The organism is Methylorubrum sp. B1-46 (assembly GCF_021117295.1).
Lineage (GTDB): Bacteria > Pseudomonadota > Alphaproteobacteria > Rhizobiales > Beijerinckiaceae > Methylobacterium.
This window is the reverse complement of record NZ_CP088247.1, coordinates 847,651-900,960: the sequence shown is the minus strand read 5'-3', so window position 1 is coordinate 900,960 and position 53,310 is coordinate 847,651. Positions and strand designations below refer to the sequence as shown.

General features: G+C 70.7%; 59 protein-coding genes and 1 riboswitch (2 of these 60 cut by a window edge). Of the genes, 25 read left to right on the top strand and 34 right to left on the bottom strand.

Annotated features, from left to right (window positions below; all coding sequences use genetic code 11):
* The 8 genes from LPC10_RS04410 to LPC10_RS04380 form a co-directional block, all read right to left on the bottom strand.
* On the bottom strand, positions 1–152 hold the start of the coding sequence (locus LPC10_RS04410; protein WP_231345629.1) for a DUF3775 domain-containing protein. 250 nt of this gene lie to the left of the window's left edge; the window shows 152 of its 402 coding nt (coding positions 1–152); it begins with the start codon at positions 150–152; its stop codon lies beyond the left edge, outside the window.
* A gap of 220 nt (positions 153–372) precedes the next feature.
* Complete coding sequence (locus LPC10_RS25535) at positions 373–507, bottom strand: hypothetical protein (RefSeq protein ID WP_255700734.1); 135 nt, start codon at positions 505–507, stop codon at positions 373–375.
* A gap of 98 nt (positions 508–605) precedes the next feature.
* Complete coding sequence (locus LPC10_RS04405) at positions 606–1,172, bottom strand: NUDIX hydrolase (protein WP_231345628.1); 567 nt, start codon at positions 1,170–1,172, stop codon at positions 606–608.
* Between the two features lie 44 nt (positions 1,173–1,216).
* Positions 1,217–1,483 (bottom strand): sulfurtransferase TusA family protein, encoded by a 267-nt coding sequence (locus tag LPC10_RS04400; protein ID WP_231345627.1) that lies wholly within the window; start codon positions 1,481–1,483, stop codon positions 1,217–1,219.
* An 81-nt stretch (positions 1,484–1,564) separates the two neighbouring features.
* A complete protein-coding gene (locus LPC10_RS04395; protein WP_231345626.1) occupies positions 1,565–1,984 on the bottom strand; it encodes a hypothetical protein in 420 nt (139 codons plus the stop codon).
* A 219-nt stretch (positions 1,985–2,203) separates the two neighbouring features.
* The gene (locus tag LPC10_RS04390; protein WP_231345625.1) at positions 2,204–3,574 is read right to left on the bottom strand and encodes a glutamate--cysteine ligase; all 1,371 of its coding nucleotides are present in this window, start codon (positions 3,572–3,574) and stop codon (positions 2,204–2,206) included.
* A gap of 155 nt (positions 3,575–3,729) precedes the next feature.
* The gene (locus tag LPC10_RS04385) at positions 3,730–4,746 is read right to left on the bottom strand and encodes an asparaginase (protein ID WP_231345624.1); all 1,017 of its coding nucleotides are present in this window, start codon (positions 4,744–4,746) and stop codon (positions 3,730–3,732) included.
* 29 nt (positions 4,747–4,775) lie between these two features.
* A complete protein-coding gene (locus LPC10_RS04380; RefSeq protein WP_231345623.1) occupies positions 4,776–5,528 on the bottom strand; it encodes a 16S rRNA (uracil(1498)-N(3))-methyltransferase in 753 nt (250 codons plus the stop codon).
* Between the two features lie 314 nt (positions 5,529–5,842).
* Between LPC10_RS04380 and LPC10_RS04375 the strand changes: the two genes are divergently transcribed.
* Genes LPC10_RS04375 through LPC10_RS04365 form a run of 3 tightly spaced genes read left to right on the top strand, consistent with a single transcriptional unit; the run spans position 5,843 to position 7,672 of the window.
* A complete protein-coding gene (locus LPC10_RS04375) occupies positions 5,843–6,454 on the top strand; it encodes a hypothetical protein (protein WP_370644652.1) in 612 nt (203 codons plus the stop codon).
* A 35-nt stretch (positions 6,455–6,489) separates the two neighbouring features.
* Positions 6,490–7,440, top strand: a complete 951-nt coding sequence (gene ubiA / locus LPC10_RS04370) for a 4-hydroxybenzoate octaprenyltransferase (protein WP_231345622.1) — start codon at positions 6,490–6,492, stop codon at positions 7,438–7,440.
* A gap of 43 nt (positions 7,441–7,483) precedes the next feature.
* Complete coding sequence (locus tag LPC10_RS04365) at positions 7,484–7,672, top strand: Rmf/CrpP family protein (protein ID WP_231345621.1); 189 nt, start codon at positions 7,484–7,486, stop codon at positions 7,670–7,672.
* Positions 7,673–7,711: 39 nt separating this feature from the next.
* On the opposite strand, the gene LPC10_RS04360 is transcribed toward LPC10_RS04365, so the two are convergent.
* Positions 7,712–8,212 (bottom strand): DUF6101 family protein, encoded by a 501-nt coding sequence (locus LPC10_RS04360; RefSeq protein ID WP_231345620.1) that lies wholly within the window; start codon positions 8,210–8,212, stop codon positions 7,712–7,714.
* 364 nt (positions 8,213–8,576) lie between these two features.
* On the opposite strand from LPC10_RS04360, the gene LPC10_RS04355 reads away from it, so the two are divergent.
* Entirely contained in the window at positions 8,577–9,395 is an 819-nt protein-coding gene (locus LPC10_RS04355) for an inositol monophosphatase (RefSeq protein WP_231345619.1), read from the top strand.
* Positions 9,396–9,605: 210 nt separating this feature from the next.
* On the opposite strand, the gene LPC10_RS04350 is transcribed toward LPC10_RS04355, so the two are convergent.
* The 5 genes from LPC10_RS04350 to LPC10_RS04330 form a co-directional block, all read right to left on the bottom strand.
* Positions 9,606–10,214 carry an ABC-type transport auxiliary lipoprotein family protein gene (locus LPC10_RS04350; RefSeq protein WP_231345618.1) on the bottom strand — a complete coding sequence of 203 codons (609 nt, stop codon included), beginning with the start codon at positions 10,212–10,214 and terminating at the stop codon, positions 9,606–9,608.
* Between the two features lie 120 nt (positions 10,215–10,334).
* Complete coding sequence (locus tag LPC10_RS04345) at positions 10,335–11,417, bottom strand: MlaD family protein (protein ID WP_231345617.1); 1,083 nt, start codon at positions 11,415–11,417, stop codon at positions 10,335–10,337.
* A 71-nt stretch (positions 11,418–11,488) separates the two neighbouring features.
* Positions 11,489–12,325, bottom strand: a complete 837-nt coding sequence (locus LPC10_RS04340) for an ABC transporter ATP-binding protein (protein WP_370644651.1) — start codon at positions 12,323–12,325, stop codon at positions 11,489–11,491.
* A gap of 34 nt (positions 12,326–12,359) precedes the next feature.
* A complete protein-coding gene (locus LPC10_RS04335; RefSeq protein WP_231345616.1) occupies positions 12,360–13,508 on the bottom strand; it encodes an MlaE family lipid ABC transporter permease subunit in 1,149 nt (382 codons plus the stop codon).
* Between the two features lie 165 nt (positions 13,509–13,673).
* The gene (locus LPC10_RS04330; RefSeq protein WP_231345615.1) at positions 13,674–14,879 is read right to left on the bottom strand and encodes an MFS transporter; all 1,206 of its coding nucleotides are present in this window, start codon (positions 14,877–14,879) and stop codon (positions 13,674–13,676) included.
* 166 nt (positions 14,880–15,045) lie between these two features.
* On the opposite strand from LPC10_RS04330, the gene LPC10_RS04325 reads away from it, so the two are divergent.
* A complete protein-coding gene (locus LPC10_RS04325; protein WP_231345614.1) occupies positions 15,046–16,317 on the top strand; it encodes a hypothetical protein in 1,272 nt (423 codons plus the stop codon).
* A gap of 60 nt (positions 16,318–16,377) precedes the next feature.
* On the top strand, positions 16,378–16,818 hold the full coding sequence (locus LPC10_RS04320; RefSeq protein ID WP_231345613.1) for a DUF1489 family protein: 441 nt from the start codon (positions 16,378–16,380) through the stop codon (positions 16,816–16,818).
* Positions 16,819–16,894: 76 nt separating this feature from the next.
* On the opposite strand, the gene LPC10_RS04315 is transcribed toward LPC10_RS04320, so the two are convergent.
* Entirely contained in the window at positions 16,895–17,122 is a 228-nt protein-coding gene (locus LPC10_RS04315) for an AsnC family transcriptional regulator (protein WP_108938853.1), read from the bottom strand.
* A 212-nt stretch (positions 17,123–17,334) separates the two neighbouring features.
* Entirely contained in the window at positions 17,335–17,544 is a 210-nt protein-coding gene (locus LPC10_RS04310; protein ID WP_009866236.1) for a cold-shock protein, read from the bottom strand.
* A gap of 334 nt (positions 17,545–17,878) precedes the next feature.
* Between LPC10_RS04310 and LPC10_RS04305 the strand changes: the two genes are divergently transcribed.
* Entirely contained in the window at positions 17,879–18,268 is a 390-nt protein-coding gene (locus tag LPC10_RS04305; RefSeq protein WP_003598900.1) for a hypothetical protein, read from the top strand.
* 37 nt (positions 18,269–18,305) lie between these two features.
* On the opposite strand, the gene LPC10_RS04300 is transcribed toward LPC10_RS04305, so the two are convergent.
* Both LPC10_RS04300 and LPC10_RS04295 read right to left on the bottom strand, forming a co-directional pair.
* The gene (locus LPC10_RS04300; RefSeq protein WP_231345612.1) at positions 18,306–18,740 is read right to left on the bottom strand and encodes a translation initiation factor 2; all 435 of its coding nucleotides are present in this window, start codon (positions 18,738–18,740) and stop codon (positions 18,306–18,308) included.
* 191 nt (positions 18,741–18,931) lie between these two features.
* A complete protein-coding gene (locus tag LPC10_RS04295) occupies positions 18,932–19,153 on the bottom strand; it encodes a hypothetical protein (RefSeq protein WP_231345611.1) in 222 nt (73 codons plus the stop codon).
* A gap of 176 nt (positions 19,154–19,329) precedes the next feature.
* Here LPC10_RS04295 and LPC10_RS04290 point away from each other — a divergent pair, with 176 nt between their 5' ends.
* The gene (locus LPC10_RS04290; RefSeq protein WP_231345610.1) at positions 19,330–19,908 is read left to right on the top strand and encodes a type 1 glutamine amidotransferase domain-containing protein; all 579 of its coding nucleotides are present in this window, start codon (positions 19,330–19,332) and stop codon (positions 19,906–19,908) included.
* Positions 19,909–20,002: 94 nt separating this feature from the next.
* Here the strand turns inward: LPC10_RS04290 and LPC10_RS04285 are convergent, their stop codons facing one another.
* Together LPC10_RS04285 and LPC10_RS04280 are read right to left on the bottom strand one after the other, a co-directional pair.
* Entirely contained in the window at positions 20,003–20,305 is a 303-nt protein-coding gene (locus LPC10_RS04285; protein ID WP_231345609.1) for a hypothetical protein, read from the bottom strand.
* Positions 20,306–20,446: 141 nt separating this feature from the next.
* On the bottom strand, positions 20,447–21,472 hold the full coding sequence (locus tag LPC10_RS04280; RefSeq protein ID WP_231345608.1) for a TerC family protein: 1,026 nt from the start codon (positions 21,470–21,472) through the stop codon (positions 20,447–20,449).
* Between the two features lie 314 nt (positions 21,473–21,786).
* Here LPC10_RS04280 and LPC10_RS04275 point away from each other — a divergent pair, with 314 nt between their 5' ends.
* Positions 21,787–23,010: a TIGR03862 family flavoprotein gene (locus LPC10_RS04275; protein ID WP_231345607.1), complete on the top strand. Its 1,224-nt coding sequence runs from the start codon at positions 21,787–21,789 to the stop codon at positions 23,008–23,010.
* A gap of 7 nt (positions 23,011–23,017) precedes the next feature.
* Here LPC10_RS04275 and LPC10_RS04270 read toward each other — a convergent pair whose 3' ends face one another.
* Positions 23,018–23,926: a collagen-like protein gene (locus tag LPC10_RS04270; RefSeq protein ID WP_370644650.1), complete on the bottom strand. Its 909-nt coding sequence runs from the start codon at positions 23,924–23,926 to the stop codon at positions 23,018–23,020.
* A 343-nt stretch (positions 23,927–24,269) separates the two neighbouring features.
* Here LPC10_RS04270 and LPC10_RS04265 point away from each other — a divergent pair, with 343 nt between their 5' ends.
* From LPC10_RS04265 to LPC10_RS04235, 7 genes are all read left to right on the top strand, one after another.
* Positions 24,270–24,722, top strand: coding sequence for a hypothetical protein (locus LPC10_RS04265; protein WP_231345605.1), 453 nt, complete (start codon positions 24,270–24,272; stop codon positions 24,720–24,722).
* Between the two features lie 166 nt (positions 24,723–24,888).
* The gene (locus tag LPC10_RS04260) at positions 24,889–26,421 is read left to right on the top strand and encodes a malonyl-CoA synthase (RefSeq protein WP_231345604.1); all 1,533 of its coding nucleotides are present in this window, start codon (positions 24,889–24,891) and stop codon (positions 26,419–26,421) included.
* A 253-nt stretch (positions 26,422–26,674) separates the two neighbouring features.
* Positions 26,675–28,141, top strand: coding sequence for an HWE histidine kinase domain-containing protein (locus LPC10_RS04255; RefSeq protein WP_231345603.1), 1,467 nt, complete (start codon positions 26,675–26,677; stop codon positions 28,139–28,141).
* A 159-nt stretch (positions 28,142–28,300) separates the two neighbouring features.
* On the top strand, positions 28,301–29,455 hold the full coding sequence (locus tag LPC10_RS04250) for a YihY/virulence factor BrkB family protein (protein WP_231345602.1): 1,155 nt from the start codon (positions 28,301–28,303) through the stop codon (positions 29,453–29,455).
* 116 nt (positions 29,456–29,571) lie between these two features.
* The gene (msrB, locus tag LPC10_RS04245; RefSeq protein ID WP_231345601.1) at positions 29,572–29,988 is read left to right on the top strand and encodes a peptide-methionine (R)-S-oxide reductase MsrB; all 417 of its coding nucleotides are present in this window, start codon (positions 29,572–29,574) and stop codon (positions 29,986–29,988) included.
* 254 nt (positions 29,989–30,242) lie between these two features.
* Positions 30,243–31,340 (top strand): hypothetical protein, encoded by a 1,098-nt coding sequence (locus LPC10_RS04240; protein WP_231345600.1) that lies wholly within the window; start codon positions 30,243–30,245, stop codon positions 31,338–31,340.
* Between the two features lie 351 nt (positions 31,341–31,691).
* A complete protein-coding gene (locus tag LPC10_RS04235; protein ID WP_108938840.1) occupies positions 31,692–31,991 on the top strand; it encodes a hypothetical protein in 300 nt (99 codons plus the stop codon).
* Here the strand turns inward: LPC10_RS04235 and LPC10_RS04230 are convergent.
* The 8 genes from LPC10_RS04230 to LPC10_RS04195 all read right to left on the bottom strand — a co-directional run bounded on the left by LPC10_RS04230 (position 31,982) and on the right by LPC10_RS04195 (position 39,930).
* Positions 31,982–32,944 carry a DMT family transporter gene (locus tag LPC10_RS04230; RefSeq protein ID WP_231345599.1) on the bottom strand — a complete coding sequence of 321 codons (963 nt, stop codon included), beginning with the start codon at positions 32,942–32,944 and terminating at the stop codon, positions 31,982–31,984. The two genes, LPC10_RS04235 and LPC10_RS04230, sit on opposite strands and share 10 nt — an antisense overlap.
* A 238-nt stretch (positions 32,945–33,182) precedes the next feature.
* Positions 33,183–34,445, bottom strand: coding sequence for a hypothetical protein (locus LPC10_RS04225; RefSeq protein ID WP_231345598.1), 1,263 nt, complete (start codon positions 34,443–34,445; stop codon positions 33,183–33,185).
* Positions 34,446–34,609: 164 nt separating this feature from the next.
* Positions 34,610–35,548 carry a tetratricopeptide repeat protein gene (locus LPC10_RS04220; RefSeq protein ID WP_231345597.1) on the bottom strand — a complete coding sequence of 313 codons (939 nt, stop codon included), beginning with the start codon at positions 35,546–35,548 and terminating at the stop codon, positions 34,610–34,612.
* On the bottom strand, positions 35,548–36,471 hold the full coding sequence (locus LPC10_RS04215; protein ID WP_231345596.1) for a VWA domain-containing protein: 924 nt from the start codon (positions 36,469–36,471) through the stop codon (positions 35,548–35,550). Before LPC10_RS04215 ends, LPC10_RS04220 begins: the two co-directional genes overlap by 1 nt.
* A gap of 11 nt (positions 36,472–36,482) precedes the next feature.
* Positions 36,483–37,502 (bottom strand): VWA domain-containing protein, encoded by a 1,020-nt coding sequence (locus LPC10_RS04210; protein ID WP_231345595.1) that lies wholly within the window; start codon positions 37,500–37,502, stop codon positions 36,483–36,485.
* A gap of 5 nt (positions 37,503–37,507) precedes the next feature.
* The gene (locus LPC10_RS04205) at positions 37,508–37,966 is read right to left on the bottom strand and encodes a DUF4381 domain-containing protein (protein WP_231345594.1); all 459 of its coding nucleotides are present in this window, start codon (positions 37,964–37,966) and stop codon (positions 37,508–37,510) included.
* A gap of 33 nt (positions 37,967–37,999) precedes the next feature.
* Positions 38,000–38,929 carry a DUF58 domain-containing protein gene (locus tag LPC10_RS04200; protein WP_231345593.1) on the bottom strand — a complete coding sequence of 310 codons (930 nt, stop codon included), beginning with the start codon at positions 38,927–38,929 and terminating at the stop codon, positions 38,000–38,002.
* Between the two features lie 5 nt (positions 38,930–38,934).
* Entirely contained in the window at positions 38,935–39,930 is a 996-nt protein-coding gene (locus LPC10_RS04195; protein ID WP_231345592.1) for a MoxR family ATPase, read from the bottom strand.
* A gap of 293 nt (positions 39,931–40,223) precedes the next feature.
* Between LPC10_RS04195 and LPC10_RS04190 the strand changes: the two genes are divergently transcribed.
* Positions 40,224–40,940, top strand: coding sequence for an MgtC/SapB family protein (locus tag LPC10_RS04190; protein WP_231345591.1), 717 nt, complete (start codon positions 40,224–40,226; stop codon positions 40,938–40,940).
* 65 nt (positions 40,941–41,005) lie between these two features.
* Positions 41,006–41,692 (top strand): SDR family oxidoreductase, encoded by a 687-nt coding sequence (locus LPC10_RS04185; protein WP_231345590.1) that lies wholly within the window; start codon positions 41,006–41,008, stop codon positions 41,690–41,692.
* 4 nt (positions 41,693–41,696) lie between these two features.
* Here LPC10_RS04185 and LPC10_RS04180 read toward each other — a convergent pair whose 3' ends face one another.
* Positions 41,697–42,068, bottom strand: coding sequence for a hypothetical protein (locus tag LPC10_RS04180; RefSeq protein ID WP_108938830.1), 372 nt, complete (start codon positions 42,066–42,068; stop codon positions 41,697–41,699).
* A 311-nt stretch (positions 42,069–42,379) separates the two neighbouring features.
* On the opposite strand from LPC10_RS04180, the gene LPC10_RS04175 reads away from it, so the two are divergent.
* The gene (locus tag LPC10_RS04175) at positions 42,380–43,240 is read left to right on the top strand and encodes a C40 family peptidase (protein ID WP_231345589.1); all 861 of its coding nucleotides are present in this window, start codon (positions 42,380–42,382) and stop codon (positions 43,238–43,240) included.
* Positions 43,241–43,248: 8 nt separating this feature from the next.
* Here the strand turns inward: LPC10_RS04175 and LPC10_RS04170 are convergent, their stop codons facing one another.
* Complete coding sequence (locus LPC10_RS04170; RefSeq protein ID WP_231345588.1) at positions 43,249–44,412, bottom strand: aminotransferase class I/II-fold pyridoxal phosphate-dependent enzyme; 1,164 nt, start codon at positions 44,410–44,412, stop codon at positions 43,249–43,251.
* Positions 44,413–44,513: 101 nt separating this feature from the next.
* On the opposite strand from LPC10_RS04170, the gene LPC10_RS04165 reads away from it, so the two are divergent.
* The 6 genes from LPC10_RS04165 to LPC10_RS04140 all read left to right on the top strand — a co-directional run bounded on the left by LPC10_RS04165 (position 44,514) and on the right by LPC10_RS04140 (position 51,699).
* Positions 44,514–44,735, top strand: coding sequence for a hypothetical protein (locus LPC10_RS04165; RefSeq protein WP_231345587.1), 222 nt, complete (start codon positions 44,514–44,516; stop codon positions 44,733–44,735).
* A gap of 58 nt (positions 44,736–44,793) precedes the next feature.
* A riboswitch (glycine riboswitch) is annotated at positions 44,794–44,896 on the top strand.
* Between the two features lie 144 nt (positions 44,897–45,040).
* Positions 45,041–46,219, top strand: a complete 1,179-nt coding sequence (gene gcvT / locus LPC10_RS04160) for a glycine cleavage system aminomethyltransferase GcvT (protein WP_231345586.1) — start codon at positions 45,041–45,043, stop codon at positions 46,217–46,219.
* Between the two features lie 26 nt (positions 46,220–46,245).
* Complete coding sequence (gene gcvH, locus LPC10_RS04155) at positions 46,246–46,608, top strand: glycine cleavage system protein GcvH (RefSeq protein ID WP_133089880.1); 363 nt, start codon at positions 46,246–46,248, stop codon at positions 46,606–46,608.
* A gap of 174 nt (positions 46,609–46,782) precedes the next feature.
* On the top strand, positions 46,783–49,629 hold the full coding sequence (gene gcvP, locus LPC10_RS04150) for an aminomethyl-transferring glycine dehydrogenase (RefSeq protein WP_231345585.1): 2,847 nt from the start codon (positions 46,783–46,785) through the stop codon (positions 49,627–49,629).
* A gap of 189 nt (positions 49,630–49,818) precedes the next feature.
* Positions 49,819–51,069, top strand: a complete 1,251-nt coding sequence (locus LPC10_RS04145; protein ID WP_231345584.1) for an adenosylmethionine--8-amino-7-oxononanoate transaminase — start codon at positions 49,819–49,821, stop codon at positions 51,067–51,069.
* A gap of 231 nt (positions 51,070–51,300) precedes the next feature.
* Positions 51,301–51,699, top strand: coding sequence for a response regulator (locus tag LPC10_RS04140; protein ID WP_231345583.1), 399 nt, complete (start codon positions 51,301–51,303; stop codon positions 51,697–51,699).
* Here LPC10_RS04140 and LPC10_RS04135 read toward each other — a convergent pair.
* The 3 genes in view from LPC10_RS04135 to LPC10_RS04125 are tightly spaced (at most 6 nt apart) and all read right to left on the bottom strand, a layout consistent with a single transcriptional unit that may run on beyond the window.
* Positions 51,674–52,666, bottom strand: a complete 993-nt coding sequence (locus tag LPC10_RS04135; RefSeq protein WP_231345582.1) for an NAD(P)-dependent oxidoreductase — start codon at positions 52,664–52,666, stop codon at positions 51,674–51,676. The two genes, LPC10_RS04140 and LPC10_RS04135, sit on opposite strands and share 26 nt — an antisense overlap.
* Positions 52,663–53,196 (bottom strand): dTDP-4-dehydrorhamnose 3,5-epimerase family protein, encoded by a 534-nt coding sequence (locus LPC10_RS04130; protein WP_231345581.1) that lies wholly within the window; start codon positions 53,194–53,196, stop codon positions 52,663–52,665. Before LPC10_RS04130 ends, LPC10_RS04135 begins: the two co-directional genes overlap by 4 nt.
* Before the next feature lie 6 nt (positions 53,197–53,202).
* A protein-coding gene (locus tag LPC10_RS04125; RefSeq protein ID WP_231345580.1) for a class I SAM-dependent methyltransferase crosses the window boundary here: on the bottom strand, positions 53,203–53,310 show its 3' end. It continues 1,122 nt past the right edge of the window; 108 of the gene's 1,230 nt are visible here — the last part of the coding sequence; its start codon lies off the right edge, out of view — the gene reads right to left on this strand; it ends in the stop codon at positions 53,203–53,205.

Sequence of the window (53,310 nt, the reverse complement as noted above, 5' to 3'; positions counted from 1 at the left end):
TCGGTGGCGTCGTCGGTGCCGCTGGTCAGGATGTCGATCGAGCCGTCATCGGTCGGGTTGGAGCCCGAGTCCGGATCGGTCACGCCTTCCTTCACCTCGACCGCCCGCAGCCGGAGGATGATCTCGGTGACCTTGTCGAGGGCGATGTCCATACGTCACTCCAGCTTCGACGGCCCCCGCAGAGAGCGGCGCGTCGGGTTCGAACGGAATGCGCGGGATCCGTCGCAGTCGTCCGGACCAGCCGGTGACCTCGGGCCGCGACGGGGCGCAGAGCCTCGACAACCCGCGGCGTGGCCGTTGGTTCGGCGCGGCCGAAGCGCCATGCCGGAGAGGGCTGGCCTTGAACCGACGGACGAGGCCGCCCACGAAGCCTCAGGCGCGGGGCGGATACCCGCCTGCCTCGGCGGGCACGGTCCGCGCCGGACGCTCCTCTTCCCGCCGGTGCCACATCAGGAGGAGGGCGGAAACCACGAGCCAGGGGCCGGCGATCCCGATGAAGAACGACATGGGCGCATCTCCCGCGCGGTGGCCTCCGTGGGTGCGAGAGAACCCGTTCCGCGCGAGAAGGATGATAGGCGCTGCCGGCCGGTCCGCAAGCCGGCGTGTCAGGCGAAGAGTTCGGGGCGGCGCAGGCGCAAGGCGAGCAGGAGCACCAGCGTCTTCATATCGGTAATCTCGCCGGCCTCGCTCATGGCCGCGAGGGTTGGGAGCGGCATCTCGACGATAGTGATCGCCTCGTGCTCCTCGGCCAGGCCGCCGCCCGGCCCCTCACGGTCGCTCTCCGCGTAGGGGGCGAGGAACAGGTGCATTCGCTCGGTGGAGATCCCCGGCAGGCTCCACACCGTGGAGACCGGTTCCAGATGCGACAGTCGCAGTCCCGTCTCCTCGAAGGCCTCTCGGCGCACACCCTCCGCCGGATCCGCCTCGTCGAGGAGGCCCGCGGGCACTTCGAGCAGATCGGTCACGCCCGCGGTGAAGAAGGGTGGGGCGCGGAATTGCCGGATCAGCAGGGCGACCCGGCGCTCCGGATCGTAGGGCAGCACGCAGACCGCCTCGCCGTGATCCTCGATCTCGCGGGTCACCTCGGCGCCCTCGGGCGTCGTCACCTCGGCGACGACGAAGCTGGCCCAACCGTCGTGAACGGTGCGGGTGCCGCGGATCTCGGGGGGCATGGCGTCTCCTCGGGAGGGCTGGTTTGGGATCGGGCTGTTCGAGATCAGGTTGGCTCGCGCGCCCGGTCGGGGCCGCGGCGGATCAGGAAGCGCGCGGCAGGACCGTCCCGCTCCTGCGCCTCCAGTGCCGCCCCTTCCTCGCGGACGACGTTGGGGATGTCGATCCCGGCGAGCGGGTCGGTCGCGGTCACGGCAAGGCGCGCCCCGGGCGCAAGCGCCCGCAGGGCCTTGCGCGTGCGCAGGGCGGGGAGGGGGCATTTGAGGCCGCTGAGGTCGAGTTCGACCGCGCCGTCCTGCGGAATCTCGGGCATGGCAGCGGCGCATAGCACGAAAAAACCCCGCCGGCTGAACCCGGCCGGCGGGGCGATCGTCTGGATGGCTGGAAAGGGCTGTTACCAGCCGTAGGGGCCGTAGCCGTAATAGCCACCATACGCCGGGTAGCCGTAGCCATAGCCGCCATAATAGCCGACGGGGCGGCCATAGCCGTAGTACCCGCCATAGGCCGGATAGCCGTAGTAGCGGGGCGCCGCGCTGGCGGCGATCGCCCCGCCGATCAGCCCGAGCGCCGCGCCCGCGAACAGCGCGCCGCCGACATTGCGGCGCCGATAGCCGTAACCATAGCCGTAGCGGGGGCCGTAATAGCCGCCGTAGTAGCCGCGCCGCCAATGGACGGTGTCGACGGTGGTGTTGCCGCCGCCGACCTGCGCGGCTTTCATCGCGGGCAGAGGCGCGGCTTCGGCCGACGGGACGGCCGTCACGGTCAAGCCCAGTGCGGTGAGGCCGGCCAGCGTCAGGGTCGTGATGCGGGACATGGATGCGGACTCCTTAGCCATTAAGGAACACGCAGAGGAACAACGCAGTGCCGAACGCGTTCCAACGGCAAAGCTTGTCCGCAAGGAAAATTCGCCGCATCCGGCTCCGCGGCGTGCCGGGCGAATGATCAGCGCAATTTTACGGGCGGGTCAGGTCGGGGCCGGCACGCGCGTTCGCGCAGGCGGCACCCGACCCATCCTGGTGCTCCGATCTCGACTTCAGAACGTGCAGGCGGTGAAGGCCGGATCCACCGACTTTTCCCACGGGCCCTCGTAATCGGCGAGCCGATCCTCGGCGTGGCTGCGGCCGGCGGCGATGATTGCTTCCAGGGGCTGGAGATAGACCGCCTCGTCGCGCCCGTTCCCGTCGCGGCGCGCTCGCGCCTGCAGGCCGGTGCGGGCGATGGCCAATGCCTCCGCCGCGACCGCGCCGAGGCAGCGGCCGCCGATGCTGGTATGGAGCCCTAGCCGCGGCACGGCGGCACGGATCGATTCCCGCTCGCTGGCGGTCCAGCCGCGCACGAGGTCCCAGGCCGCAGAGAGCGCGGTCTCGTCGTAGAGGAGTCCGACCCAGAAGGCCGATTGCGCCGCGATCATCGCCGGACCGCCGACATCGGCGCCGCGCATCTCGAGGAAGCGCTTGAGGCGGACTTCCGGGAAGACGGTGGAGGCGTGGTTGGCCCAGTCCGAGACGGTCGCCCGCTCGCCCGGCAATTGGGCGAGGCGCCCGTCCATCAGGTCGCGGAACGAGGCACCGGCGACGTCGTGGTAGGTCTCGCCGCGCTTGACGAAATACATCGGCACGTCGAGCAGCCAGTCGACATAGGCCTCGTAGCCGAAGCCATCGTCGAAGGCGAAGGGGAGCATCCCGGTGCGGTCGGCATCGGTGTCGCGCCAGATCTCGGAGCGGCGCGACAGGAAGCCGTTGGGCCGGCCGTCGGTGAAGGGGGAATTGGCAAACAGCGCGGTGGCGACGGGCTGGAGCGCGAGGCTGACGCGCATCTTGCGCACCATGTCGGCCTCGGAAGCAAAATCGACGTTCACCTGCACGGTGGCGGTGCGCAGCATCATGTCGAGGCCGAGCTTGCCCACCTTCGGCATGTAGTTGCGCATGATGCGGTAGCGGCTCTTGGGCATCTGCGGCGTCGCCTCGCGGGTCCATTTCGGACTCATGCCGAGGTCGAGGAAGCCGATGCCGAGGGGCTCCGCCGCGCGCTTCGTCGCGGCGAGGTGCTCCTCGAGTTCGATCGCCGTCGCGTGGATGTCGGGCAGCGGTGCGCCGGAGAGCTCGAACTGGCCGCCCGGCTCGATCGAGATCGCGCCGCCGCCCTCGTTGTTGGCGAGCCCGATGATGTTGCCGCCGTCGAGAATCGGTTCCCAGCCGGTCTCGCGGCCGAGATTTTCCAGGAGCGCCCGGATGCCGCGCTCGCCCTCGTAGGGCACGGGCGCGTGGTCGGCCGTATAGAACGGGATCTTCTCGTGCTCGGTGCCGATGGCGAAGCGTTCGCGCGGCTTCTCGCCCGCGGAAAACCACGCGATCAGTTCGTCCCGCGTGGTCAGCGGGGTCGTGTCGGACGTGTCGCGCGCCATGCGCTGCCTCGAAGGTAACGTCGGTCGAAGGGTATCAGCGGCGCGCCGAGGATCCGCCACCGGACGGGGCCGGCAGCGGCCTCACCGGATGTCGTGTCCTTAGAGGACGCCGCAAGACTGAACAACGCGCCCGCCGACCGCATGGCAGACATGCCTCAAGCTTCTGTTTGCGGCGCCAAACCCGGTGGTCCGGAATCCGCGAAGTATGGGGCGTAGACCGCCCGATCGACGCCGGCCCGAAGGAGGATCTGGAGCAGCAGCCGCGCCTTCACCCCCGACAGGATGCCGGCCGAGAGCACGCCGCGGGCGAGCAAATCGATCTCGCCACCGGGATAACCGTATGTGCGCGAGAACACAGGGCCCGTCTCCGCGCGTGAGGCGAGGATGACGGGAATCCGCTCGACCAGGCCGGAGATGATCTCGGCAAGGGGCTCCGGGACGTGGCCCGCGCCCATCCCCTCGATCACGACGCCTCGGAAGCCGAGGTCCGGCAGGGCGGCGAGCAGGCGCCCGTCGTCGCCGATGCCCATCTTCAGGAGCGCCACAGGGACCGGTTCGTCGCCCAACGATCCGGCGACGACGGGGGCCCGTTGCGGGCGCAAGAAGATCCGGGCCTCACCCTCGATCACGAGGCCGAGCGGGCCGGCCAGCGGCGAGCGGAAGGACGAGGGGAGGGCGGTGTGGGCCTTCTGTACGAGGCGGGCGGCGTGGATCTCGTCGTTGAGGACGGCGAGCACGCCGAGCCCCCGCGCCGCCGGGCTCCCCGCGACGATGGTCGCGGCCAGCAGGTTGCCCGGCCCGTCCGCCCCGGCGCTCTCCGGCCCGCGCATCGCTCCGGTGACGACGACGGGCTTGTTGCCGGCAATCAGAGTGTCGAGGACGAACGCGGTCTCCTCGATCGTGTCGGTGCCCTGGATCACCACGGCGCCGTCGCAATCACCTGCGAGGCGCTCGTCGAGCGTGCGCGCCACGCCGATCAGGTCGTCGAGGGTGAGTCCCGCGCTCGGCCGGCGCAGGGGGGAGAACGTCTCGATCCGCGCCACCGCGGAAAGTCCCGGCACCGAGGCGGCGAGGTCGGCCGCCGTCAGCGTCGGCACGATCCCCCCCTCAAGGCTCCGGGTCATGGTGATCGTCCCGCCCAGGGACAGGAGGAGGATGCGGGGCAGCGTCATTCTTTAAGACATCCTCGAAGCGGGCCGGGTCACCGCGCGTCGCCGAGCACCGCCTGCACCAGCGCCATCACCGCCACGGCCGCCGTATCCGCTCGCAGGATGCGCGGACCGAGCGAGAGGGCGACCGTGTTGGGGCGGGCCGCGATCAGGGCGCGCTCCTCGGCGTGGAACCCGCCCTCGGGGCCGACCAGAACGGCGAGCGGCGGCGGTTTGGCCGGGTCGGCCGCCCCGCGCAGGGCTGCCACCGGATCGGTGACGGGCGCGTCCTCGTCGCAGAACACGAGCAGGCGCTCGGGCGCGAGCGCGCCGAGGCAGGCCGGCAGCCGGTCCGGCTCGCCGATGTCGGGGATCGCGAGAATGCCGCACTGCTCGGCCGCCTCGATCGCGTTGGCCTGGAGCCGGTCGAGCTTGATCCGCTCGCCTTGGGTGAAGCGGGTGAAGACCGGCTGGAGGCGACCGGCCCCCATCTCCACCGCCTTCTGCGCCACGTAGTCGAGCCGGCCAGTCTTCAGGGGCGCGAACAGGTAGTGCAGGTCGGCCGGAGCCGGCTGCGGCCGGGTCTGTGCCACGACCCGCAGATCCGCGCTCTTGCGGCCCTGCGGCACGATCTCGGCGCGCCACTCGCCGTCGCGCCCGTTGAACAGCAGGACGGGCTCGCCCTCGGCGCGGCGCAGCACGGTGAGCAGATAGTTCGCCTGCGCCCGCTCCAGCGGCAGGACGAGTCCTTCCGCCAGATCCGCTTCGACGAACAGGCGCGGGGCGGTGAAGTCGTAGGCGGCCATGGTCTCTCGCAGACAGGACGGTCTCGTCGCGTGGCCGCCATCGGCTGTCAATCGGATCCCGTGCGGCCCCTCGTGGCGGGTGGTGCGAAAATGCCACGTGCAGCGGGTTTCGAAGTGTTTCCCACGCCCGCAGTCCCGCAGCGGCGGAACGCACCATTGGCGCCACAATCCCGTGCGCAGAAGACTGCCGCATCGAAACACGTTCAAGCCTCCCCGCCGGCCCCGTCGCGTCAAGCGCCGGGGGGCGCGCCGGGGAGGCGCTGCGGGATCGGGGGCACACCCGTCGCGGCATGCGGGGAGAAGGACCGGGCCGAATGTCTGCCAGGATAACTGCACCGACGAAGACCGCCGCCGCTCTGCTCGGCCTTGTCCTGCTGGCCGGGCCGGCTGTGGCCCAGGGCATGGGCGGCATGGGTGGCATGCCGCTGCCGTCGATGGATACCCCCGCCGAGCCCGCGCCATCGGCCGCCGCGCCGATGAGCATCCCCGCGCCGATGGCCCCGGCCGCGCCCGCCCAGTCCGTGCCGCAGCAGGCGGGCACCGATTGCGGCGCGATCCAGAAGACGCTGATCGAGCGCAAGAACCTCGTGGCCAAGGCCAACTCGGCTTCGAACTCCAAGAAGAAGATGACGCCGCAGGAGGCCTGCTCCCTGTTCGGCCAGCTTCAGGCCAACGGCACCACCGGCATCAAGTGGATCACCGCCAACAAGGAATGGTGCTCGATCCCCGATTCGTTCTCGGAAGGCTTCAAGGCCGACCACAACAAGGTCGCGACGATCCGCACCAAGGTCTGCGGCATCGCCGCCCAGGCCTCGAAGATGGAAGCCCAGGCCAAGGCCCAGGCGCAGAACGGCGGCGGTGGCGGCGGCCTGCTGGGCGGCCCTGGCCTGTCCGGCTCGTTCCGCATGCCCCAGGGCGCGCTTTGAGCGGCGCGCTCTAACCCGCCGGCGCCGCTGCACTCTTGCCCTCTCCGTCCGAGCCCGGCTCCGGCCGCGTCGCCGACGCGGTCGCCGGCCATTGGGCCGACCGGCTCGCGCCGGCGGCGGCGCGGCCCTATCTGCGGCTCGCCCGGATCGAGCGACCGATCGGCTGGTGGCTGCTGCTGCTGCCGTGCTGGTGGTCGGCGGCGCTCGCTGCCATCGCCGCCGGCAATCCCGGACCCCATCCCGGCCACCTCGTGCTGTTCCTCATCGGCGCCGTGGCGATGCGCGGCGCCGGCTCGACCTACAACGACATTGCTGACCGCAAGTTCGATGCGCAGGTCGAGCGCACCCGCTCGCGCCCGCTGCCCTCGGGGCAGGTGACGACGCGCCAAGCCGCCGCCTTCCTCGTGGCGCAGGCGCTGGTCGGCCTTGCGGTGCTGCTGCAATTCAATGCGACCGCGATCCTCGTCGGCGTGCTCTCGCTGGCGCCGGTGGCGATCTACCCGTTCATGAAGCGAGTGATGCCGATGCCGCAGGCGGTGCTCGGCCTCGCCTTCGGCTGGGGCGCGCTGATGGGCTGGGTCGCCGTGTTCGGCCGCCTCGACGCGCCGGCCCTATGGCTCTACGCGGGCACGATCCTCTGGATCGTCGGCTACGACACGATCTACGCGGTCCAGGACATCGAGGACGACGAGATCGTCGGCATCCACTCCTCGGCCCGGCTGTTCGGGGCGGGGCTGCGCCGCGCGGTCGGGCTCTGCTACGCGGGCACCGTCGTCCTGTTCGTGCCGGCGCTGGTCGGCGCCGGGGCCGGGCCTTTGAGCTGGCTCGGGCTCGGACTGTTCGCCACCCATCTCGCCCGGCAGGTCATGCAGCTCTCCGAGCGCGACGGCGCGCGCGCCCTGGCACTGTTCCGCTCGAACCGCGACGCGGGCCTCATCCTATTCGCAGGGCTGGCCGCCGACGCGCTGTGGCAGGGTCTGCGCTGATCCGGCCGTGGCGGAGCCCTGCCCGCGCGCCATATCCGGTCGCATGAGTGAGACAGATCCGCACCGACCCCCCGCCGATCCGATCGCGGAAGGCGCTCGTGCCCGCAGCCAGGGACGCCCGCGCGACGCATGCCCCTATCCGCCGAACTCTCCCGAGCGCACAGAATGGTTCGAGGGCTACAACGGTGCCCCGGCCGACCGCGCTCCGGACGGTCCGCTCGACAAGGGCTGACGAAGCCGGCTGTAGACATAGCTGGAGCGGGACAGCGCCTCAGCCGCGCGAAATGATCTCGCTCTCGCCCCGGTGAATGCAGGGCCGGGCCGGGAGGCGGGCGGTCTTGCGCCGCACGAGGAAGCGCGGGCGGCGTCCACTGAGCGCGGCGTGGCGCCGCCGCTGGCGGCCCTTGCCGAGCACGACCGGGCCGAGCTGCTGCGAGACCGGGACGATGTCGCCGTCCTCGCGCAGGAGCATGCGGGTCAGGCCACCCTTGGCCGAGATGTCGCGCCACACCGCCACGACATCCTCCTCGGGGAACGGTCCGAGCCGCATCGCCACCTCGCTCTCGCCGTCGATGAGGAGCAGGGCGAATCGATCCTCGCCGCAGGCATCGGCCGCGTCGTCGGCGAAGGACAGGGCCACGCCGGCGAGCTTGCCGCTGCCATAGGTCGCGCCGAGAGCCGGCAGCAGCATCACAGGGGCCTCGATGCTCTGCGTGTTGGCCTCATCGCAGCCGGGCCGACAGTTCAGATTCGCGATCTCGAAAGTCATCATCGGTTCGACGCCCTATCCCGTGTCGCGGTCTCTGTCGGACGCGCTGATCTGACAAGCACAGTGCCAGTCGTCTCCCCCAAGGCGCCTTAAGAGTGAGCGTTAAGCGTTCGTGGATCGAGCTGAAGCCTGTCGGATGCTCAACGGACCCTTGCCGGGATTGGTAGAAATGCTGGTAACCTCGTTTACCGCCGGGACCGTCGCGGCGCGGCCTCGAACCGTCCGCGGCGTGCCGCAACCGGCTTTGCATCGCTGCGTTTCCGAAAACCGATGGCCACTTTTCCGATCGATGCCCTAGAACGAAGGGGCGTCGGCGCCGTTCAATCGGCATGAGGCCGGCCTCGCACGAACGGCTCCGACCGGATCCATGACCCAGACGACATCCTCCTTCGCGGCGCTGCGGCCCGTGCTGCACGACGCGATGCGGGAGGCCGCCGCGCTCGCGCTGCCCTCCTTCCGGAAAGGAGAGCACACGAGCGCGCGGGTCTGGTCGAAGGCCGGCGGCTCACCGGTCACCGAGGCCGACGTCGCCGTGGACGCCTTCCTCAAGGTGCGCCTGTCGCAGATCGAGCCGCGGGCCGCCTGGCTCTCAGAGGAGACCAGCGATGATCCGGTGCGGCTCGGCCACGACTTGGTCTGGATCGTCGATCCGATCGACGGCACCCGCGCCTTCCTGTCCGGGCACCCGGATTGGTCGATCGCGGTGGCGCTGCTGTCGCGGGGCGAGCCGGTGATCGGCGGCGTCTTCGCGCCGGCGACGGACGAATTTTATGAAGCGGTGGCGGGCGAGGGCGCGACCCTCAACGGAACGCCCATCCGCGTCGCGGCGCAGGAGAGGCTGGAGGGCGCGCGCGTCACCGGTCCGAAGCCGTTCCAGGATCGCCTCCTCGACGGCGCGGCCCGGCTCGGACCCCGGCCGTCGGTCACGGTGATCGAGCGGGTGCCGTCGCTGGCCCTGCGGCTCGCGCGGGTGGCCGAGGGCCGGATCGATCTCGGCCTCGTGTCGCGGGATGCGCGGGACTGGGATCTGGCCGCCGCCGACCTCATCGTCCGCGAGGCGGGCGGGGCGGTCTGCGACCTGAAAGGGCGGCCGGCCGTCTACAATTGTCCGGAGCCGCGCCACGGCGAACTGATCGCCGTGCCGCTTTCCCTGCGCGGGCCCACATTGGCGGCCCTGGACGCCTGATCGCGGACCGGCGAGCGATCCGTTTCCGGTCGATCCCCGCGGGTTCGACAGCCCGCCGTCGCGAAGCGGAGCGGGTGCGGCTCAGCGGGCGACCTCTCCGGACGGTGCAGAGCCCTGGATTGCCACGGCTTCGCCTCGCCATGACGGATGCCAGTTCAGTCCCTTCGAGACCGGGCGGCGCGGCCCAACCTGCACCGGGACGCCGATGCGCTAACGGCTCGAATTCACCCAGCGCACGAGGTCGGCGAGCACTTGACCGAGCGCCGCGTCGAGGCCCGCGGCGGCGCTCTGCGGATCGACCTTCGGCACCGGAACGCGCGCGGTGAAGACGCGGGCGTTGACGACCCGGCCGCTGCCCTCGGCGATCAGCTTGGCCGAGAGGTCGACCACCGCCTCGCCGGTGCCGGAGTTGATGTCGAACTCGCGGATCTCGCTGACGAGCTGATAGTCCGACGGCACCTTGTCGCTGGGCCGCGAGACCGAGCGCAGCCGGCCGGTATTCTCCAGGCTCTGGATCACCCGCGTCTGGATCAGGCGCGGCAGGCGATCGGCCCACTGGCCGCCGCCGAGGAACGAGAGGGAGCCGCCGGGCTCGCGCACGATGATGCGGTCGGCCTCCATCGGCTGCAGGCCGACGGGCTCGGACACGACGATGGAGCGCGCGGCCGTGCCGACGCGGGCCTGCCCCGGCAGGGCGGCGAGGTCGAAGGTCAGCGGCGTGCCGCCGCCGCAGCCGCCGAGGAGCGCCAGCGGCGCGAGCAGGACGCCTGCCCGCAGGAGGCGACCCGGAAGGGCCGGCGAGGGAGAAAGACGCGTCATACGCTCAGGCACCGTCCATACGCTGTCGGAGAGACTGACGCCCCCTCTAGCACGCGGGAGCATACGCCAACGCTCAAGCTGCGCCGTGCGTGCCGACACATCCTCCCGAATCCGGGTCGCTCAGCGGCCACCGTTGTATTCCGGCAACGACGGCTTGCCACCGAAGATCACCTGAGACGGGTCGCGCTCCAGGCTGCGGGCGGCGCGGCTCAGGGTGTTGAGCGTGCGCTGGCCGTCGGTCGACAGCGCCTCGACCTCGCGGCGGCTCGTGCCCGACAGACGGTTGAAGCTCGTCGAGATGTTGGCGGTGCGCTTGTCGAGATTCTCCGAGAGCGCGCGGAAGGCCTTGCCGGCCTCGCGCACGGAGATCGCCGCCTCGCGGATCTCGGCGAAGGTGCCCGATCCCTGCTGGCCGGAGGCGGAACCGAGGAAGCCTTCGGCGCCCTTGAGCACGCCGTCGATCCGGTCGGCGGAGGCGCTCAGCTTCGCCGCGAGCGCGCGGGCGTCATGGAGGCCGGCCTCGATGTCGGGGCTCGCATTGGCGAGCGCGGTCGAGAAGGTGTCGGCGTTCTCGATCACGCGGTTGAGGCGCTGGCCGTCCACCGCCTTGACGAGCCCGGCGATCGACGGACCGGCATCCGCCAGCGTCTTCGAGAAAGCCTCGACATTGGCCAGCGTGCGGTTGATCGCGCCCTCGTTGCCGGCCACCACCTTATCGAGGCGCTGGAGCACGTCGTCGGCGCGCTGCGCGATCTGCTTGGCCGCCGCCATCATGTCCTGGATGTCGCTCGAATCGGCGAAGATCGTCGGCATCTTGTCGCCCGAGCCCGGCGTGAGCGCCGGTGCGTCGGCGCTGCCGCCCGAGAGCGCGATCTGCGAGACGCCGGTCAGCATCGCGGAATCGAGGCGCGCGCGGGTGTCGGCGCGCAAGGGGGTCGAGGGATCGACCTGCACCACGGCGACGACGCGGCGCGGATCCTGCGGCAGCAGGCGCACTTCGAGCGCCTCGCCGACCTTGATGCCGTTGAACGACACGGTTGAGCCCTTGGCCAGTCCGCCGACCGAGCCGGAGAACACGATGCGGATCGCCTGGGTCGCCTGCCCCCGCGAGCCGCCCTGGAGCCAGAACACGAAGCCGAAGGCGGCCAGCACGACGCCGATGGTGAAGGCGCCGATCAGCACGTAGTTTGCGCGAGTCTCCATCGGCTCAGCTCTCAATCCGATCCGAAGGGGCGAAGCGGTGCGCAACCGCACCGTGGGCGATCATCGAGGGCTTACGCATGGGCGTAACCCGGCGGCACGGCCTGAGCCGGCGTGGCCAGCGCGCGGGCGCGCTTGCCGTGGAAGTAGGAGCGCAGCCAGGGATGGTCGCTCGCCAGCATCTCCTCGATCGTCCCTGCCGCGATGATCCGGCCGTCGCCGAGCGCCGCGATGCGGTCGCAGGCGGTGTAGAGGCTGTCGAGATCGTGCGTCACCATGAAGACGGTGAGCCCGAGCGTCCTCTTCAGGGTCGAGACGAGGTCGTCGAACTCGCCCGCGCCGATCGGGTCGAGGCCCGAGGTCGGCTCGTCGAGGAACAGGATCTCGGGGTCGAGCGCCAGCGAGCGGGCGAGTGCCGCGCGCTTGATCATGCCGCCCGAGAGTTCCGAGGGGTATTTGTCGGCGGCATCCGGCTTGAGGCCGACCATTTCGATCTTGAGGCGGGCGAACTCGTCGAGCAGGCGCTCGGAGAGCTTCAGATGCTCGCGCATCGGCATCTGGATGTTCTGCTTGACGGTCAGCCCCGAGAACAGCGCGCCCTGCTGGAACAGCACGCCCCAACGCTGCTCCAACTGGCGGCGACGGGCGACAGTGAGGCCGTCCACGTCCTCGCCGAAGATCTCGATCGTGCCGGAGCGCTTCGGCACCAGTCCGAGAATGGTCCGCGTCAGAACCGACTTGCCCTGGCCCGAGGGGCCAACAAATCCCAGGATTTCGCCGCGGCGGATGTCGAGGTTGAGCCCCTTCATCACCGTGCGGTGGCCGAAGCCGACCACGAGATCGCGCACGCGAATGATCGCGTCGCTTTGGCCGGGCTCCTGCCCGTTCAAGGAAAGGTGAGGGGTGGTCAAGGGCGCTGTCCGACCGTCTTCCGTCCGCATGAGGCTAGAAATCGATCGCGGCGAAGAAGACCGCGAACAGGCCGTCGAGCACGATCACCATAAAGATTGACTTGACGACTGAGGCGGTGACGTGGCGTCCGAGCGATTCCGCCGAGCCTTGAACCGCGAAGCCCTCGATCGTCGCGATGATTCCGATCGTCAGCGCCATGAACGGCGCCTTGATCAGCCCGACCGCGAAGTGGTGGAACGACACCGCCGCCTGGAGCCGCGCCAGGAAGGCGTCGACGGTCATGCCGCCGTAAATCGCGGCGGTGAGGCCGCCGCCGGCGAGCGCGGCGAGCGAGCCGAGGAAAGCCAGGAGGGGTAAGCCGATCACGAGAGCGAGGATGCGCGGCAGAATGAGGATCTCGATCGGATCGAGGCCCATGACGCGAAGGGCATCGACTTCCTCGCGCATCCGCATCGAGCCGATCTCGGCGGTGAACGCGGAGCCGGAGCGGCCCGCCACCATGATCGAGGTCAGCAGCACCCCGAGTTCGCGTAGGATCAGGAGGCCGATCAGGTTCACGACGAAGCTCTGCGCCCCAAAGCGCTGGAGCTGGAAGATGCCCTGCTGCGCGACGATGCCGCCGACGAGGAACGAGATCAGCACAATGATCGGCACGCCGCGCAGCGCCACCTGTTCGAGCTGGTTGACCAGCGCCGCCATGCGGAAGGTCTGCGGCCGGCGCGCAACCCGGCCGGCGGCGGCCACCACCTCGCCGAGGAAGGCGATGCCGGCCAGGATCTCGCTGCCGCCCTGCGCCACGCGCCGGCCCGTGGAATCGAGGAAGCGCAGTCCGACATTGCGCGTATCGCGCGGCACCGGTTCGGGCTCGCGCAGGCCCATCTCGCCGAGCAGGATGCGGTGCTCCGGCCGCGCGCCGGCATAGGCCAGCCGCCCGCCCGCCGCTTCGATCTCGGCGCGAGTCCGCTCCAGCACCCAGGCGCCGAGGGTATCGAGGCGCACCAGCCCGCTGAGATCCACCAGCACGGGCTGGCTGCGGCCCTGGGCGGCGATCCGCGCCGAGGCACTCTCCACCGCCGGCCCCTGATCCGCGGTCCAGCGGCCGTGCAGGATCACCCGGCCGCTGCCCGCATCGAGGTCGGCGCCCGCAGTCTCCACGATGCTTGAGCCGTCTGCGATCCGCACGCGCCGCTCCCGCTTCCGCTCCGAAAATCTTGAAACGAAATCCTTACCAAGATGCGTCGAATCCGATCCGTCGGTTTCGACGCTGCGGCGGGCCAAGCCGCTGATCGGGACGCCGCCCCGATACCCCGCCAAAGGGATGATCCCTCTGGAATCCCGAGATCGGGCCTATACCGTATGGGGTGAGCCGCCGCCAAATCGCCGGGGATCATGGATGCGTTGCGCCAGTGCGACGAGGACGAGGCCGGCGAGCGCCAGCGGCGCCATCATCAGGAAGGTCGAGGGGCCGCCGAACGCGCCGTAGACCGCGCCGCAGGCCAGCGTGGCCACCGCCGAGACGAGGGCGGTCGAGGCGCCGACCGTCCCCTGCGCCCGGCCGCGAGCGCCCTCAGGCGCGAAGCCGGACACCGCCGCCATGACGCCGAGATGGGTCGCGCCGAAGGTGAGGCCGTGCAGCATCTGGAGCGGCAGCAGCAGGGCGAGGTCGCCGTCCGCGAGGCTGAGGCCCAGGGCCCGCAGCAGAGCGGCGCCCCCGCCGAGGCCGAGCAGGCGGAACGGGCTGCGCCAGCGAACCGGAAAGCGGCCGACCGCGGCGAACAGCGCGATCTCGGCGGCGACGCCGACCGCCCAGAGCGCGCCGATCCAGGGGGGCGAGACGCCGTGGCGCGCCCAATCGAGGCTGCCGAAGGCGTAGATCGCGGCGTGGCTTGCCTGGATCAGCGCCGCCGCGGCGATGGAGAGCCGAAGCACCCGCGGCAGGGGCGGGGAGACCCCCGTCTCGGCGGAGCGCGAGACGGCGGGCCCGGCCTCCGGACCGGAGGCGGCGACGACGGTCGCGACGAGGGCGAGCGCGGTGAGCAGCAGCGGCACCGCGACTTGATCGCCCAGCACGCCGAGCAGCGCGCCGCCCGCGAGGTTGGCAGCGAGGAAGGCGACGGAGCCGCAGAGCCGGATGCGGGCGTAATCGATCTGCTTCGAGCGGCGGGCGGCGGCGAGCGTGAGGTAGTCGATGCTCGGCACCAGCGGCGCCTGCGCCACGGCATTTGCGACGATCAGCGGGACGAGCAGCGCTGCGGCGATGGCGGCCGCCACGGGCATCAGGGCGTAGCTCACCGCCAGGGTCAGACTGCCGGCGACGAGCAGGGTGCGCGGGCGCACGCCGCGGTCGATCAACCCCATCAGGGGCCGCGTCGCGATGACCTTGGTGGCGATCGGCAGAGCGAGCAACAGGCCGATCAGCCCGGCATCGAGCCCGAGCGCGCCGAGCCAGACGGGCATGAACGGCATGGCAATGCCGATCTCCACGAAGACCACGGCGTAGAGGAGGCCGAGCCGGACGGGATCGGGCTCACCGGTCGGAGCTGTACGTGTCACGGGATCGCGGCGAAGCGGGCCGCCCCTCTGATCGGCAGAAAACGTCGCGCGGCGGGGCGAAGCGCGCGAAAGCGTAAGCCGCCGTTAAAGCGCGCCTGTCAATCTCGCATCGACCGTCGATGGTCGCGGCACGCCTCGCGGGGGGGCCGAGTCTGTGCGGGGTGTGATGTCGAGTTCCCGTTCCCTGACGCCGCTGGACGCGTCGCAATACGATGCCATCGAGGACGCCGTCCGGGAGACCGAACGCGGCCGTTGGTTTCTCACCGAATATGCCCGCCGCAACCGCAACGCCGACACCGAGGTGCTGCTGGACGCGATCCGGCGCATCGAGAACGTCGTCACGACGACGGATCGGCCGGACGATGTCGGGCGCTTTCGCGGCGACCTGATGGAGATGGCCGACGCCATCGCCCGCACCCGCGCGGAGGTGGCCGCCCTCTCGACGGCCGAGCAGGGCGAGAGCCGCCTGACCGTGGCGTCGGAGGCCCTCGACGCGATCGTGCGCGCCACCGAGCGGGCGACCTCCGACATTCTGAGCGCCGCCGAAGAGGTGCAGGAAGCCGCCTGGACGCTGCGCGAGACCGGAGTGGATTCCGAGCTCTGCGACGCCCTCGACCGGCACGCCACGCAGATCTACACCGCCTGCTCGTTCCAGGATCTCACGGCGCAGCGCACCAGCCGCGTGGTGCACACCCTGCGCTATCTCGAGAGTCGCATCGCCTCGATGATCGGGATCTGGGGCAATCCCGACGACGCGGTGCCGGTCCTCGACCCGCATGCACATGCGGAGGCTGCGGCCGCCCTCGACCAGAGCGACGTCGACCGCTTCCTCGACATGGAAGCGGCGCCTGTGCCGCCTCAGGCGACCCGGCCGCCGCTGCCGGTCGTGGTTCTCGACAACGACCTCGCCTTTCTGCCGGAGGTTGCCCCGCAGGAGCCCCTGCCGGAGCACGAAGAGGGGTTTTTGGGCGGAGAGGAGCCAGCCGCGCAGGCGCCGGTCGAGCCGGTCTCCCCCGCGATGCTGCTGGCCGACGAGATCTCGGCCGACCTCGCGGCTTTGAAGACGCTGAGCGTCGATGAAGCGGACGCCGAGGCAGCCGAACTGCTGTCGGAAGCCGATCCGGTGATCCTCGACATGGCTTGGGCCGAGGAGGCGATCGCGGCGGGGGAAGCCGAGAGCACGCTCGAACTCGCGCTGGAGACGGAACAGGCGGAAGCCGTCGCCGAGGCATTCGCGCAAGACGAGATGGAGTCGGTCGGCGAGGCTGACACACCGGCCACCGATCTCACCGCCCAGGCCGATTCTGAAATGGTCATGCTGGTGGCGCAGCCCTTGGTCGTGGCGGCCATCGCACTGGGGGACGACGACGACCTCGCCTTCGCCTTTCCCGATCTCGACACGCTGAGCATCGAGGAGAAGATCGCGCTGTTTGCCTGACGGCGCGGCGGGCCGCCGCGCGCGTCATCGTCGCCGATTGGGTTTATACGGGCCGGTGTCATGGCCCTGCATCTTCTGAAACTTTGCGTCGGTCCCGCCTCCATCGACGAGTTGGAGGCACGGATCGCCCATAACCGGGCCGAGGCTCTGCGCCTCGGCCAGGAGCCGGTGACGGCGCACGTCACCCGCATGTTCCCCAAACGGGCGCAGGCCATTGCCGGCGGCGGCTCGATCTACTGGGTGATGAAGGGGACGCTGACCTGTCGGCAGGCGATCCGTGCCATCGAGCCGGTCACGGGCAGCGACGGGATCGACCGGTGCCGCCTCGTTCTCGATCCGGCGGTGATGCCGGTCTCGCCGCGTCCCTGCCGCCCGTTTCAAGGCTGGCGCTACCTGGAGGCCCGCGATGCGCCGGCCGATCTCGACAGGGCTAGTGCCGGCGAGGTCGCCGAGATGCCCGAGAGCTTGCGGCGCGAATTGGCCGCGCTGGGTTTGATTTGAGGGAATTGTCGAGGCGGCCGCCTGTCTCGGCGAGAGCCTGGATGGCCTCGCTCCGAGAGGGGCGAGGCCGAAGCGGTTAGGCCGCTTCCTTCAGTCGCACGGCGGCCGGCGTGATGCCGAGCCGGTCGGCGAGGTGCCAGCGCAGTTCGCGCGGGGAGTGATACTCGTAGGAAGCGTCGATGAGGTGGCTGAGGTCGGCCTGCGCGTTGCGCGCCTGCGTGTCGACCAAGCTGCCCACCCGGAAGGTCGCCGTGTTGGTCACCGGCGAAATGGCGCTCTCGTGGCGCCGGAACTCGATTGTCATTTGCTTTTTATCTTTCTCACCGGATCCCGCGCCTTCGTTTCGGCGTGGCCGGCGTCGTTTCTGGTTGTTTTGGGTTTGGTTGTTTCGCATGTCGGCGGCGCCCGCCGTAAGCACCCCTGGGACACGTGTTCCCGGGGGCTCCCGGCCGATGGGTGCCGTTTCGGCGCTCAGGTGGCGCGGTCGGGCCGGCTTTGAGCCGGCCCCGAGGCGGATCAGACCGCCTGAAGGTTGCCGGCCGCGTCCTTGCCGCTGCGCTTGTCGGTCAGAACCTCGTAGGAAACCTTCTGGCCCTCGACGAGGTTGCGCAGGCCGGCGCGCTCGACAGCGGAGATGTGGACGAACACGTCCTTGCCGCCGTTATCCGGCTGGATGAAGCCGTAGCCCTTGGTCTCGTTGAACCACTTAACAGTCCCAGTATCCACGAATAGTTCCTTCGTTCTTCAAACGCCAAGCGCAAGCATCTACTCGAAGCGAGCACGTGGCATCGTCCGCCGATTTTGCGGGATGACGGGCGGTGTGCGGATCAATCGAAGCCTTTCGCCTCGCCGCCGCCGTCAGAACTGTATGTAGGCCGCCGATGCGGCCTTAACAAGGCAGAATGAGCGGCCGACGGCGCGCGGCCCCGCGCCGCCCTGCCGATCCGGCCCCGGAGTCCCGCCTCAGCCACCCTGTGACAAAGCGCGGGGCCGATGCATATATGAACGTCAATCCAGGCGGTTACGGGACCGCCCTCAAGGCAGTGCGGTCAGGCGGTTCATGGCGGGCATCTCGGTTTCCCTCGAAGGCGCGAACATCCAGCTCTCGTTCCAGAAGGACGACCAGTCGACGGCGGTGGTCATGGACGCCCGCGCCGCCCGCGCCCTCGTGCGCGCCGTCGGCCAGCTCCTTACCGCCATCGACGACGACGGTGAGGTCGACCTGCCCGATGAGAACGGCGACGAGGAAGTCGCGATGCTCGACGTGACCTCCTCGGCCATCGAGGTCGGCACCGATGAGCAGGGGCAGGCGGTGGTGGCGCTCCAGGCCGGCGCGCTGCCGCCGTTCCAGCTCCGCCTGACCGATGAGGAGGCCCGCCACGTGGCCTCCAGCCTCAGCGAGATCCTGGCCGCGCCACGGGACGTCAGGACGTCGCATGGCGGCCATTGAGGCCGTTTTCTGAGGCCTCCGATCGAACTGACTTCGATCAGACTTCCGGCTTGCCCCGGCGACGGCGCGTGCGCTCCGCGCTCGGCAGGGCATCCGGCACCAGGGTGACGGCGACGGGATTGGGCGTGTGATCCATGGCCGCGCCGGTATAGGCATCGACGCCCATCCCGATCACGCCGCCCGCCAGGACGTTGCCGGCGAAGCCGGCGCTGCCCGTGCCGACCACCTTGGTGCGCACCGGCACCGTCTGCGGCCGGAAACCCGGCTTCGTGAAGGTCACGTCGAACTCTTCCGAACGCGGGATATCGAGGGAGCAGGGCGTAGCCGGGCAGAACCGGTTCGTTGTGGTTGCGACCGTGGCACCGGCCGGCTCGGAGGTGAAGGCGATCAACTCGCTCGTGCCGCGGGTGACGCTTCCGCACGCAGCGACGCTCACCGCGACGAGCGCAGCGGCCAGACCCTGCTTGACCATGATGTCACATCCCCCAGCCGCCTGTGCGTACGGTGGGAAAGGTTGTCGAGGCGGCCTTGCATCAACGCGAGCGTGCAACGTGCCGGATGGCGGGAAAATCCCGCAGCTTCAGGATGTCGTGCCGCGAATGTAACATAAAAGGGCCGCGCCCCATTCGTGGGAGGCGCGGCGCAGTTTGCGTCGGTTTGAGATCAGAGCCGAATGCCCGGATCCGTCGGTCCGCCGGGCAGGTAGTCCGGTTCGGAGCCCGGACCACGCGGCTCGTCGATACCGGGATCATCGACCGGATAAGGGGTGCGCGGGCCGGTCGGGCCGATATCGGGCTGGTCGTCGGGCTGCGGCGGGGGCGGGAGATCGCCGGGGATCTGGCCGCCGGGGGTGGGCTCGGGGGTCGGAATGCCGGGATTGGCCATGGACCGCCTCCTTTTTTGGCTTCGGGCAATGGCGGTCCAACACGGGCCCGTCGGTCCGGTTCCGTTCCTGGTTCGTCGCGCCGCCGGCTCGGGTGCGACGCTGTCGCCGTGAGCGGAACCTCGCTCCGGGCGATTGGTTGGCCCGGCAATTCCCCGACACAGACGGAGCCAACGCAATGCCTGATATCCGCGAGGCCAAGATCCTTATCGTCGCCACCGACGGTTTCGAGGAGAGCGAGCTGACGGTGCCGCAGGCGAAGCTGAAGGAAGCCGGCGCCAAGGTCACCGTGGCCAGCCCGCAATCGCGCCAGTCGAAGGGTACGATCCGCGGCTGGGACAAGACCGATTGGGGCAAGGACGTGCCGGTTGATCTCGACCTCGAGAGCGTGAACCCGGCCGATTACGACGCCCTGGTTCTGCCGGGCGGGCAGATCAACCCGGACAAGCTGCGCCTCGAGCCGAAGGCGCTGGAGGTGGTGCGAAGCTTCGTCACCTCCGGCAAGGTCGTGGCCGCGATCTGCCACGGCCCGTGGCTGCTGATCGAGGCCGGAGCGGTCAAGGGGCGCACCCTGACCTCGTTCGCCTCGATCAAGACCGACGTGATCAATGCGGGCGGTGACTGGCAGGACAAGGAGGTCGTGACCGACAACGGCATCATCACCAGCCGCAATCCCGGCGATCTCGAAGCCTTCTGCGACAAGATCGTCGAGGAGGTGAAGGAAGGCCGCCACGAGCCGCGCCAACTCGCCGCCTGATCGCACGCTCTCGCACGACAAGGCCGCCGACCTTCGGGCCGGCGGCTTTTTTCATGCCCGATGAAACGCCGGATCGATGCGCAACGCTGTGTTATCAGCGCTTGGCGACGGCCTTCTGCAGCTTGGGCCGGTCCGAGGCGGCGCCGGCCATCAGCTTGGCGAGGTGGTCCTGGTCGAGACCGCCACCGAGGCTCGCCGGAACGACCGCCGCCTGAACGCCCGGGCGCTCGGACTTCTGGGAGCTGATGGAGCCGGTGGTGACGGGATCGGCCAGCGCCACAACCGGCAGGGCCGGAGAAGCGGGGTCGCGCTGGACCCGCATCGCCCAATGGGCGGCGGTGGAGAGGACGGCGATGGCCAGGATCGCCTTGATGCCGCCGGTCAGGAAACGCCGCATGGTCGAGCCCGAAAACGCTGGGGACGCAGCCGGTTCCCCGGCCTGTCCCCAGCATCGCGCAAGATCGTGAACGAACCGTCCGAGACCCTGCCGGCGCGGCGTGCCGGATCGGGAAGGCGCCGGCACGGATCGCGAGTCGCCTCAGGTTCTGTGGGCGATTTCCGCCGGAGGCTTCTGGTTCTCCGGCTCCGCCGCCGCGCGGGTGCGCCACAGGCTGTAGACGACGCCGAAGGTGAGCAGGACCAGGGTGACGAGGAGCGAGACCCACGGCGGCAGGTGAACGAGTTCGAACGTATCGGCCACGATGATCTTGGTGCCGATGAACAGCAGGATCAGGGCGAGCGCCGTCTTCAGGTAGGCGAAGCGGTCCACCATCGCCGCAAGCGCAAAGTAGAGCGCGCGCAGGCCCAGGATGGCGAAGATGTTCGAGGTGTAGACGATGAACGGGTCGGTGGTGATCGCGAAGATCGCCGGCACGCTGTCGACGGCGAAGATTACGTCCGCGATGTTGACGAGCACCAGCGCCACGGCGAGCGGCGTCAGCCAGCGGACGGTCTTGCCCGTCTTCGGGTCGGGCTTGCGGACGATGAAGTGCTGCCCCTCCGGCTTCTCGGTGATGCGGACCCACTTCTTGAGCAGGCGCATGGAGGTGCTGTTCTGGATGTCCTGCTCGTCCTCCTCTTTCGAGACGAGCATCTTGATGCCGATATAGAGCAGGAAGACGGCGAAGACCGAGAGCACCCAGTGCGCCTGCTGCACGAGGGCAGAGCCGAGCCCGATCATCAGGCCGCGCAGGAGCACGGCGGCGAGGATGCCCCAGACCAGCACCCGGTGCTGGGCCGCCCGCGGCACACCCAGCGAGGTGAGGATCACCGCAATCACGAAGACGTTGTCCATCGACAGCGACTTCTCGATCACCAGGCCGGTCACGTATTCCTGGGCCGGGTCGAACCCGAGCATCCACCAGATCCAGCCGCCGAAGGCGAGGCCGAGGGTGAAGTAGAAGGCGGTGAGGAGCAGGCTCTCCTTCACGCCGATCTCGTGGTTCTTGTCTCGGTGGAGCAGGCCGAGATCGAAGGCGAGCAGGCCGGCCACCAAGGCGTGGAAGCCGAGCCACATCCAGACGGGCTTGCCGAGCCACTCGTGGGTGAAAAATTCCATCATCATCGCGCGGGACCGGATGCTTCACTTTCGGGAGAGCATCGGCTCCGACATCGCGGAAGCGTCTGCCGCGCCTCTCTCGAACGGGCCGCCGGACCGGCGGACGAAGGGTCTCACCGGAGGTCCGGGAGCGTCGCGAGGAGCACGGTGCGCGTTCCGCCAGAGGGGCCCGCAGCCGATGCCGGGCAGTTAGAGAGGAGATCGCGTCGAATCAAGGGCAGCGCGATTTTCATCCCTGGCCATCATCCACAAAGCGAATGACGGATTTTCGAATCCGTTCCGCTTGACAGCGGGGCTCACTCCGGGCCCTGCCGCGGACCATGGATGCGGATCGAGAGAACGGAATCGCCATCGTCGGCGGGGGCCCGGCGGGACTGGCGGCAGCGGAGTGGCTGGCCGGCGCGGGACGGCCGGTCACGGTCTACGAGCGCATGCCATCGGTCGGCCGAAAGCTGCTCATTGCCGGGCGCGGCGGGCTCAACCTGACCCATTCCGAGCCGCTGCCGGACTTTCTGGAACGCTACGCCCCGGTCGATCCGCGCCTGCCGGCGGCGGTCGAGGCCTATCCGCCCGACGCGCTGCGAGCGTGGTGCGACGGGCTCGGGCAGACCACCTTCGTCGGTTCGAGCGGCCGAGTGTTCCCGGAAAGCTTCAAGGCCTCGCCGCTGCTGCGCGCCTGGCTCGCCCGCCTCGACAGGCTCGGCGTCGTGATTCGCACCCGGCACCGGCTCGTCGGGCTCGAGGAGGGCGCGCTGCGCTTCGAGACGCCGGAGGGGGGGCAGGTCGTCCGGCCACGGGCGGCTTTGCTCGCGCTCGGCGGCGCGAGTTGGCCGCGGCTCGGGTCGGACGGAGCCTGGGTTCCGCTGCTGGAGGAGAGCGGTGTCGCCGTCGCGCCCCTCAGACCCGCCAATGTCGGCTTCCGTGTCGCGTGGTCCGCGCATTTCGCCGGGCGCTTCGCAGGCGAGCCACTCAAGCGCCTTGCCGCGCGCATTGGTGCTTTGAGCGCCCGCGGCGAGGCGGTCGCCACGGCGGACGGCATCGAAGGGGGCGTGATCTACGCGCTCTCGCGGCCGATCCGCGAGGCGGTGGAGCGCGATGGCGTCGCCGAACTCGTTCTCGACCTTCGTCCGGATCTCGATGCGGGCGCCCTGACGGCACGTCTCGCCAAGAGCCGCTCCGGCGAAAGTCTTTCCACGCGCCTGCGCAAGGCGGCCTCGCTCAGCCCGGCCGCCATCGGCCTGCTGCGCGAAGCGCATGCCAACGCCCTGCCGTCGGAGGCCGCCGCGCTGGCGGCCGCGATCAAGGCCGCGCCCCTGCGGCTCGGCGCGCCGGCCCCGATCGCGCGGGCGATCTCGACGGCCGGCGGCGTCGCCTTCAGCGAACTCGACCCGCACTTCATGCTGCGGGCGCGGCCCGGACTGTTTCTCGCCGGCGAGATGCTCGACTGGGAGGCGCCGACCGGCGGCTACCTGCTCCAGGCTGCCTTCGCCAGCGGCCGGGCGGCCGCGAAGGGGATGCTTGCCTGGCTCGATCGGCAGCCCTGAGCCCGGCTCAGGGCCGGGCGCAGATCCCGACCATGCCGCCGCTGCCGGCCGGACATGAGGCCTTGGCCTCCCCGTCGAGGGCGGCCGCACCGCCCGTCTGGCAGGTGGCCGAGGCCAGCACCTCGCCCGCCTCGCAGGTGAGCGTGCAACCCGTGTCCGTGCAGGCGCGCGCCCGCACGACCCGGAATGGGGCCGGCGCCGTCGCGGCGGCCTCCGCTTTCGCGCCCGGATCACCCTTGACGCCCGGATCGCCCTTGGGGCCGCGCTCGCCCTTTGCGCCCGGTTCACCCTTCGGTCCCGGCGCGCCCGGAGTTCCGGCGAGACCCGCATCTCCCTTAGGGCCCGCTTCACCCTTGGGTCCGGCCTCTCCCTTCGGTCCCTGATCGCCCTTGGGTCCGGCGTCCCCCTTCGGCCCCGCGGGACCGGGCGGTCCTTGCAGCCCCGCCGTCCCCTGCGGCCCGGCCGGGCCCGGCTCGCCCGGCTTGCCGGCCGGTCCCTCCGGCGCGCAGTTGGCGACCACGGCCTCGCGCTCGTCCTCGCCGACCTTGATCACCGCGACGCAGGTCGCGGGCCGGTAGGGCAGCCGGAACTCGAAACGACCGCGCCGGTCGGACAGGACGGAAATGTCGTCGTCGAGGGTCAAGGTCACGCCGCTCTTGCGCACGCTGCCCGTGACCTGAAGGTTGCCGCCCTCGATGCGCGCGTCCCAGATCTGGATCGGCGGGACCGGCGCGCGCGCGGCCGTCGCGCCAGCGCGGGCCGGCCGTGACGGTGATGCGGCGGGCTCGCCCTGCGCTGCCGCCGGCCCGGCGAGCGCGAGGCCGAGCGCGATCAAGAACGGCGAGAGGATCGACCGGAAGGCTCGGGGATGCTGTGGCCGGATTGTCGGCGTCCGTCCGACCAGGCTCCGCTTCATCCGCATCCTCGCTCCTCCGATCTTGACCCGCGCATCTTCCGGCGCGGCGGCGAGCAGGTTTCGGTTGCCGGCCGGCGGGGGTCAACCCCGCGGGATCGTCCACAGCCGTCCACAATGCGTATCCACAAGCCAAGACCCTCGCACGTCTGGCTATTTGTGAGACGGTCCACAGATCCTCACGGGCGACGACCGTGGTTGGCAGCGCGGCGCGGGAGCCGCCGTAGAAAAGCGGAAGCCATGGGCGGGGCGATACCTTAAGAAGACCGGCGAAGTGCCCGATCCGCCGAGGGCCCATCGGGACGCGGCGAGCCGGGACGTGCGACCCCGAGACCGACCTGCCGCTATGCTCCGCCCGCTCCTCGCCGCCCTGCTTCTCCTGTCCCCCGTCATGCAGGCCGCCGCGCGCGCCGACGAATGCGACGCGCTCGCGGCCCGCATCGCCCAGGCGACGGGCGCGAGGAAGGCCGGCCGCCGGGTCGGTCCGAGCATCGACGTCCGCGCGGCAAGCGGCGTCCGGCTCGATCTCACCTGCCGTGCCCAGCCCATCGTGCAGGCGGCCTCCGGCGATCCCTCGCCCTCCGCGGAGTATTTTCGCGAGCTGACAATCGCTGCCGAACTCGTCGTCGGCGAGCCGGCCGCGACCGTGGAGCCGATCCTGGCCCGCGCCTACCAGACGGCCCTGCGGGAAGGCCGCAAATCCTTCATCCAGCAGAACGGTTGGTCGGCGAGCTGCTACACCGACAGCGCGGGGGCGCTGCGCACGCTCTGCTCGGTCGGGCGCATCCCGACGGAGTGAGGCTGACAGCGCGGGCGGCCTGAGACGTCGCCGGCGATCTTTCCCGATCGTTCCCGCTTGAACGAAGCGCACGCCCGCGCCAATGCGGAGGACAGGAAACGTCGCAAGGATCCGCATGGATCGGGCGCAAAAATCCACCACAGGACATTCGGTGAGGAACCCCGCGATGGCCGAACGACCCGTCAACCACCTGTTCGGTCTCGTGCGCAGCCATGCCCCGGCCGAGCCGGGTGCCAAGGTCTTCATCGAGACGGCGGACGGGGCGCGGTACACCTATGCCGACCTGATGGCCCGCTCGGGCGCCTACGCTAACGCGCTTCAAGCCCTCGGGGTGAAGCCCGGTGATCGGGTCGCGGTGCAGGTCGAGAAGAGCGCCGAGGTGATCTTCCTCTATCTCGGCGCGGTGCGGGCGGGCGCGGTCTTCCTGCCGCTCAACACCGCCTATACGGCGCCTGAGATCGCCTACTTCCTCGGCGACGCGGAGCCGGCTCTGTTCGTCTGCGACCCGGCCCGCGAGGCCGATCTGTCGGCGGTGGCCGCGCAGGCCGGCGTGCCGAACCTGCGCAGCCTGGATGCCGCCGGCCACGGCAGCATGGCGCAGGCTGCCGATGCGGCGAGCCCCGACTTCGCCGACGTGCTGCGCGGGCCCGACGACCTCGCCGCGATCCTCTACACCTCGGGCACGACCGGGCGCTCCAAGGGCGCCATGCTGAGCCACGACAACCTCGCTTCGAATGCCCTCACGCTGGCGCAGTACTGGCACTTCACCGAACGCGACGTGCTGATCCACGCCCTGCCGGTGTTCCACACCCACGGCCTGTTCGTGGCCACCAACATCGTGCTCGCCACCGGTGGCACGATGCTGTTTCTCCCCCGGTTGGACGCGAAGAAGATCCTGGAGCTGATGCCGCGGGCCACCGCACTGATGGGGGTGCCGACCTTCTACACCCGCCTGCTGAAGGAGCCCGGCCTCACCCGCGAGGTGGCGGCGCAGATGCGCCTGTTCGTCTCGGGCTCCGCGCCGCTTCTGGCCGAGACGCACCGGGAATGGGAGCAGCGCACCGGCCACGCCATCCTCGAACGCTACGGCATGACCGAGACCAACATGAACACCTCGAATCCCTACGAGGGGGCGCGGCGGGCCGGCACGGTCGGCTTCCCGCTGCCGGGGGTGACCCTACGGGTGGTCGATCCCGAAACCGGGGCGGCGCTCGGCCCCGAGGAGGTCGGGATGATCGAGGTCAAGGGCCCGAACGTGTTCCAGGGCTATTGGCGCATGCCGGAGAAGACCGCCGCCGAGCTGAAGGTCGACGGGTTCTTCATCACCGGCGATCTCGGCAAGATCGACCGCGACGGCTACGTCCACATCGTCGGCCGCGGCAAGGACCTCATCATCACCGGCGGCTACAATGTCTACCCGAAAGAGGTCGAGACCGAGATCGACGAATTGCCGGGCGTCGTCGAATCCGCGGTGATCGGCCTCCCCCATCCCGATTTCGGCGAGGGGGTGACCGCGGTGGTCGTGCCGGGCGAAGGCGCGCCCGACGAGGCCGCGGTCCTGGCAGCGCTGGAGGGGCGGCTGGCCAAGTACAAATGTCCCAAGCGCGTGCTCTTCGCGCCCGAACTGCCCCGCAACGCCATGGGCAAGGTGCAGAAGAACCTTCTGCGCGAGGCGCACGCCGACCTCTATCGCGGCTGAGGGCGCATCGTCGGATGGCTCGGCGGCCGGCGGTTCGGCCCTCGCGCGAAAGGACCGCGACCCGAGTGTTCCCGAACCGGAATGCCGACCTCATACGGGGGCGCTGGCGCTCTCATTCCTGTGATGCGATGCTTCGCTGTGCGGGTGATAAGAGCGGGCCGTAAGGTACCGGGGAGGTGATCTGTCCCGGTTGCATGCGGGGCGCTATGCGCCCACGGTGTGTATTTTCCAAACCGCGGAGTTTCGTTCGAACGTGACCAGCAGTACCGAGCAGGACCGGATCGATGCCGAGCTGGTCCGCGTCTCCGACAGCTCCGATCCGTTCGCCGCCGCCGTCAAGGCGACGCGGATGCCGATGCTCATCACCGACCCGCACCAGCCCGACAATCCGATCATCTTCGTCAACGAGGCCTTCATCAAGCTCACCGGCTACGGCCGCGACGAGATCCTCGGGCGCAATTGCCGCTTCCTGCAGGGGCAGGAGACGGACCCCCGCGACGTGGCGCGCATCCGCGATTCCATCGAGCGGCGGGTGCCGGTCGAACTCGAACTACTCAACCACAAGAAGAGCGGCGAGGTATTCTGGAACCGCCTCCTGATCTCGCCGGTCTTCGACGACGAGGGGCATCTCACCTACTTTTTTGCCTCGCAGTTCGACGTGACCCTGGAGCGCGACCGCATGGTCCGCCTCCAGCGCGACCGCGACGCTCTGGAACAGGAGGTCGAGCGCCGCAACGACGACCTCACCCGCAGCGAGCACCGCCTCGAATTCATGCTCGCCGCCGGCCGCCTCGGCGCCTGGACGCTGGACCTCGCCGAGCGCCGGCTCGTCGCGTCGGACCTGTGCAAGCTGAATTTCGGCCGACCGCTCGGCGAGCCCTTCACCTACGACGACCTCGTCGAGGCCGTGGTTCCGGAGGATCGCGAGCGGATGCAGGCGGCGATGAAGGCCGCCATCGACCGCCGCAGCGATTACGACGTCGAGCACCGCGTCTCGGCGCCCTGCGGCGAGGTCCGCTGGGTGCAATTGCGCGGCCGGGCCTATTACCGGGCCGACGGGGCGCCGCTCTCCATGGCCGGCATCTCGCTCGACGTCACCGAGCGCAAGCGGGCCGATGAGCAGCGCGCCCTGCTCGCCGCCGAGATGAAGCACCGGGTGAAGAACTCCATCGCCACGGTCCAGTCCATCGCCCACCAGACCCTGCGCAACGCCGCCTCGCTCGACGATGCCCGCCGGACGCTCGACGCGCGCCTCAATTCGCTCGCCACCGCCCACGACATCCTCACCTCGGAGGCCACTGACGGCGCGACGCTCGCCGAAGCGGTGGAGAGCGCGCTGCAGCCGTTCCGCGTCACCCCGCGCAACCGCATCCGCTTCGGCGGCCCGGAGGTGCGCCTCACGGCGCGCCTGACGCTGGCCGTGGTGATGGCCCTGCACGAACTCGCCACCAACGCGGTGAAGTATGGCGGCCTCTCGAACGAGTCCGGCCGGGTGATTCTCAACTGGGAGATCGAGGGGCCGGGGTCCAAGCGCCTGTCGCTGCGCTGGGAGGAACTCGACGGCCCACCCGTGGAGAAGCCGTCTCGGGTCGGTTTCGGCACGCGGATGATCGAGCGGGTGCTGGCCGCCGAGTTCGGCGGCGAGGCCAGGATCGACTACCGCAGCCGCGGCCTCGTCCTCACCCTCGAAGCGCCGCTGCCGGAGCGCGAGGTCGGCTGACGGCTTTTCGAAGCTGCCTCGCGCGCCATCGCCTTCTCTCCTCTGGATTTTTCCGGGGGATGGTGCGTGCTTCGAGGGAACGGCCAAGCCTGATCCGGGGTTGAACCGCGTCTCACCCAAGGTGCGTGCCCGAAGCGCGCGTGCCCGACCCCGCGAGCCATGCCGTCCTCCCCTCAGACCCCGCCCCGCCTGCCTGCGGAGGGCACGGCCCCCGTGCTTTGGACCCTGATGATGGGGGCGGCTCTGGTCGCGCTCGCCGCCGCGCCGCGGCGCCGGCCCGACGACGAGGTGCCGGAGCCGCCCAAAGCGAAGGAGTCCGACGGTGGCGCCCATTCCCACGAAGGCCGCGCGGCCCGGTGGGTGGCGGCGACGCAGGCCGACCGCGGGCGCGCCGCCGACCATCCCGGCGAGATTCCGTCCCCCGGCTGGTGGGACATCGCCACGCGCGTCTATCTGGAGTTCAACAAGGACCGAGTGCTCTCGGTCGCGGCGGGCGTGACCTTCTACACCCTGCTCTCGCTGTTCCCGGCGATTGCCGCGCTCGTCACCTGCTACGGGCTCGTGGCCGACGTGAACACCATCAACGTCCACCTTGCCACCCTGCACGGTGTGCTGCCGGAAAGCGCGATCGACATCATCGGCGAACAGGTCAAGCGCATTGCCGCGAAAGGCGGCGGCGCGCTCGGCTTCACCTTCTTCACCAGCCTGACGCTGTCGCTCTGGAGCGCCAACGCCGCCATGAAGGCGATGTTCGATGCGCTCAACGTGGTCTACGAGGAGGAGGAGAAGCGCAACTTCTTCTGGCTCAACGTCCGCTCGCTCACCTTCACCGCGGGCGCGCTGCTGTTCATCATCCTGGCGCTGATGTCGATCGTCGTGCTGCCGGTGGTGTTCAACTTCCTCGGCCTCGGCGACGGGGCCCGCCTCATCGCCATGGCGCGCTGGCCGGCGCTGCTCCTCGTCCTGCTCGGCGGGCTCGCCGTGCTCTACCGCTACGGCCCGAGCCGGGAGCGGGCGCGCTGGCGCTGGGTCGGCGCGGGCAGCGTCGTAGCCGGCCTGCTCTGGCTCGTCGCCTCGATCCTGTTCTCTTGGTACGTCGCTAATTTCGGCAACTACAACGAGACCTACGGCTCGCTCGGCGCCGTGATCGGCTTCATGACCTGGATCTGGATCTCGGCGACGATCGTGCTGCTCGGAGGCGAGATCAACGCCGAGATCGAGCACCAGACCGCCCGCGACTCGACGACCAGCCCGCAGAAGCCGCTGGGGCAGCGCGGCGCGCGCATGGCCGACACGGTCGGCGCGGCGGCCTGAACCGCGGACAAGGCATCACCGGTGCATCATCCGATCTTGCGCGCGCGGGTCGCACTCGTGACAAGCGATCCCCGGCACCATTTTGCCGAACGAGAAACGAACCGAGGAACGCGACCATGGCCGGATCCGATCTGATCGGGACTGATCCCGAGATCCGCACCGAGGCGGAGTGGCGCGCGGCGCTGACGCCTGAACAATATCGCGTGCTGCGCGAGCACGGCACCGAGCGGGCCGGTACGAGCGGCCTCAACGCCGAGAAGCGCCCCGGCACCTTCTCCTGCGCCGGATGCGGCGCCCCGCTGTTCGAGAGCGTCACCAAGTACGAGTCGGGCAGCGGCTGGCCGAGCTTCTTCGCGCCGCTCGAAGGGGCAGTCGAGACGCAGGTCGATCGCAGCCACTGGATGACCCGTACCGAGGTGCATTGCGCCCGCTGCAAGGGCCATCTCGGCCACGTCTTCGAGGATGGCCCGGCCCCGACGGGCCTGCGCTACTGCATGAACGGCGTCGCGCTCGGCTTCGAGCCAGAGGGTTGAGCCCGTCGAAATCCATGGGCTTTACCCCATGAATTCCACGCCTTTTCCACCTCCAGGCTTGCCGCGTGGTTGTTTCGGGCTCAACACTTCGCCATGAAGGTCCGTGTGAAGAAGAGGTTAACGCCCCGGTCTTCGCGGGCCGCCCGTGGCCGAGCCGGTGGGCGGCGGCCGATCCTCACCCGGATCGGCGCCCCGAAGACCGAGCGTCCGGGCTGGCCCCGGACCGGTGCATGCCGACCCGCGGAGGGAAGTGAATGAGTGTCGTTCGCCGGTTTCTCGTGGCGCCCTCTCTGGTCCGCCTCCTGCGGAAGGAGCGGGGCGGTTCCCGCGTCACGGAAGGCTACTTCGCGCCGCAGGCCGGGCGCACCTCGTTCGTGCGCCTGCAGGGCACCAACTGCTTCCTCGTGCTGATGACCGGCACCGAGGGCGCGATGGCCGAGGAGCGCACCGAGGTGCCGCGTGCCCACGGCGACGCCCTCCTCGACGTGTGCCAAGGGCGGGCCGTCTACGAACGCACCACGGTGTCCCTCGGCGGCTCGGTCGAGGCGCTAGTCGACCGCTACGTGCGCCCGTCCGGCCTCGACATCGTCAGCCTCGTCTTCCCCGACGCCGCCGCGGCCCAGAGCTTCACGCCGCCGGTCTGGTTCGGTGCCGAGGTGACGACGGACAAGGCCTATGACGGCCAGTCGATCGCGCTGACCGGTGTGCCGAGCCCCGGCGACATCCCCCTCAGCAACGCCGCCCTCGATGCGGTGCTGGACCTGATCGAGCCGCGCTTCGGCTCGAACCGTCAGCCCTTCGCCCCGTCGAAGCCGGTCTCGCCGCCGCGGGAATCCTCGATCCCGCCGCGCGCGTCCGAGGCGCCGCGGCACCCCCCGATCCCCGAGGCACTCCTCGCCGCCGCCGTGGCGGAGCCGTCAACGCCCGCCGAGGCCAAGGCGGAGGAGCAGCCTCAGGCCGCCGAGGAGCCTCTCCCGGCGGCAGCAGAGGAATCGGCTTCCGAGGCCCCCGTGGTCGAGGTCGCTCCAACCGAGCCGCCCCGCGCCGAGGAGGCAGCCTCCGAGCCGACATCACTCGCCGAGGAGCCAGCCTCCCCCGAGGCGGCCGAGTCTGCCAAGCCGGAGGAGGCTCAGGGCCCGGCCGAGGCGACCGAGGCTACAGAGGCTCAGAAGCCTGCGGCGGAATCCGGGGAGCGGCTGGCGCCGGATGCGCGCATCGACGACGTGATCGAGAGCCTCTCGAAGGCGCTCGGCGCCGCGATCCGCAACCCGCAGGAGCCGGGCCGCGACGAGGAGGTGACCGAGGCGTTCGAGCGCTGGCAGGTCCGTCCCCGGCGCACGCAGCAGACCTGACCGTCCGCGACACGCGAAAACCGACGAGAATCAAGAAAGCCGGCTTCCGCGAGGGAGCCGGCTTTCTCGTGTCGGATCGTCCTGGCGAGGCGAAGCCGAAGCCATCCAGGGCGCAGTCCGGTCCGGAGATGTCGCTCCCTGGCGCGCTTCGCCGTCGCTCGCGATGACGTTTAGGGGCTGAATGACCGAGCAGCCGCCAGCACCACACCACGGCCCCACAGCCGATCTCTGGGGATGGCGCCCCGACCCGTCGGAACCGAGATGGGCTACGCTTCGTTGGCTGGCATCCGGTCGCGATCCGCTTCGTGCGGGGCACGGGTAAGTCCACACAACAAATGAGGAATCTCTGCCATGAGACGTCTCGCCATCGCCGCCGCGGGGCTGATGCTCTGCCTCCTACCGATCGCCGGAGAGGCCCAGGCCCAGGGGATTCCGGGCGGCATGCGCCGCGGCGCGGCCGAGGGCGACCGCGTCGCTGGGCCGATCGGCGGGATCGTGGGCGGTGCCGTCGGCGGCGCGGTGGGCGGCGTCAACGGCGTGCTCGGGATCGATCCCGGCCGGCGCGCCTACCGCACCCGCATGCGCTCGCACCGCCACGACTATCGGAGCCGCCATCACCGCCGCGATCATCGCGGCCATCGCTACCGCTGAGGCGGAATTCCATCGCGCGGAGGAGGGGCATCCCTCCGCCGCGCGTGCTGGCGCATGACGGCATCCTCGGCGAGCAACGCCAGGCCGGAGGCGACGATGATCCCGGCGCCCAGCATCGTCCAAAGGCTCGGCACGTCGCCGAACAACAGGTATCCCAGCAGCACCGACCACAGGATCTGCGTGTAGATGAAGGGCGCGAGCAGGCTCGCCGGAGCCCGCGCATGGGCCAGCACCAGCAGCCAGTGCCCGATCGTCCCGAACAGCCCGACAGCGATCAGCAGACCCCAGACCCGGCCCGAATCCGGCGCCGTCCAGATCCAGGGCAGGAGCGGGCTCATCACCGCAAGGCCGCCGAGTCCGGTGTAGAACACCGTGGTGGCGGTCGAGTCGTGGGCCGCGAGCTTGCGCGTCACGATTACGTAGACCGCGTAGCAAAGCATCGCGCCGAGGCTGAACAGGATCGCCGGCTTGGCCACCAGCGCGTCCGGTCGCACGATCACGAGGACGCCGACGAACCCGGCCGCGACCGCCGCGAGCCGCATCCGCGACGACCATTCGCCGAGCAGCGGCCCGGCGAGCAACGCCACGGCGAGCGGCGCGGCGAACTGGATCGAGATCGTCTCGGCGAGCTGGAGCGAGCGCAGGGCCAGGAAGTTGCAGGCGGTCGAGCCGAACAGGAGCAGCGAGCGCAGGATCTGCAACGGCAGACGCCGCGAGCGGGCCACGCCCGGCCGGGTCACCGGATTGAGGAAGGCCATCACCAGCGCGACGTTGACGGCGTAGCGCATGAAGGTGGTGAGGAGCGGATCGACACCGCTGGCGGCCAGCACCTTGCCCGTGGCGTCGAGGCTGGCGAAGAAGACGGGCGCGACGCACATCAGCGCGATGCCGACGAGGCGCCGCGGATCGCGGGCGATCGATGCTCCGGGCTCGCTGGCCTGTCTCGCGGACATGTCCTTCTCCCGGCCTTGCGGCCCCTGTGCGGATCGAGGCCGTAGACCAAGCCCGAGGCCGGCGCATCCCGGCTCCGACGCGGGTCTCCTCCCCGATGGGAAGAGACTCACCTCTCATTACCCGCTGCATTCGGAGCGGGTCCGGCGATCGGGCCTGGTCCGCCGTACCCGTCACGCCCTCGCGGCTGAGCCCGCGCGTGTCTCGTGGGTCAGACAGCCGTTCCGCCGCGCGGCGCGGTCACGCTCGCGCGACCGGGCCGTCGAGGGGAGCGAGGCGAGGCGCGGGCGCCAGCGCCGCGGACGGGCCGGGCCGCCGGGACCGGGCGAGACGCCGGGCGAGGTCGGGCAGATCCAGCGGGACTTCGCCCTCGGCCACTTGGCCGAACACCGTTCGGTCGAGGGCGGCGAGGTCGCGCGCCAGATCCGGCTCACTGCGCCAGAGCGCGGCGAGATCCGGCTGCGCTTGGGCGGCGCGGCCGAGCGCGGCCCGGAACGCCGCCGCATCGCCCGCGGCCGCGGCGAGGCGCAGGCGACGGGCCAACCCGCGGTCGAGACGCAGGCGGGCGGGGCCGGTGCGGAAGCCGATCAGCGCCAACCCGAGGCCGAAGGCGGCGAGCGCCGCCGCACTCAACGCCGGCCACGAGGCGGGGGCAGCGGGTTTGAGATCCTCCTCCCGGTCGGCAAGGCCGCCGCCGATCTGGCGAGCGGGAATCTCGGCCTCGCGCTGGGTGCGGGTGAGCGTGTCGAACCAGGGGATCTTGATCGCGTCGAGCGGGATCACCTCGGACACGCCCTTCTTGATGTCCCATTGGTAGGTCGCCCGCGCCACCGGGCCGGACGGTGTGATGAGGGTCTCGCGCTTCACCGGGCCGGCGAAGGTGATGATGCCGCGGGTGCGCATGACCGGACGCGGCGGCAGGCCCTCGGCGAGCATGCCCTGCGCCTCGAGGGTCACGATCCGGCGTGCGGTGTCGCCCTTGTTCAGCGTCTCCGGGTCGGGGTCCCAGGAATCGGTGATCGACACGTCCCGCGCCGGCAGCCACCACGGCTCCGCCGCATCGGGGCCGCCGCCCGCCCCCGTCCAGGCCGCCACGGGGAAGGGCACGGGCTCCGAGCGAACGTCGATCTGCTTGCGCTCGCCGCCATCGTTGATGGTGAGGCGGTGGATGAACGGGTCGATGGTGAAGGTCCCCGTATGCTGGGGGAAGACCGCGATGGTGCGCTCGAATTCCAGCGCCATCTGCCCGTCGGGCAGACGCGTGCGGCCCCAATGATCGCGGCCGAGCTGCGTCCAGGAGAAGTTGACCAGCGCCGGCTGGCGCATCTCCTCCAGCAGGATCTGCGTGCGGTAGACGCCGCGAAGGCGCAGCAGCACCATCTCGCGGGCATAGGGCTGCGCGCCGCCGGGAAGGTCGGGCGTCACCGTCAGGGTGAGGTCGCCGGGCTCGATGGCGTGGGCGGGGGTGACGACGGCCAGCAGGATGAGGAGGAACGCCGCCAACACTCCCTTCTCCTCTCTGCGGGAGAGGGTGGCCCGCGAAGCGGGTCGGGTGTGGGGAGCGCCATATCCGGACGCGTCGCCTCCTCTCCCGCCTGCTCCGCAGGCACCCTCCCCCGCAAAGGGGGGAGGGGTGTTCGCGTAGCGCCGGAGAACGTCGAAAAGAATCACCACGGGTTGCTGCCTCCCGGGATGGCGGTGCCAGCCTCGATGCGCCGGGCTTGCTCGGCCTTGAGGCGCAGCTTCAGGAAACGGCCGGGCTCGTCCGGTAGGGTCTGGAGCCAGAGCCGGTCGGGGTGGATCTCGTGCGCCTCGAAGCTCTTCGTCACACGGCGCGCCTCGCGCTCCGGGGCGGCTGCGACCATAGCCGAGCCGGCGCCCTGGCGCCCGCGGCCGGCCGCGTCGCTCGCCGAGCCGCGGGCCTGACCCTTGCCGGAATCGACCGCCTGCTGCTCCGCCTTGCCGCGCCGCGCCACCGGGCTGGTGCCGGGAAGCGAGGCGGAAGAGCTCGCCTCCTTGTTGCCGGCCAGGCCCTCGCCGCTGGAGGTGGAGCGGATGTCGTCGTTCTGGTCCTGGTTGGCGGTGTTGTTGTAGCGGGCGCCATAATGCGCCGAGGCGTTGGCGATGCCGCCGCCCTTGCCGCGGTCGATCTCTTCCTCCAGCGCCTTCGCGATCAGCGAGCGGTTGGCCTGCGCGTCGGCGTCGCGCGGGTTGTAGGTCAGCGCCTCGTCGTAGGCGTCGAGCGCACCCTTCAGGTCGCCGGAGCGGGCGAGTGCGTTGCCGAGATTGTAGGCGCCGCGCTTCCCCTGCGCGCGGAACAGCGGGATCGCCTCGCCGTATTGCCCGGCCTCGTAGAGGGCGGCGGCACGCCATGCCGGCACATCGAACACACGGACCGCCGCACCGGGGAGCCCGACCGCCATCAGGAAGCGGCCCAGCGTCGTGCGCGGCTCCGACACCAGCAACAGGCCGAGAATGCCGAGCCCGGCGAGCATGAGGCCGGCGATGCGCGCGAGCTTGCGCCAGTGGCGAGGAAAAGCGATCGGCAGAGCCCGCCGCAAGGGCGTTGCTCCGGCGAAGTGGCGGGGCGGAAGGGGCGCCGACATCACGCGCTCCGTCGGAAGAGAAAGAGCGCCGGCACCAGCGCCAGCAAGAGCAGCCAGCGACCGAGATCGGCGAAGGCGAGCACGCCGTAACCGCCCGCCGCGAGATGCTGCGCGGTCGAGGCGCCGACGCGGTCGAGCACCGCCTTCGGGCCGTCGATATCGGCGGCGCGCCCGCCGCCCGCCGTCGCGAGCCGGTCGAGGGCGGTCCGGTCCGGACGCGGCGCACCGGCCGGCAGCGCCTTGGCGGCCGGCACGAACAGGGCGTGGAGCTGCCAGCCCTTGTCGCGGATCGCGGCGGCCTCGCGCTCGGCCGCCTGCCCGATACCGTCACCGTCGGAGATCAGCACTACGTCGGCGGCGACGACGTTGGCCTCGGTCAGCGTCCGGCGGGCCAGCGCCAGCCCGCGTTCCGGGTGGCTGCCCCGGTCGGGGACGGTGTCGGCGTCCAGCGCGAACAGGGTGGTAGCCAGCGTCTCGCGGTCGTGGGTGGGCGAGAGGGCGGTGTAGGCGTCACCCGCATAGACGACCAGCGCCAGCGAGCGGGTGCCCGCGGCCTCCCCCACGGCCTGCGCTGCCTGCCGCGCCTCCTTGAAGCGCCCGCCCTCAATGACCGAGCGGGAGAGGTCGAGCACGATCACCGTGGCGTCGAGATTGCGGAAGGTCGCGGCTTCCGGGCGCTCGACCGCGGGCCCGGTGAGCGCGAGCGCCAGGATGCCCGCGGCGAGCGCGGCGGCGAGATTGGCCTGCCGCCGCCCGCCGAGCAGGGCGCCGCTTCGGGCAAGCAGCGCCATCAGGTGGGGATCGACCGCCTTGTTCCAATCGCCCAGCGGCGCCGAGCGCCACGCGGCGCGCAGCGCCAGCACGGCCACGACGGGCAGCGCCAGAAACCAGAGCGGGCGCAGGAGGGTGAGGGATTCGATCATGCGATTCCCGATCAGATCCGGCGCCGCGTCGCCAGCAGCCCACAGGCGCAGAGGAAGGCCACCGCCGCCGGCCAGGGCCAGAGGTCGCGCCGCAGCGGCAGCGGTGGTGCCTTGGCCCGGCCCCCCTCCAGCTCGTCGATGGCGTTGGCGACCGCCTCGAGGTCGTCGGTGGTCTTCACCCGGAACGCCCGCCCGCCGCTGGTCTCGGCCATGGCCCGCAGGGTCTCGACATCGACCACGTCCTGCTCGTTGTTGGGGTTGTCGGCCATGTCGATCGGCCCCAGCGCGATGGTGTAGACCCGCACGCCGAGGTCTTTGGCCAGCGCCGCCACGTCCTTGGGCGCGGTCTGGCCGGCATTGTTGGCGCCGTCGGAGAGCAGGATCACGACCTTGTCGCGGGACGGCGGCGGACCGCTGCCGTCCGCGGCGGCGACCTGCGCCGGAGCGAGGCGCTTGAGGGCGAGGCCGAGCCCGTCGCCGATGCCGGTGGAGCGCCCGACGAGGCCGATGGTCGCCTCCTCCAGGGTGCGGGCGACGGTGGCGGTGTCGAAGGTGGGAGCGGCGGCGACGTAGGCCTGATCGGCGAATTCGACGAGGCCGATGCGGTCGCCCGCCCGGCGGCGGATGAACTCGGCGCCGACGCGTTTGACCGCCGCGAGCCGGCTCACCGTCTCCCCGTCGAGCGAGAAATCCTTCCGCTCCATGCTGCCCGACAGGTCGAGGGCGAGCACGATCTCCCGGGCCGAGGCCGGGAGCGCGGTGGCGGGCAGGACGAGGCGGGGCCCGGCCAGCGCAACCACGAGCGCGACCCAGAGCGTGCCGATGAGCCAGAGCCGCCGCCGTCCGCGGGCCGCGATGGACTCGGATCGCTCGGCGCCGAGGACCAGGGAGGGCGGGACGCGCAAGGCGCCGCTGCCGCCCTCGCGCTCCGGCGGGATCAGCCGGGCGGCGAGCGGCAGGAGCAGGAGCAGCAGCGCGAGCGGGGTCGCGAAGTCGAAGGCGGAGACGAAGGCCGTGAACCAGGCGGGCATTCGGGTCAGGCCCGGATCTGTGTGAGAAGGCGGCCGAGGCCGGCATCGATGGCGGCGGAATCCACGGAAGCGGGCCGGCGATAGAGGTCGTCGGCGAAGGCGCGGCCCGGACCGTTGCGGAAGAAATCGGTGCCGAAGGTGGCATCGAGCGTCGCGACCCAGGCCGGGCCGCGGGCGCGCGCCGCCTCCTCGCCCTTCAGGGTGCGGACCACGCGGCGCAGGAGACGGGCCTGCGCCACGCGCCGGGCCTCGGGATCGAGCCGCGCGGCGCGTGCCAGCTCCTGCAGGGCCGTCCGGCGCAGGGAGGCACCGCGCCGGGCGCGGAGCAGGCGGATCCCACCCACGAGCAGCGCGAGGCCGAAGCCGAGGGCGATGGCGGCCACCATTTCGGGCTGCACCGCGCCGGTGCCGCCGGTGGGCAGGTGCAGGCCGCGCAGGGCGGAGAGATCGGGGGAGGCGGTCATCCCTCACCCCTCCGCGCATCCCCTCTCCCTGCCTCACAGCACCGCATCGAGCCGCTCCATCAGAGGGGCGTAGCTTTCCGGCCCGGCCTCGACATCGATGCGCAGGCCCTCGACGCCGCAGGCGTGGAGGCGGGCGAGACGCGGATCGATGTCATCGGGAGCTGCTGCCCCGCGGCGGGCCTGGACGGTGCCGCGGTGTCCGTCCGGTAGGGCGTAGGGGTAGAAGCCGGGCGGCCGGATTCGCTCGAAGGCGTCGCTGACCAGGAGCAGGCGGATCGACAGCCGCTCGGCGAGCGCCGTGATCAGGTTCTCGAAATCCGGCCCCGGCGCATCGAGGGCCGTCGCGACGACGAGGTGTCCCCCCGACGGCAGAAGCGAGCGGGCGAGTGCGAGGGTGTCGGTCAGCGGCGGATCGTCCGCCGCCGGTCGGGCAAGGGCTGTGGCGTGGGCATGGGCCATCGCCCCGGTGACGGCGGTCATCGCCCGCTCGCCGCCGGCCGGGCGCACCACCGAGGGCTCGGCCGTCCCCGCCGCGATCAGGCCGATGCGCCCACCGTCACCGACGATGCGCCAGCCGAGGAGTGTCAGCGCCTCCGCCGCCGCCACCGAGCGCAGCGCCCGGCGGGTGCCGAACAGCATCGAGGGCCGGAAATCGGCGAGCAGCACCACGGCGCGGTCGCGCTCGTCGTGGTGGGTGCGCACGTGCAGCTCGCCGGTGCGGGCGGTGGCGTTGCGGTCGATGAAGCGGCGGTCGTCGCCCTCGGACCAAGGCCGCACGTCGTCGGGCTCGGAGCCCCGCCCGCGCTTCCGCGTGACGATGCCACCCGGCAGGCCGGCGATGGTGCGGGTTGCGGGCGAGACGCCGCGTCGCGCCAGATGGCGCAGGCTCATCAGCCCGGCGCCGGAGAGATGGATGCCGGGGGCGTCGGTCGGGTCGCTCGCGGGGGCCGCGGTCGCGGTCATGGCGGCTACAGCGCCCGCGTCCGCTCGACCAGCCCGTCGATGATGCTGCGCGTGGTGCGTCCCTCGGCCGCCGCGCGCCAGGTCAGGCCGATGCGGTGGGAGAGGGCGTCGGCGGCGAGTTCGGAGATATCCTCGGGTACGACGTGGTCGCGGCCGTGCAGATAGGCCCGCGCCTTGCCCGCGACCATCAGCGCGAGCGTTCCGCGCGGCGAGGCCGGGTGCTCGATCGCCGCGCGCAGCTCCGGCGCCACCGCATCGGTGCGCGTGCCGGCCACGAGCCGCACGAGATAATCCTTGAGGGCCGGCGAGACGTAAGTGGCAAGCGCGGCCTCGCGGGCGGCGATCACCTCGGCGACCGAGAGCTTCACCGGCATCGCCTCGGCGTGGTGGTTCAGCTCACCCTCGACGAGGTCGAGGATGCGGCGCTCGGAGGCCTCGTCGGGCATCTCGACGACGACGTGGAGCAGGAAGCGGTCGAGCTGCGCCTCGGGCAGCGGGAAGGTGCCCGCGTGCTCGATCGGATTCTGCGTCGCCACCACCATGAACGGGTCGGGCAGGCGGTGGGTGTGGCCGGAGACGGTGATCTGCCCCTCCGCCATCGCCTCCAGCAGGGCCGACTGCACCTTCGGCGGCGCGCGGTTCACCTCGTCGACGAGGATCAGCGAGTGGAACAGAGGACCGGGCAGGAACTCGAAGGTGCCCGCATCCTGGCGCCAGACGGTGGTGCCGGTCAGATCGGCCGGCATCAGGTCGGGCGTGCACTGCACGCGGGCGAAGGAGCCGTCGAGCCCGTCCGACAGGCGCTTGACCGCGCGGGTCTTGGCGAGACCCGGCGCACCCTCGATCAGCAGGTGGCCGCCGGTCAGAAGCCCGATCAGCAGGCGCTCGACCAGCTTGTCGGCGCCGATCAGCCCGTGGCTCAATCCGTCGCGAAGTTGGAGGATGCGGTCGCGAACGGGGGGAGACCCTGCCGCGGGCCGGGCGAGTGCCTCGACGCTCATGCCAGCGCCTCTGCCTGCATCCCTTGCGCCGGTCGAGCCTCGGCCCTCGTCGCAGGAGAACAATCCTGCCGCATGCGCGTCTCCTCAGCGTGGGTTTTTCTTATAGGTCCCACAATTCTGCCGGTGTGCCCGCTGCCCGGTTGCCGCGTCAATCCCGCATCACGACCCTGGCCACGGGCAAATTGACCGTATTCGACCGGGGATGCGCCGATCGGTGACGTTTCGTCACGCAACCGTCACGCTCGTGCGACAGCGGAAAACCGCGCGACCCCGAAAAGATCCCGAAAGGTTCGATGCCCGGCCCGTTTCCCTTTCCCACGCCCGAAGCCCTGAATTCCGGCATCAGCCTCGCGGTCGCCTTCGGCCTCGGCACCCTGATCGGGGTCGAGCGGCAGTACCGGCAACGCAGCGCGGGTCTGCGCACCGCCGTGCTGGTGGCGCTGGGCGCCGCCGCCTTCGTCGATCTCGGCATGCGGCTGACCGGCGGCGAGGGGGCGACCCGCGTGGTCGCCTACGTCGTCTCCGGCATCGGCTTCCTCGGCGCCGGTGTCATCATGAAGGAGGGGATGAACGTGCGCGGCCTCAACACCGCCGCGACCCTCTGGTGCGCGGCCGCCGTCGGCGCCTTCTCCGGGGCCGACCTGCCGCTGGAAGCCTGCTTCGTCACCCTCGCCGTGCTGGCCGGCAACACGCTGCTGCGTCCGCTCGTCAACCTGATCGACCGCATCCCCATCGACGAGAGCGCCACGGAGGCGACCTACGAGGTGCAGGTGACGGTGCCCGCCGAATCCGCCGGACTTGCCCGCGACCTGCTGGTCGAGCGCCTGGAGGCGGCGGACTATCCCGTCGGCACGACGGAGGTCGAGGAGCGCGGCGAGAGCAGCGTGGACGTCATCGCCACGCTGACCGCGCGGACGGCGCATGCCAAGGATCTCGACGCCGTCGTGGCCGATCTGGCGAAGCGGCCGGAGGTGCGCCACGCGACCTGGACGGTACAGACGGGGGATTGATCCGACCTTGAGGCTGGGCGTACCGCCGTCATTGCGCAGGAGCGTGCAGACGCGGACGAGCCATCATGACCCATTCGAAAAAGCATGCCCTGATCGTCGGTGCCTCCCGTGGCCTCGGGCTCGGGCTCGCCGAAACCTTTCTGCGGCGCGGCTGGCGGGTCACCGCGACCCGGCGCGGAGCGGCGCCCGGCCTCGAACCGCTCACGGCGCAGGGCCTGCGGGTGGAGGCAGTGGATATCGACGACGATGCCTCCGTCACTGCCCTGCACGAGCGGTTGGCGGGCGAACGGTTCGACCTGATCTTCGTCGTGGCCGGCATCGTGATGGAGTCGGACCAACCGCTCCACGCCGTGTCGCGGGCCGTCCATGCGCAGATCTTCCTCACCAATGCGGTGAGCCCGATCCTGTTCGCCGAGGCCTTCCGCGACCGGCTGGCGCCCGGCAGCACGCTCGCCTTCATGTCCTCTGTGCTCGGTAGCGTCGGCCTCAACACCGAGGGCGGTTGGGAGAATTACCGGGCGAGCAAGGCGGCGCTGAACACCAATGCCCGGAGCTTCGCGGCGCGTCACGCAGCCCGCGATTTCGGCGTGCTCCTGCTGCATCCGGGTTGGGTTGCCACCGATATGGGCGGCGAGGGGGCCGATCTCGATGTGGCGACGAGCGCGGCCGGACTAGCGGACGTGATCGAGGCGAGGGCGGGCCGGACCGATCTCGCCTTTCTCGATTACCGGGGCGAAACGCTGCCCTGGTGAGGCTTCAGCGGCGCGGGTCGAGGGGCCGGCTGCGGCGCTCGACCACCACCGTCGGGCGGCTGCGGCGCTCGACGATGACCGCGCGCGGCGGCGCCCGGTTGGGGCTCGTCGGGGCCAGGATGCGCTGTTCCTGGGGACGATGGGCGGGCCGCGCCGCCGCAGCCTTGGCGGCGGCGACCACGTGCGGGCGCACCTCGTCCGGACCGAGGCCGATCAGCCCGCAGGCGATCTCCACCTGCTGGTCGACATCGTCGGCGAGATCCTGCGCGGCGGCGACCGCCTCGGCCACGGTCGGCGGCTCGCGCCGCACCCGGATCGGAGGCAGATCCTGGAAGCTCTTGGGCGTTTTCTTCACGGCACGACTCGCGGTCTTCATGCACCGATCATAGGACGGCCCGTCCGCTTTGTGCAGTGCACGCAAATCGGACGTGACGGACCGCCGGCCGCATGGCTGCCGGGCGGACGCCCCGCTCGTCGAGGTTGCAGGATGCGCGCCAATCCGCAGCCCCGCCAGCACATTCGTTGACGAGGCCACCCGGTCGGTATGACCCGCGATGGTCAAAGTGTCGCGGCAGCGCAGCACATGGATGTCGCGCTCGTCGGGGCGATCATCGTGCGGAAATTCGCGGCTTCGAGAGACCTCCATCCCGAATCCCGCCCCGATCCTGCGGCACCCCCGGTCTCACGATGCCAGACACCTCCGATCCCCGCCTTACCCCGGCCCGGTCCGACCTCGCCGATATCCGCCTGAAGGGCGTCGTCGCGGCCGAGCGCTACGTCGCGGGCGCGCCGGCGCGGGTCGCCGTGCCCTCCGCGCCCCTGCGCCGCGCGCCGCGCCTCGACGCCGGACTCGACACCGAGGCGGTGATGGGTGACGCGGTGAGCGTGTTCGAGATCCGTGACGGCTTCGCCTGGGTGCAGATCGCCCGCGACGGCTATGTCGGCTACCTGCCGGAGGCGGCGCTCGGTCCGGTCGATCCGGCGCCGACCCATCGAGTCGCGAGCTTGCGCACCTTCGTCTATCCGGCACCCGACCTGAAGCGCCCGCACGTGGCCCATCTGAGCCTCGGCGCCGCCTTAGCGGCGCAGGCGCAGGAGGGCGAGTATTGGCAACTTGCCGGCGGCGGCTTCGTCTTCGCTGGCCATGCCGTGCCGTTTGAGACCGCCGAGCCGGATTTCGCGGCCACCGCCGAGCGGCTCGTCGGCACGCCCTATCTCTGGGGCGGACGCACCAGCCTCGGCCTCGATTGCTCGGGCCTCGTACAGCTCTGCCTGGATATGGCCGGGCACGCCTGCCCGCGCGACGCCGACCAGCAGGAGCGGACCCTCGGCGAGGCCCTGCCGCCGGGGCTCGACGGTCTGCAACGCGGTGATCTCGTGTTCTGGAAGGGGCATGTCGGGCTGATGCTCGACGCCGAGCGGCTGATCCACGCCAACGGCCACCACATGGCGGTGGCGGTCGAGCCCCTGCGCGAGGCGGTCGAGCGCATTGCCGCCAAGAGCTTCGGCGCCGTCACCTCGATCCGGCGGCTCGATCTCTCCGCCTGACCGTCGCTTCAGATGGCGCGGACGGTGTGGGGCGCGAGTTCGGCCAGCGCTTCGGCTAGGGCATCGACCTGCCCCTCGTCATGGGCCGCCGAGAAGGCGACCCGCAGGCGCGCGGTGCCCGGCGCCACCGTCGGCGGACGGATCGCGACGACGAGGAAGCCGCGCGCCTCCAGGGCCGCAGAGAGGGCGAGCGCGGCTTCCGCCGCGCCGACCAGGACGGGCACGATCGGGCTTTCCGCTTCCGGCAGCCCGAGCCTCGCGGTGAAGCGGCGGGCGAGCGCCAAGGGCCGGGCGGCGCGCTCCGGCTCGGCCTCGACGATGGCCAGGGCTTCGAGCGCCGCGGCGGCGGAGGCCGGCGGCAGTCCGGTGGTATAGACGAGGCTGCGGGCCCGGCTCGTCAGCAGATCGATCACGGCCTGAGAGGCGCAGAGATAGCCGCCGTAGGAGCCCAGCGTCTTCGACAGCGTCCCCATTTCGAGCGGCGCCCGCAGGCCGGGCTCGACCACGCCGAGGCCGTGCGCGTCGTCCACCAGCGTCCAGGCGTCGTACTCGGCCGCGAGCGCCAGGATCTCGGGCAGCGGCGCCCGGTCACCGTCCATGCTGAACACCCGCTCGGTCAGGATCAGCGCCCGCCGCGCCGCGCCGCGATGCGCGGCGAGACCCGCGCGCATCTGCGCGAGGTCGTTATGGCCGAAGCGCACGACCGGCGCGCCCGACATCTTCGCCCCCGCGAACAGGCAGGAATGGCCGAGTTCGTCGATCAGGATCAGGTCGCCCGCGCCGACCAGCGCCGGGGCGATGCCGAGATTGGCAAGGTAGCCGGAGCCGAAGACGAGGGCCGCCTCCTTGCCCTTGTACCGGGCGAGCCGCTCCTCCAGGGCCGCGAGCGGGGGCGCGTTGCCGGTCACCAGACGCGAGGCGCCCGCGCCCGCGCCGTAGCGCGCCAGCGCCTCCGTGGCCGCCGCGATCACCCGCGGATCATGGGCGAGGCCGAGATAATCGTTGCAGGAGAACGAGACGAGGCCGCGGCCGCCCCGCTCCGCCGCCGCGCCCGGCCCGCGGGCGGTCACCGCCAGCCGGCGGCGCAGGGCGGCCGCCTCCAGGCCGGCGAGCTTCTCCTCGGCAAAGGCGTCGAGGCTGTTCGATGGGTTCGACGAGGGATTCGGTGACATGAGGCCTCAAGGCGACGGGGTCCGGTGGTTGTCAAGCCGACGGCCGGTGCGAACCCGGCGCAGGGCGGCGCGTTGCCCCTGCTCTCTCGGAACACACGGCCATGATGCGCGCCCTCCTTGCCCTTGTTATGCTGGCGGGGGCTTCCACCGCCCCGGCACCGGTCCTGGCCGGCCCCGCTCAGGACTACCTGTTCGGCGAGCAGCGCTTCCGCAACGCCTGCCGCCCGCCGCTGAAATACGCGGACGGGGCCTGCGTCCGCCGCTGCCCGGCGGGCTACCAAAGCTTTCGCGGCTATTGCCGCTTCCGCAACATGCAACGGTGATCGTCACGCCGGCGGGTTGCCGCGCGGTTCGCACCGTGCGAGCCTCCAGCCGTCCGATACAGACGATACGGGAGAGCCCAGACCGCTCGTAAAGAGGGGTTATGGCGCCGACGGAGCAACGACCCCCGGAAACTCTCAGGCACAATCACCGTATCGTTGGACAATCTGGAGAGAGGCGCCGACCGGCGTCCACCGAAGGAGAAACCTCGCTCTGCGGAGTGAGGGAAGCTCTCAGGTAAGCGCGACAGATGGGGGCAACTTGCCAGCCGGCCGGCGGGCAAGATCCGTCTGTCGTGGAGTGCCCGATGAGCCTGCAAGCCGCCGGGGCCGTGAGCCCTGCAGCCCCCCTTTCCGCTGACCCCCTCGCGCAGACGCCGCTGCACGCGCTCCATTTGCGTCTCGGCGCCAAGATGGTGCCGTTCGCGGGCTACGCGATGCCGGTGCAGTACCCCGCCGGGCTGCTCAAGGAGCACCTGCATACGCGGGCGGCCGCCGGTTTTTTCGACGTCTCGCATATGGGCCAGATCGCGCTGACGCCCCGCTCGGGCGATGTCGCGGAGGCGGCCCGCGCCCTCGAAGCACTGGTCCCGATCGACATCCTCGGGCTCGGCATCGGGCGCCAGCGCTACGGTTTCCTGACGGACGAGGCTGGCGGCATCCTCGACGACTTGATGGTCGCGCGCTTGGCCGATCGGCTGCACGTCGTCGTCAACGCCGCCAACAAGGCGGCCGATCTCGCCCGGATCCGGGCGCACCTGCCCGACGGCATCGAGGCGACGCTGCTGCCGGATGCGCTGATCGCGCTCCAGGGGCCGAAGGCGGCGGACGTGCTCGCCCGCCTCACCCCCGACATCGCGGCGATGCGGTTCATGGACGTGCGCGCGGTCGAGATCCTCGGCGCACCCTGTCTCGTCAGCCGCTCCGGCTATACCGGCGAGGACGGGTTCGAGATCGCCGTGCCGGCCGAGCAAGCCGAGGCGGTGGCCGAGGCGTTGCTCGCCGCGCCCGAGGTCATGCCGGTGGGCCTCGGTGCCCGCGATTCCCTGCGTCTCGAAGCCGGTCTCCCTCTCCACGGTGCCGATATCGACGCTGGCACCAGCCCGATCGAGGCCAGTCTCGCTTGGGCGATCTCCCCCGCCCGCCGCCGCGGCGGCGCCCGCGCGGGCGGCTTTCCCGGCGCGGACCGCATCCTGGCGGAGATGGAGGCGGGCCCTGCCCGCCGCCGCGTCGGCCTGAGCCCGGAAGGCCGCGCGCCGGTGCGGGCGCATGCGCCGCTTTTTGCCGCGGAGTCCGGCGGCGATTCGATCGGCCGCGTCACTTCGGGCGGCTTCGGGCCGAGCGTCGGCGCGCCCGTCGCCATGGTCATCCTGCCGGCGGCGCTCGCCGCCCCCGGCACCCGTGTGTTCGCGGAACTGCGCGGCCAGCGGCTGCCGCTCGTCGTCGCCCCGCTTCCCTTCGTCCCGGCCGGCTTCAAGCGCGGCTGATCCTACTCGTGACAGGAGTTCGAACCATGCTGCGTTTCACCGACGAGCACGAATGGCTGCGCCTCGACGGCGACGTCGCCACGGTCGGCATCACGGCGCATGCCGCCGAACAGCTCGGCGACCTCGTCTTCGTCGAGTTGCCGAAGGTCGGCGCGAAGCTCACCAAGGGCGAGGCGGCCGCCGTGGTCGAGTCCGTCAAGGCGGCCTCCGACGTCTACGCCCCGCTCTCCGGCGAGGTCACCGAGGTCAACGAGGCGGCGGTCTCCGATCCGGCTTCGGTCGGTGCCGACCCGCAGGGCGGCGGCTGGCTCTACCGGCTCAAGCTCGACGATCCGTCGGCCATGGACGGGCTGATGGACGAGGCCGCCTACGCGGAGTTCGCGAAGTAGCGCAGTTGGTGAGCCCTCTTCCCTCTGCGGGAGAGGGTGCCGGCGGAGCAGGCGGGTGAGGGGCCGGCTCAGGTCCCTCCGGAAAGGTCGCTCCCCTCTCCCGACCCCCTCGGCGGCCACCCTCTCTCGCGGAGGGGAGAGGGGTGCTCAGCCCATTCGCCCGAGAGGCACCTCATGAAATACGATCGCCACGATCCCTTCGATTTCGCCGCCCGCCGCCATATCGGCCCGAAGCTCTCCGAGATCGACCAGATGCTGGAGACGGTCGGCGCGAAGTCGCTGCACGCGCTGATCGACGAGACGCTGCCCCCCGACATCCGGCAGGCGGAATACATCGATTTCGGGGTGTCTCTGACCGAGCGGCGCTCGCTGGAGAAGCTGCGCGCCACCGCCAACAAGAACCGCTTGCTCGTCTCGCTGATCGGCCAGGGCTACCACGGCACGACCATGCCGCCGGCGATCCAGCGCAACATCTTCGAGAACCCGGCTTGGTACACCGCCTACTCGCCGTATCAGCCCGAGATCAGCCAGGGCCGGCTGGAGGCGCTCCTCAACTTCCAGACCCTGGTCTGCGACCTCACCGCGCTCGACGTCGCCAACGCCTCGCTGCTCGACGAGGCAACTGCCGCGGCGGAGGCCATGGGCATGGCGCGTCGCGTGGCGAAGTCGGACAGGAACGCCTTCTTCGTCGATCGCGACTGCCTGCCCCAGACCATCGCCGTGCTGCGGACCCGCGCCGCGCCGCTCGGCTGGGACATCGTGGTCGGCGATCCCTTCGCGGATCTGGACCCGTCCGCCGTCTTCGGGGCGTTGTTCCAGTATCCCGGCGTGAACGGCGCCGTTCACGACTTTTCCGCTCTCATCGCCGCGCTGCATGAGGCCGGAGCACTCGCCGCGGTCGCGGCTGACCCGCTGGCGCTGACGCTGCTGAAGGCGCCGGGTGAGATGGGCGCCGACATCGCGGTGGGCTCGATGCAGCGCTACGGTGTGCCGATGGGCTACGGCGGCCCGCACGCCGCCTACATGGCGACCCGAGACGCCCACAAGCGGGCGCTGCCCGGCCGCATCGTCGGCGTCTCGGTCGATGCCCGCGGCAACCGCTCCTATCGCCTCGCGCTCCAGACCCGCGAGCAGCATATTCGCCGCGAGAAGGCGACCTCGAACATCTGCACCAGCCAAGTGCTGCTCGCGGTCATCGCCTCGATGTTCGCGGTCTATCACGGACCGGCCGGCCTCAAGGCAATCGCCCTGCGGGTCCATCGCGACGCCGTGCGCCTCGCCGCGGGCCTGGAGAAGCTCGGCTTCACGGTCGAGCCCGCGCACTTCTTCGACACGGTCACCGTTCGGGTCGGCGCGTTCCAGGGCGTGATCCTGAAGAGCGCGGTCGAGAACGGCGTGAACCTGCGCCGGATCGGCACCGACCGCATCGGCATCAGCGTCGATCAGCGCACCCGGCCCGACATCATCCAGGCGGTTTGGCGCGCCTTCGGCGGCACCGATCTCGCCTACGACGAGGCCTATCCCGAGCCGCGTCTGCCGGCCGAACTGGAGCGGACCTCGGAATACCTGACCCACCCGATCTTCCACATGAACCGGGCCGAGAGCGAGATGACGCGCTACATGCGCCGCCTCGCGGATCGCGACCTCGCCCTCGACCGGGCGATGATCCCGCTCGGCTCCTGCACGATGAAGCTCAACGCCACCGCCGAGATGCTGCCGATCTCCTGGCCGGAATTTTCGGAGCTGCACCCCTTCGTGCCCGAGGATCAGGCGCTCGGTTACAAAGAGCTCATCGACGACCTCTCGCAAAAGCTCTGCGCGATCACCGGCTACGACGCGATCTCGATGCAGCCGAATTCCGGCGCGCAGGGCGAGTATGCGGGGCTGCTCGCCATCCGCCGCTACCACCTCTCGCGCGGGGAGGGGCACCGCACGGTCTGCCTGATCCCGTCGTCTGCCCACGGCACCAACCCGGCTTCGGCGCAGATGTGCGGCATGAGCGTGGTGGTGGTCGGGGCAGACGCCCACGGCAATATCGACGTCGAGGATTTTGCGAAGAAGGCCGAGCAGCACGCGGACAAGCTGGCCGCCTGCATGATCACCTATCCCTCGACCCACGGCGTGTTCGAAGCGCGGGTGCGCGAACTCTGCGACATCGTCCACCGGCACGGGGGCCAGGTCTATCTCGACGGGGCCAACCTCAACGCCATGGTCGGGTTGGCCCGGCCTGGCGATATCGGCGCCGATGTCAGCCACCTCAACCTGCACAAGACCTTCTGCATCCCGCATGGCGGCGGCGGGCCGGGCATGGGGCCGATCGGCGTCAAGACGCACCTGATCCCGTTCCTGCCCTCCGATCCGCGCTCGGGCGAGGAAGGCGCGGTCTCGGCCGCCGCCTTCGGTTCGGCCTCGATCCTGCCGATCTCGTGGAGCTACTGCCTGATGATGGGCGGGCGCGGCCTGACCCAGGCGACGCGGGTGGCGATCCTCAACGCCAACTACATCGCCCGGCGGCTCGATGGGGCCTATTCCATCCTTTACGCCGGCCGGAACGGGCGCGTGGCGCATGAATGCATCGTCGATGTGCGCCCGTTCCAAAAGAGCGCGGGCGTCACCGTCGAGGACATCGCCAAGCGCCTGATCGATTGCGGCTTCCACCCGCCGACCATGAGCTGGCCGGTGGCCGGTACGCTGATGATCGAGCCGACTGAATCCGAGACGAAGGCCGAGATCGATCGCTTCTGCGACGCCATGCTGGCGATCCGGGAAGAAATCCGGGCGATCGAGGAGGGGCGGATGGATCGAGCGAACAACCCGCTCAAGAACGCGCCGCACACGGTACAGGACCTGATCGGCGCCTGGGAACGGCCCTATTCGCGAGAGGAGGCATGCTTCCCGTCGGGGTCCTTGCGCATGGACAAGTACTGGCCGCCGGTGAATCGCGTCGACAACGCCTACGGCGACCGCAACCTCGTCTGCTCCTGCCCGCCGACCGAGGCGTATGGTGAGGCGGCGGAGTAGATCGCGCGCCTGAACCCCGCCCCCCTCTGCCGGGGGGGAGGGGGTCTGCGAAGCAGGAGGCGAAGGCTGGCACGGGCCCGTCCGGAAGCGGCGCTCCCCTCACGCGGCCGCTCTCGGGGGCTACCCTCGCCCGCACAGGGGGTCGGCTGTGCGTTTGACTCGGCGGCCCCCACCCCTCATCCCCCGCCCATGACCGCGCTCAATCAGCACCACCTCTGGCGGCCCTACACCCAGATGAAGACGGCCGCGCCGCCGCTGGAGGCGATCGCGACGCGGGGCACGCGCATCACGCTCAAGGGTGGGCGGGAACTGATCGACGGCATCGCCTCGTGGTGGACCGCCGTTCACGGCTACAACCATCCCTATATCGCCGCGGCGATGGCAGATCAGCTATTGCGCATGCCGCACGTGATGTTCGGCGGCCTCACCCATGCCCCGGCCGAGCGGCTGGGCACGCGCCTCGCCGCGATGCTGCCGGGTGAACTCAACCACGTCTTCTTCACCGATTCCGGCTCGGTCGCCGTCGAGGTGGCGCTGAAGATGGCGGTGCAGCTCTGGCTCAACCGCGGCGAGACCGGCCGCACCCGCGTGCTGGCCTTCCGCGGCGGCTATCACGGCGATACCATGGGCGCGATGTCGGCCTGCGACCCCGAGGAGGGAATGCACCGCCGCTTCGGCGCCTACCTGCCGAGCCAGGTCTTTTGCGAGCTTCCGGGCGACGCAGGCCAGGAAGCCGCCCTCGACGCGGCGCTCGCCCACCACCGCCACGAACTCGCGGCGGTGATCGTCGAGCCCCTGGTGCAGGGCGCGGGCGGGATGCTAACGCATCCGCCGGAGGTGTTGGCCACCGTCGCGCGCCTCGCCCGCCGCCACGGCCTGCCGCTCATCGCCGACGAGATCTTCACCGGCTTCGGCCGAACGGGGACGATGTTCGCCTGCGAGCAGGCAGGCATCGTGCCCGACATCCTCTGCCTATCGAAGGCGCTGACCGGCGGCACGATGGCGCTCGCGGCGACGGTGACCACCACCGAGATCTTCTCCGCCTTCTGGTCGGACGATCCCGCGGCGGCCCTGATGCACGGCCCGACCTTCATGGCGAACCCACTCGCCTGCGCGGCGGCCAATGCCAGCCTCGACCTGTTCGAGCTCGAGCCCCGCTTGACCCAAGCCCGCGCCATCGCCGCGCGCCTGGAGGCGGGCCTCGCGCCGCTCCGCCGGCTGTCCGGCGTGCGAGACGTGCGGGTGCTCGGCGCCATCGGCGCGGTGCAGTTCGCGAACGCCCCCGATCTCGCCGACCTGAAGCGGCGCTTCGTCGAGCGCGGCGTCTGGGTGCGGCCGTTCGGGAACATCGTCTACCTCACCCCCGCTCTGAGCATCGATTCGGACGATCTCGACCGCCTGATCGCGGCGGTGACGGCCGTGACGGAGGCCACTGCCTGAGGCGGGCCGGTCCTCCGGCGCAGGGCTCGCAGGCTTGTTCGCGGGATAAGCGACGGACACCCTTCGGGACCCTGCAACCCGCAGCGGGGTTACTCGTTGGACCACCGCAGCGCAGCGGCGCCCGCCACGGGAAACGGCCAAGTCGGCGAGCGATGTCTGCGAGCGGTGGGTCCGCGAACAACAAGTCTGCGAACAATTCGGGTCGCTGGAGCAAATCGGGGAGAGCGTAAGGTGGCGAGCCAGACCGAGACGACGAATCCGGAAGCCGACCGTCCCGTCATCCTCATCGTCGAGGACGAGGCCCTGACCATCATGGACCTTGGCGACGTGCTGGAGGAGGGCGGCTACGACACCGTGCAATGCGCGTCCGCCGAGCGCGCGCTGTCCATCCTTCAGGCGCGACCGGACATCTGCGGTCTCGTGACCGACGTGCAGCTCTCGGGGCGGGTCGACGGGTTCGAACTGGCGAACTCCGTCGCCCAGGCCCGGCCGAACCTGCCGATCCTGATCGTCTCCGGCCGCGCCTCGCCCGATCCCGAGCGCATGCCGGCCGGCGCACAGTTCCTTGCCCGGCCCTGCGCGGGCGAAGACATCCTGGCCCGTCTCAAGGGCTTGATGCCGAGCTGCTGAGCGCTTCGCGCCAGCCCGCCACCGTTTCCGCCAGGCCCGGACCGAGGCGGTAGCGCGGGGAAAAACCGACCTCGTCCGCCAAGCGCCGGATGTCGGCCTCGATGCAGGCCGGCTCCGTCGGGCCGAGCGGGCGCGCGCCGAAATTGATCAGGTCCGGCCGCGCGGTCAGCGTACCGATCGACTCCAGGATGGTCCGCACCGGCACCGCATCGCCCGAGCCGATATTGACGGGGCCTTCCACGCCCGAGTCGAGCAGGGCCGCGAAGGCGGCGCCCGCGTCGGCGACGTGGAGAAAGTCGCGGCGCTGCCGGCCCTCGCTGGTGGCGAGGCGCTCGCCCGCGAGCAGCGCCCGCGCCGCATCGCCGACGAGCCGGCCCGGCGTCTCGCCGGGACCGTAGAGGTAGAACAGCCGCCCCCAGCCGAAGGAGAGGCCGGTGGTGGCCGCGTATGCGTGTAGGATGCGGCGCAGGCCGTCCTTGGCGGCACCGTAGAGCGTGGCAGGGCGGCAGAGGGCGGATTCGACAAGATGACCCGACTGGATCGCCGCTTCATCCCCCTCGCTTCGCAGGGGGGGAGAGGGGGATTCCAGTTCTGCGCGCGGCAGCCGGTCGATCTCCGTCCAATCGTACTCGGCACACGTCCCGGCCACGACCGCACGGATGCCGCCGGCCTCGCGAAAGGTCCGCACGAGGTCGAGGCTCGCGGCGGTCCAATCGAGATTGTCCGGCGCCTGCCAGTAGCGGCCGGGCGTGGTGACCCAGGCGAGGTGGAGCAGATGGCTCGCCGAGGCGGCCTGCACGGCGGCGCGTCGCTGAGACGGATCGAGCAGGTCTGCGGCGTGGAAGGCTTGGATACCCTCCGGCGCGGTCCGGCCGAGGGCGTGGACCTCAAAACCACGAGTGGCCAAAGCGGCGACCGCGTGGCGCCCGACGAAGCCGGCGCCTCCGGTGACGAGAACCCGCTTCACCGCCCCGCCCAATCGGGAAAAGCGAGATCGCGCGGTGCGATGACGGTGACCGGCTCGGGCCATGCGAGACCGAAGGCCGGATCGTCCCAGCGCACCCCGTCGGCGGCGGAGGCCACGAAGGGCCGGTCGATCATATAGAGGATTTCCGTGTCGTCGCTGAGCGTCTGGAAGCCGTGGGCGAGACCGGCCGGGATGTAGAGGGCGTGGCGGTTCGCGGCCGAGAGCGTGACGGAGGCGGTGCACCGATAGGTCGGCGAGCCCGGCCGCAGGTCGATCACCGCGTCGTGGATCGCGCCGGCCGTGCAACGCACGAGCTTGGTCTCGGCGTGGGGCGGCTTGGAGAAGTGCATCCCGCGCACGGTGCCGCGGCGGTGGTTGAACGAGACGCTCGATTGCGCGAAGCGCCCGACCAGCCCGCGCTCCGTGAAGTCGCTCTCGCAATGGGTGCGGGCGAAGAAGCCACGCTCGTCCGGGTGCGGCTCGGGCCGGACCCGGAACAGGCCGGGGAGTTCGAGTTCCTCGAAGATCATCGCGCTTCAGAACACTGTCAGTTCGGGGATCGCGACAGCGAAGCGCCCGCCCCATTCGCGGATCGCGGCCATCTCTCCGGCGATCTCATCCTTGAGGTTCCAGGGCAGGATCAG

What these genes read in the sequence shown, in the direction of transcription:
- LPC10_RS04205 (WP_231345594.1), bottom strand. Translation starts at nt 37,966, where the DNA reads ATGACCGCCTCCCCCGATCTCTCCGCCCTGCGCGGCCTGCACCTGCCC.
- LPC10_RS04165 (WP_231345587.1), top strand. Translation starts at nt 44,514, where the DNA reads ATGATGCGCGCCCTCCTTGCCCTTGTTATGCTGGCGGGGGCTTCCACC.
- LPC10_RS25535 (WP_255700734.1), bottom strand. Translation starts at nt 507, where the DNA reads ATGTCGTTCTTCATCGGGATCGCCGGCCCCTGGCTCGTGGTTTCCGCC.
- LPC10_RS04360 (WP_231345620.1), bottom strand. Translation starts at nt 8,212, where the DNA reads ATGATGACTTTCGAGATCGCGAATCTGAACTGTCGGCCCGGCTGCGAT.
- LPC10_RS04290 (WP_231345610.1), top strand. Translation starts at nt 19,330, where the DNA reads ATGCCTGATATCCGCGAGGCCAAGATCCTTATCGTCGCCACCGACGGT.
- LPC10_RS04130 (WP_231345581.1), bottom strand. Translation starts at nt 53,196, where the DNA reads ATGATCTTCGAGGAACTCGAACTCCCCGGCCTGTTCCGGGTCCGGCCC.
- LPC10_RS04405 (WP_231345628.1), bottom strand. Translation starts at nt 1,172, where the DNA reads ATGCCCCCCGAGATCCGCGGCACCCGCACCGTTCACGACGGTTGGGCC.
- LPC10_RS04175 (WP_231345589.1), top strand. Translation starts at nt 42,380, where the DNA reads ATGCCAGACACCTCCGATCCCCGCCTTACCCCGGCCCGGTCCGACCTC.
- LPC10_RS04195 (WP_231345592.1), bottom strand. Translation starts at nt 39,930, where the DNA reads ATGAGCGTCGAGGCACTCGCCCGGCCCGCGGCAGGGTCTCCCCCCGTT.
- LPC10_RS04305 (WP_003598900.1), top strand. Translation starts at nt 17,879, where the DNA reads ATGGCGGGCATCTCGGTTTCCCTCGAAGGCGCGAACATCCAGCTCTCG.
- LPC10_RS04210 (WP_231345595.1), bottom strand. Translation starts at nt 37,502, where the DNA reads ATGCCCGCCTGGTTCACGGCCTTCGTCTCCGCCTTCGACTTCGCGACC.
- LPC10_RS04325 (WP_231345614.1), top strand. Translation starts at nt 15,046, where the DNA reads ATGTCGAGTTCCCGTTCCCTGACGCCGCTGGACGCGTCGCAATACGAT.
- gcvH (WP_133089880.1), top strand. Translation starts at nt 46,246, where the DNA reads ATGCTGCGTTTCACCGACGAGCACGAATGGCTGCGCCTCGACGGCGAC.
- LPC10_RS04385 (WP_231345624.1), bottom strand. Translation starts at nt 4,746, where the DNA reads ATGACGCTGCCCCGCATCCTCCTCCTGTCCCTGGGCGGGACGATCACC.
- LPC10_RS04220 (WP_231345597.1), bottom strand. Translation starts at nt 35,548, where the DNA reads ATGTCGGCGCCCCTTCCGCCCCGCCACTTCGCCGGAGCAACGCCCTTG.
- LPC10_RS04375 (WP_370644652.1), top strand. Translation starts at nt 5,843, where the DNA reads ATGTCTGCCAGGATAACTGCACCGACGAAGACCGCCGCCGCTCTGCTC.
- LPC10_RS04365 (WP_231345621.1), top strand. Translation starts at nt 7,484, where the DNA reads ATGAGTGAGACAGATCCGCACCGACCCCCCGCCGATCCGATCGCGGAA.
- LPC10_RS04395 (WP_231345626.1), bottom strand. Translation starts at nt 1,984, where the DNA reads ATGTCCCGCATCACGACCCTGACGCTGGCCGGCCTCACCGCACTGGGC.
- LPC10_RS04230 (WP_231345599.1), bottom strand. Translation starts at nt 32,944, where the DNA reads ATGTCCGCGAGACAGGCCAGCGAGCCCGGAGCATCGATCGCCCGCGAT.
- LPC10_RS04320 (WP_231345613.1), top strand. Translation starts at nt 16,378, where the DNA reads ATGGCCCTGCATCTTCTGAAACTTTGCGTCGGTCCCGCCTCCATCGAC.
- LPC10_RS04215 (WP_231345596.1), bottom strand. Translation starts at nt 36,471, where the DNA reads ATGATCGAATCCCTCACCCTCCTGCGCCCGCTCTGGTTTCTGGCGCTG.
- LPC10_RS04190 (WP_231345591.1), top strand. Translation starts at nt 40,224, where the DNA reads ATGCCCGGCCCGTTTCCCTTTCCCACGCCCGAAGCCCTGAATTCCGGC.
- LPC10_RS04180 (WP_108938830.1), bottom strand. Translation starts at nt 42,068, where the DNA reads ATGAAGACCGCGAGTCGTGCCGTGAAGAAAACGCCCAAGAGCTTCCAG.
- LPC10_RS04355 (WP_231345619.1), top strand. Translation starts at nt 8,577, where the DNA reads ATGACCCAGACGACATCCTCCTTCGCGGCGCTGCGGCCCGTGCTGCAC.
- LPC10_RS04200 (WP_231345593.1), bottom strand. Translation starts at nt 38,929, where the DNA reads ATGACCGCGACCGCGGCCCCCGCGAGCGACCCGACCGACGCCCCCGGC.
- LPC10_RS04240 (WP_231345600.1), top strand. Translation starts at nt 30,243, where the DNA reads ATGAGTGTCGTTCGCCGGTTTCTCGTGGCGCCCTCTCTGGTCCGCCTC.
- LPC10_RS04285 (WP_231345609.1), bottom strand. Translation starts at nt 20,305, where the DNA reads ATGCGGCGTTTCCTGACCGGCGGCATCAAGGCGATCCTGGCCATCGCC.
- LPC10_RS04280 (WP_231345608.1), bottom strand. Translation starts at nt 21,472, where the DNA reads ATGATGATGGAATTTTTCACCCACGAGTGGCTCGGCAAGCCCGTCTGG.
- msrB (WP_231345601.1), top strand. Translation starts at nt 29,572, where the DNA reads ATGGCCGGATCCGATCTGATCGGGACTGATCCCGAGATCCGCACCGAG.
- LPC10_RS04270 (WP_370644650.1), bottom strand. Translation starts at nt 23,926, where the DNA reads ATGAAGCGGAGCCTGGTCGGACGGACGCCGACAATCCGGCCACAGCAT.
- LPC10_RS04380 (WP_231345623.1), bottom strand. Translation starts at nt 5,528, where the DNA reads ATGGCCGCCTACGACTTCACCGCCCCGCGCCTGTTCGTCGAAGCGGAT.
- LPC10_RS04275 (WP_231345607.1), top strand. Translation starts at nt 21,787, where the DNA reads ATGGATGCGGATCGAGAGAACGGAATCGCCATCGTCGGCGGGGGCCCG.
- LPC10_RS04185 (WP_231345590.1), top strand. Translation starts at nt 41,006, where the DNA reads ATGACCCATTCGAAAAAGCATGCCCTGATCGTCGGTGCCTCCCGTGGC.
- LPC10_RS04390 (WP_231345625.1), bottom strand. Translation starts at nt 3,574, where the DNA reads ATGGCGCGCGACACGTCCGACACGACCCCGCTGACCACGCGGGACGAA.
- LPC10_RS04350 (WP_231345618.1), bottom strand. Translation starts at nt 10,214, where the DNA reads ATGACGCGTCTTTCTCCCTCGCCGGCCCTTCCGGGTCGCCTCCTGCGG.
- gcvP (WP_231345585.1), top strand. Translation starts at nt 46,783, where the DNA reads ATGAAATACGATCGCCACGATCCCTTCGATTTCGCCGCCCGCCGCCAT.
- LPC10_RS04265 (WP_231345605.1), top strand. Translation starts at nt 24,270, where the DNA reads ATGCTCCGCCCGCTCCTCGCCGCCCTGCTTCTCCTGTCCCCCGTCATG.
- LPC10_RS04145 (WP_231345584.1), top strand. Translation starts at nt 49,819, where the DNA reads ATGACCGCGCTCAATCAGCACCACCTCTGGCGGCCCTACACCCAGATG.
- LPC10_RS04345 (WP_231345617.1), bottom strand. Translation starts at nt 11,417, where the DNA reads ATGGAGACTCGCGCAAACTACGTGCTGATCGGCGCCTTCACCATCGGC.
- LPC10_RS04300 (WP_231345612.1), bottom strand. Translation starts at nt 18,740, where the DNA reads ATGGTCAAGCAGGGTCTGGCCGCTGCGCTCGTCGCGGTGAGCGTCGCT.
- LPC10_RS04400 (WP_231345627.1), bottom strand. Translation starts at nt 1,483, where the DNA reads ATGCCCGAGATTCCGCAGGACGGCGCGGTCGAACTCGACCTCAGCGGC.
- LPC10_RS04250 (WP_231345602.1), top strand. Translation starts at nt 28,301, where the DNA reads ATGCCGTCCTCCCCTCAGACCCCGCCCCGCCTGCCTGCGGAGGGCACG.
- LPC10_RS04315 (WP_108938853.1), bottom strand. Translation starts at nt 17,122, where the DNA reads ATGACAATCGAGTTCCGGCGCCACGAGAGCGCCATTTCGCCGGTGACC.
- LPC10_RS04295 (WP_231345611.1), bottom strand. Translation starts at nt 19,153, where the DNA reads ATGGCCAATCCCGGCATTCCGACCCCCGAGCCCACCCCCGGCGGCCAG.
- gcvT (WP_231345586.1), top strand. Translation starts at nt 45,041, where the DNA reads ATGAGCCTGCAAGCCGCCGGGGCCGTGAGCCCTGCAGCCCCCCTTTCC.
- LPC10_RS04170 (WP_231345588.1), bottom strand. Translation starts at nt 44,412, where the DNA reads ATGTCACCGAATCCCTCGTCGAACCCATCGAACAGCCTCGACGCCTTT.
- LPC10_RS04235 (WP_108938840.1), top strand. Translation starts at nt 31,692, where the DNA reads ATGAGACGTCTCGCCATCGCCGCCGCGGGGCTGATGCTCTGCCTCCTA.
- LPC10_RS04260 (WP_231345604.1), top strand. Translation starts at nt 24,889, where the DNA reads ATGGCCGAACGACCCGTCAACCACCTGTTCGGTCTCGTGCGCAGCCAT.